Here is a 57671-nt window from a genome sequence, read left to right as displayed (position 1 = left end):
CGGAAAAAGCTTCAAGACGCTGCTGAAGAATTGTCAAAAGCCCATCATTATCAGACAGAGCTGATCCAAAATGAAGCGAGCGGAGAAAAGACGGAAATGACGCTTCTGATGGTTCATGCACAGGATCATTTAATGAATGCAATGACAGTGAAGGATATGGCTGCAGAGATCATTGAGTTATATGAAAAAATCACCGAGCAAAGGGGAGCAAGCATATGACAAAAGGATTGAAGATTGTAACGATTGGCGGAGGTTCAAGCTATACGCCCGAGCTAGTGGAAGGGTTTATTAAACGGTATGATGAGCTGCCTGTGCGCGAATTATGGCTCGTCGATATCCCCGAGGGCGAAGAAAAGCTGAATATTGTCGGCACACTCGCCAAACGGATGGTTGAAAAAGCTGGCGTCCCGATCGACATTCATCTTACGCTCGACCGGAGAAAAGCGCTGAAAGACGCAGACTTTGTCACGACCCAATTCCGTGTCGGACTTTTGCAGGCAAGAGCAAAGGATGAGCGCATTCCGCTAAAATACGGAGTGATTGGCCAGGAAACAAACGGCCCGGGAGGCCTGTTTAAAGGATTGCGCACAATTCCGGTCATCCTTGAGATCGCAAAGGACATAGAAGAGCTTTGCCCGAACGCTTGGCTTGTTAACTTCACAAACCCTGCCGGCATGGTAACAGAAGCCTTGCTTCGCTACTCCAACCTGAAGAAAGTCGTCGGTCTCTGTAATGTTCCAATCGGCATCAAAATGGGCGTAGCCAAAGCGCTTGATGTAGATGTGGACCGCGTAGAAGTCCAATTCGCCGGACTGAACCATATGGTATTTGGGCTGGATGTTTTCTTGGACGGCGTAAGTGTGAAGGAGCAAGTCATCGAGGCGATGGGCGACCCGAAAAACGCGATGACAATGAAAAATATCTCAGGCGCCGAATGGGAACCGGATTTCTTAAAAGCGCTCAATGTCATCCCTTGCGGCTATCACCGTTACTATTTCAAAACAAAAGAGATGCTGGAGCACGAACTGGAAGCATCACAAACGGAGGGCACCCGCGCAGAAGTCGTACAGAAGGTCGAAAAAGAGCTGTTCGAGCTTTATAAAGATCCGAACCTTGCGATCAAACCGCCGCAGCTGGAAAAACGGGGCGGAGCTTACTACAGTGATGCAGCATGTAACTTAATCAGCTCCATTTATAATGATAAACATGACATTCAGCCGGTGAACACAATCAATAATGGTGCAATAGCGAGCATTCCAGACGATTCCGCAGTTGAAGTGAACTGTGTGATGACGAAAACTGGCCCTAAGCCAATTGCTGTCGGCGACTTGCCGGTGTCTGTCCGTGGCCTCGTCCAGCAAATCAAATCCTTTGAACGTGTCGCGGCAGAAGCGGCAGTTACAGGTGACTACCAAACTGCACTCCTTGCCATGACGATTAACCCGCTTGTCCCGTCCGATACTGTGGCCAAACAGATTTTAGACGAAATGCTGGAGGCGCACAAAGCGTATCTGCCGCAGTTTTTCAACAAAATTGAAGCGTAAAAAAAGCCGGCCTGTAATGGGCCGGCTTTTTTCTTACTTGCTTTCAGTCAGCGCTGCGACTTCGGTCGTCCATCCGAATTCGTCTGCGACAGCGCCTTTTTGAATGCCTGTAATCGTGTCATATAGTTTTTTTGCGATTTCTCCTGTTTCACCGTTGTTGATCGAAAGTGTTTCATCCTGCCAGATCAGCTCGCCGACTGGGGAAATAACAGCTGCTGTACCTGTTCCGAAGGCTTCTTCCAGGATGCCGTCTTTATGGGCTTGGATGACCTCATCGATCGCAATTTTTCGTTCTGAAACTTGAAGGCCCCAATGCTTAAGCAAGGCGATGACTGAATTGCGCGTAATGCCTTCCAGGATGCTTCCGTTCAGCATCGGCGTTACGATTTCACCGTTGATTTTGAAGAAGATGTTCATGCTTCCGACTTCTTCGATGTATTTCTTCTCAATGCCGTCCAGCCAAAGCACTTGGGAAAATCCTTTCTCTTCGGCGACCTGCTGCGCTTTTAAGCTTGAAGCATAGTTCCCTGCGGTTTTGGCATTTCCTGTTCCGCCTTTTACCGCACGGACAAATTTACTTTCAACAGCGATTTTGACCGGCTTAATGCCTTCTTTGTAATAAGAGCCGACCGGAGAAAGAATGATCAAGAGCTTATACGTATGAGATGCCGCAACACCAAGGAAAGGCTCGGTTGCGATGATGAACGGACGGATGTAAAGGGACGTGCCCTCCGCATTTGGAATCCAGTCTTTATCAATTGCGACAAGCTGCTTTAAGCCTTCAAGAACCTGTTCTTCATCAATTTGCGGGATGCAGAGGCGGTCGTTTGATTGATTCAGGCGTTCCATATTTTTTTCCGGTCTGAAAAGCAGAACATGGTCATCCTCTGACACGTAAGCCTTTAACCCTTCAAACACGGTTTGGCCGTAGTGATAGACCATTGCAGCCGGATCCATTGATAAGGGTTGATAAGGAATGATTCTTGGATCGTACCAACCTTTATCTGCCGCATAGTCCATTACAAACATGTGGTCTGTAAACACTCTTCCGAACGAAAGCTGATTTGGGTCTGGTTTCGGTTTTTTTGTTGATGTCAATTCAACGCGAATCGTTTGTTTAGTCATGGTCAATCTCCCTGCTGTTAAATTGTTTATATTATCAAACTTATTTGAAAATAATTATATTCTATTGTATACCTTCAACAAATAATCGCAATAGGTTTGCTCAAATTTGTAAGAAATTCATATGAAAAAAGCAGGAGAAATTAATTCTCCTGCGTGTTCATATGCTCGAATAATCTGTCATAATCGGCGCGAGTGGCATCCCGAAGACCTTCAACACGTTCATTTGTAATCTCCTGTTTGCCTTCCTTCAAGCCGTCCAAGAAATATTGAACATATTCTTCAGATGAAATGCCCCGGTACGTCAGGCCTTGTTTATCGCGTGATTTTTGGTTTAAGCCCGTGTCCACCATAGGCGGTGCCATTTCAATCACTTCCACGCTCGTGTCGCGGAGCTGGTGTCTGAGCGTAAGCGAGAACGAGTGAAGTGCCGCTTTTGTTGCGCAGTACACCGGATAAACAGCTAACGGGTTAAACGCAAGCCCGGATGTGACCTGAACGATTGCCGCCTCGGGCTGCTTCATCAAATGAGGTGTGAAAAGGGCGGATAAATGGACAGGCGCTTGGAAATTAAGTTCAATTTCATCACCGTCCACAAAAAGCTCCTCTGTCCCTTTTTTAAAGTCAATTTCCTTTTGAATGCCGGCGTTGTTGACGAGAACATTCAAGTTCGGATATTCCTTTAAAGCCCATTCATACAATGCTTCCCGCTGCGAACGGTCTGCAACATCACATTGCTTTGTATGGATGTTTGGGAGCTGCTGCTTCGCTTCTGCAAGACGTGCTTCGCTGCGTCCGCAAATGATAACTTCATTGCCGAGCTCCACCAGGCGCTTGGCAAATTCAAGCCCGATGCCAGCAGAACCCCCTGTGATTAAAACCGTATTGCCTGTCATCTTCATTGGATGTAACACCTCTTAATTAAGTTGGCTGTGATTCCTTTACTATTTCAAATCTTAGCAGGAAATATGCAGCCGCGTCCTATGAGATGCTCAGGATGAAGTGACTTTTCCGGTTTTATAAAATTCGTCAATAGCTTTATCAACATACACCCAGCCTTTCCAGCCGATGTGAATGGTGTCTTTCATGAAATACGGGTCATATTCATGCCCTGAGAAATCAGCAACCTGGAAGCCCTTCGCTCTGATTTGTTTATTTACCTTTTTGTAATAGTCAGTGCGTCCTTTTTTCGGGAAGCCCGTGTAATCGTACCATTTCCCGTTAACAGGAATGGTGACAAACATAGGCTCTGCGCCCGCATCCTTCAGGATATCGAGCATCATTTCAAAGTCGCCATATTCCGGTGACACCGCATACGATCTTCCTTTGTTTTTCCCTTTCAGCTTAGGCACTTTCGGCTTCAGCTTTTTATAGACAGGGTTGTCGATGTGAAAATCGTTAGAACCGGAGTGGCGTTTGCCTGATTGATCCGCTAGTTTATTCAATTCAGACCATGACTTATCCTTTACTGACTGCGAGATATAGCGCTTTGGCCCGGATGATTCTGTCGTTGAATAATACAGATCTTTCTTTTCCAGCATGCTGTAATACACTTTCGCCGCCGGCTTCAGCGCGTTCACTTTCCACGTCTGACCGTTTACCATTGCTTTGTACAGCTCAGAAAGAATGGCATCGTTTTGCACAGCCTTAAAGCGAAGCATGCGTTTCATCATTTTCTTTTTAATTTCAGGATCGATCTGATCGTTAAATGCCAAATCAAGCCCTTGCAGCGCAGAATAGTTCGGCGCGAAATGCTGTTCATCAGACCCGCGCTTAATAAACCATTGCGGAGACACGATGAATACGATTTTTTTGCCCTTCAGCTGATCCATATGGGCAGCGAAGTTTAAAGAATGAATCAATGACTGGGATCCGCCTTTGCCGACAAGGTATGGCGTGAATCCCTCATTGTTTACCTGAAAATAATTAGATGGGTGGAACTCGTCCAGCCGAGAAAGCTCAGAAGACCCGTAAATCGGAAGATATGTCGGATCTTTGAGCATCTGATCTTGTAAATATAGCCCTTGAAACATACTCGGATTCAAGGCTGTTGCTGACTCTTTCACACGCTTATCGGTGATGAAGCCTGTCAGCCATGAAGATGGAATTGCGATGGCGCCTGCGAATAGAATAAACGCCAAAATAATTGGACCGAAAAAACGCTTTTTCATTATTTCAACTCAGACAGCTGATTTACAATGTTGTTAGGTGTATTCCAAACGTCCCGGTCAAATTCAGTGATCGGCACTAAAATATCAAAACGGTTTTCAATCGCAAGCAGCAATTCTACTGTTCCAAAAGAATCAAGCAAACCTTCTTCAAAAATTTCAATATCAGGATTTTCCTTTACGATGTCATCCTGGCAAACCTCTGCTAAAACGTCTAATACCTCTTGTTTAAAATCCATAGCTTTCTAATCTCCTTTAATGGTGGTGATGAAATGGTTTTCCTGAGAAAATGTAAAACCCGAAGCAAACGAAGTGGAATGTGATCACAATAGCGAGAATGGTTGTCCAGCGGTTGGACGGCAGCCATTTATATTTCTTATTCCACTTCTCGAAAAAGTTGTAACACGTCATCAGCACGGCGTGATAGAGGCCGTAAATGATATATTGCGGCGCGAGCCCGTGCCAAACCCCCATCAGCATAAACAGCAGGAAATACCCGATGTTTGAGACGGCCATACGGTTTTTGATCCACTTTTTCTTAGTCATCCAAAATACGAATCTCATAAACACATAATCTCTGAACCAAAATGACAGAGACATATGCCAGCGATTCCAGAAATCTTTAATATTTTTACTGATAAATGGTTTATTAAAGTTTTCTGGTGATTTAATGCCCATAATGTAGCTGACCCCGACGGCAAACATCGTGTAGCCGGCGAAATCAAAGAATAAATACATGCTGTAGCCGTACATGTACAGCAGGTTCCCAAGAATCTTATTGTGCGTGATTGCGGGAAGATTCATGATGAAGTACGTATTGATCGCGTAGCCGATAATAAATTTATACAGGAAACCGATGAAGATTTTATGGATTCCCGTATACAACAGGTCGGCGTATTCTTCTTTCGTCCAAGCCTTCTGTTCATCCTTGACGAACCGGCGGTATCTGTCGATCGGGCCGGAGGAAATCGTCGGGAAAAACAGGATGAAATACAGCAGGCGGTGCAATGGCAGCTGTTCTTTCAGCAGTCCGTCTCTTGCTTCCATAATCAGCTGAACGCCTTTAAAGGTTAAATATGAAATCCCTAAAAAGCTGATCAGGTTATGCGGCGGATGATGCGGCTGCGGGTGTGAAAGAAACGGCCATATTTTTGACAGAAATAAAGGCAGAATAGACGCGATAACAGCCCCGCAAAAGACAAAGCCGCTGTTCGCTTTCTGCCGGTATGCCAGATAGCCGCTGATCAGGAGCACCTGCCATATTGTAAACAGGCACAGCGCGATGACCCCGTGTAAGTCGTGCGAAAAAATTAAAGCCAATATAATGATAGATATGAACATGTTGTATGCTTGAAATCTTTTTCCGTTTAAGCCGAGAATGATCGTCGGCAGAAGAAGAATGCCAAGCAGTATAAAGAATAAAAACGAGCTGTAAGGCGTCATACAAGAACCTCTTCGCCAATGCGTTTTCGGTCAATTTTGCCGTTAGCCGTCATTTGAATGTGATCCTGATAGATAAATTTTCTCGGGATCATATATGCCGGAAGAGAAGCGGCAAGCTCTTTTTTAATAGCGCTTGTCAGCTGGAATTCCTTCTCGAACTCATGCTCCTCAGGCACAATAGCAGCGATCAGGTACTCAACTGTTCCGTTTGGCTGATAAGGAATCACGACAGCAGAGCGAACGTACTGTGACTGTCTGACATGGAACTCGATTTCCTCCAGCTCCATTCGATAGCCGTGAAGTTTAATCTGAAAATCCAAACGTCCTTGGCAGAAAATCTGACCGTCTTGAATAAAGCCGGCATCGCCAGTTCGGTATGCCCACTGGCCTTCATGAGAGAAAAACGCTTTTTCCGTCAGCTCTGGCTCACCAAGGTAGCCTCGGCTTACACTCGGCCCTGCAATGACGATTTCTCCTTTTTCTCCATCAGGAAGCGGCTGTCCCTGTTCATCCATAATGAAAATGTTCATATCTGGTTTGGCGAAGCCCACTGGAAGCGATTCGCTGCGGCTGATGACGTCAGCCGTAATTTCAACCGATGTGACAGCCACTGTCGCTTCAGTCGGGCCGTACGTATTAAAAATCTTCGCTTTCGGAAAACGCTCAAGCAGCGCTTTTGCCACAGAAACCGGAAGAACCTCTCCGCAAAACATAAATGTGTCCGCATGAGGCAGCAGATCCTGTGAAAAACCCGGATCCATCAGGCACATTTGCACAAAGGAAGGTGTTGATGTCCACACATTCAGTCCGGACTTCTTCAGCTCTTCAAATAAGACTTTCGGCTTGTTCACAGCATCCTTTGTCACGCAATGTAAAGTCCCGCCTGATTGAAGGCACGGATATAGGTCCATGACAGACAAATCAAATGAGAACGGCGCTTGGTTTAAAAATATTTTTCCTCCGCTGACTGGAAAGTCTGCACAAATCCAGTCTGTGAAGCTTTGAAGATTCGCAGCGGAAATCTGCACGCCTTTCGGATTTCCTGTGCTTCCGGAAGTGTAAATGATATAAAACGTTTCGTGTTCTTTGACCCATTGATCTTGGCTGACAGAGCCGCCTTCGTTTTCCAGCAGTTCTTCCGCAGAAACTGTCTGAATCTGCTGGCCGACTGCATCAATTGAGAGTCCTGCTGCATGGATCAGCAATTCTGCTCCAGAGCTTTCGATAATTTTCGCAATCCGTTCGGACGGAATAGACAGGTCAACCGGAATATAAGGATGTCCCGCTTTGACACTTCCCAAGAAGGAAACAAGCATGTGCGGCTCCATGTGGCCGTACACAAGGATAGGAGATTTCTTTTCCCCAGAAATGCGTTTTTGGATCGCGGCAGCCGCGCGGTCAGACTGCTCCCATAATTCCTGATACGTGAGCGACTGGCCTTGAGAGCGGAAGGCATCGGTTTGCGGATAAGTTTCCGCATGTGTTTGAATAGCATGTAAAAGTTTCATAGTTATTCTCTCTCCAATTAGAAATCGTTATAAATATATGAACCGGTATTCGCGGTGTGAAAACCATACATAAAAAACAAAACAAGCAGTATCATCAAATAAAAGCCTGTATGACATGTCCACTTGACAGCGGGTTTTTCATACAGCTGTTTCATTAATTGCAGCATATCAAAAATTCCCTTCCCGTTTTTTCGACAATCACATGATTATTTGACGATCAGATGCTCAAAAAGTTTCATTTTTTCCCTAATCTCCCTCAAATTAATATATCGGCGTATGTTTTTGAAAATGAATCTTTATACCTGCAAGGGCAAGAATGGAATGTTTCGAGCTGATTCATAATAAAGGAAAAGATACCTGGAGTCAAAAGATCTTTTTAACTTTTAAAAAGTGTAATGTACTTAAAAAAATTTTTCTGTACCTGTTCGTTCAAGTGAAAGCAGAAACCTAATGAAATCAGGGCGAGAAGCGTATAATAAGAAAGAAAACGCCTTCTTGCGGTATCTTGTGAAATAAGGGAGAAGTCATTATGATAGATAAGGAAGCAAAAGGAGTTTTTTATTAAGCTGCCGGCTGAAAAAAAGTAAGCCTTTTAATAGAAAGGAAGAGGAAGATGAACCAAACAAATAAGGGTGAGGGTCAGACAGCGCCGCAAAAAGAAAGCATGGGGCAGATCCTTTGGCAGTTAACCCGTCCTCATACGTTAACCGCATCGTTTGTGCCTGTGCTGCTCGGAACCGTTTTGGCGATGTTTTATGTGAAGGTTGATCTGCTGCTGTTTTTGGCTATGCTGTTTTCTTGCCTATGGATCCAGATCGCGACGAACTTATTTAATGAATATTATGATTTTAAACGCGGATTAGATACAGCAGAATCAGTCGGAATCGGAGGGGCCATTGTACGCCACGGAATGAAGCCTAAAACGATTTTGCAATTAGCTCTGGCCTCATACGGGATTGCCATTTTGCTCGGTGTCTATATTTGTGCGAGCAGCAGCTGGTGGCTTGCGCTGATCGGCCTTGTCGGCATGGCGATCGGCTACCTGTATACAGGCGGGCCGCTGCCGATTGCGTACACGCCGTTCGGTGAATTATTCTCAGGCATTTGCATGGGTTCGGTGTTTGTGCTGATTTCGTTTTTCATTCAGACAGATATGATCAACACGCAAAGCATTTTGATTTCCATCCCGATTGCGATTCTTGTCGGCGCGATTAACCTGTCGAACAACATTCGTGATATTGAAGAGGACAAAAAAGGCGGACGCAAAACATTGGCGATTTTGATGGGGCATAAGGGAGCTGTTACTCTGTTAGCTGCGTCGTTTGCCGTCGCTTATATCTGGGTTGTCGGCTTGGTTATTACCGGTGCCGCAAGCCCATGGCTGTTCGTCGTCTTTTTAAGCGTGCCTAAGCCGGTTCAGGCAGTGAAGGGCTTCGTCCAAAAAGAAATGCCGATGAATATGATTGTCGCAATGAAATCAACAGCCCAAACAAATACATTTTTCGGATTCCTGCTCTCGATCGGATTATTGATCAGCTATTTCCGATAATAAAATAGACCGCTCGTTTCGTGCGGTCTTTTTTTGTTACAATCGACCGCATTTTGTAAAAAAATTCATAGAACCTTGCAGCAGACAGGGACGTCTAGTACTTGGACAGCGGATAAAGTTCCGTTAAAGGAGATGACGAACATGGATTTATCTGTAACACATATGGACGATTTAAAAACAGTAATGGAAGATTGGAAAAATGAATTATTAGTTTATAAATTTGCGCTAGATGCGCTCGATACAAAGTTCTCAATTATCAGCCAGGAATATAACCTCATTCACGGACACAACCCGATTGAACATACAAAATCCCGTGTCAAAAGCTTTGAAAGCATCGTGAATAAGTTAATGAGAAAGGGCTGTGAGATTACGACGAAGGAAATGAAGGAGCATATTCACGACATTGCCGGCGTGCGCATCATCTGTTCCTTTATTTCTGACATTTATAACGTCGTGAATGTGTTGAAGCAGCATGAAGATTTGAGAATCGTAAAGGTAAAGGATTATATCCAGACACCCAAACCGAATGGCTATCGAAGCCTGCATTTGATCATTGAGATGCCTGTGAATTTAACGAACCGTGTGGAATACGTCAAAGCAGAAATTCAAATCCGGACAATCGCGATGGATTTCTGGGCGAGCCTTGAACATAAAATTTATTATAAATTGAACAATGACGTTCCTAAGCAATTAACAGATGAGCTGAAGGAAGCCGCGGAGATTGCCCATTACCTAGATGAGAAAATGCTGGGGATTAAGAAAGAAGTGGATTGATAACAAAAGCGAAGCCTGACAGGGTTTCGCTTTTTTTCTTTGCTTGCTAGTACTTTTTATACCAGTATAAACTCACTTCTGTTTCCATGATTGAACCTGCTTTATCATGCATGAAGAAAGGAGGTAAACATGAACCATTCCATTTCATTATCGAGAGGTTTGATTTTTCTTATAGCGGTGACTAGCGGGTTTACGGTAGCTAATGTCTATATCAATCAAACATTGCTTGTCAGCATGGCAGGCATGTTTCATGTGACGCCGGCACAAGCTGGGATGATTGCTACATTGGCGCAGATTGGCTATGCGGCGGGGAACCTTCTGCTTGTTCCATTGGGAGATCTTTTTGAACGCCGCCGCTTAATTGTGAGCCTGCTATTCTTAGTGGGGGTTTGTTCGGCCGCTTCAGCGTTAGCTGTAAGCTTTCCATGGCTAGTCATCACAAATTTATTATTGGGATTCTTCACGATTATTCCTCAAATCCTTGTGCCGTTTGCGGCAGGTTTAGCAAATGACAGGAACAGAGGAAAAGTACTCGGAAACGTAGCCATCGGCTTGGTTTGCGGAATTTTAGGGGCGAGAGTGGTCAGCGGGGCGATAGATGCCCATTATGGCTGGCGCGTGATGTATTGGATTGCCTGTGCAGCAGCCGTCATCATTATGCTGATCATTCACTTCTGCTTTCCGAAAAGCAAAGGGACACATGCATTTCATTACGGAAAACTCATTTCTTCATTATTTCCGCTTTTGATCAAGGAGAAAGTGTTAAGAAAAGCATGTGTAAACCAAGGCTTCATGTTCGGCGCCTTCAGTTTATTTTGGACGACGTTAGTGTTTATGGTGAGTGAACCTCCATTCTCGTTTGGCAGCCAGACTGCCGGAACAATCGGTTTGGTGGGAATTGGCGGGGCTTTTGCAACTCCGCTGATCGGCCGGATTATTGATCAAAAAGGAGCTGCTTTTTCCAACAAGCTTTGTATGTCTTTTACCTTATTGTCATTTGTTTTATTAATGGCAGGCCAGACTTCATTGATTGTGATTGTATTGGGCGCTTTATTCATCACCATGGGCATTCAGGCGAATCAGGTGGCATGTCAGGCGGAGATTTTCCAATTGTCGGCTGAAATGAGAAGCAGATTGAATGGCCTCTTTATGGTCAGCACGTTTTTAGGCGGCGCCTTGGGATCGTATGCAGGGGGTGCAGTCTGGATGCTATTTCATTGGAACGGTGTTTGTATTCTGGGGATGATTATGGTCGGTATTGCCTTCAGTTCAAGGATTACCATAAATCGTACTACTAAAAAAGCGATATTGGAAGGGAGATAGAAGCTGGTGCGAACAAGTGAACATTATAAAAAAGGGTTAGATATTCTGAAACAAATTGATGAGGAGAACTATGAAGCGATCGTGGGCAATTTTAAACATTCCATCGCTCCAGACCTTGGTGTGCTTGCCGTGGAGTTTAACTACGGTCAGATTTTTTCAAGACCAGGTCTTGATCTGAAATCCAGATTATTAGCAACCGTTGCTGGATTGACTGCATTGGGCAATACCCAGCAGCTAAAATTCTATATTAACGGAGCCCTGAATGTCGGATGGACACAAGAAGAACTCATAGAAGTCATGATGCAGATGATTATTTACTCAGGTTTCCCGAATGCACTGAATACCATTCTTCCTGTGGCCGCTGAAGTATTTGCAGAACGAAACAAATAATATAAAAACCTTCTCCTTTTTATGTAGAATACTAATAGGAAATTCTATGCAGAAGGAGAGTGTGTATGTGGACAGTATGGCAGAAAAACGGAAAGAGCTAGGGGAGTTTTTAAAACTTAAAAGGGCACAGCTTTCTCCGCAAGAGTTTGGATTGCCTATGGGCACCAGAAGGAAAACAACAGGCTTGAGAAGAGAGGAATTGGCCCAGCTGTCCGGTATAGGTGTCACATGGTACACATGGCTGGAGCAGGGAAGGGATATTCGGGTATCGACACAGGTACTGGAAAGCATATCGAGAGTGCTCAAATTGAATTATGAGGAAAAGCGTCATGTCTTTCTGTTGGCTGGCCATCATGTTCCTTTAGATGATCAGGATGAAGATAATAAGAGCCTTCCTCTGGCTGTGCGGCACTTTATTGATCATTTAACCAATTGCCCTGTTTATGTGACTGACGAAAAGTGGGACGTTATTGCTTGGAACACAGCAGCTTGTGCTGTGTTCGGCAATTTTGGCCAAATGGGCAGTAAGGAAAGGAATGCCATATGGCGATGTTTCACCTCGAAGGAGTATGGGGATCTGCTTGACGACTGGGAAAGCCACGCCAAAAAACTTATCGCACAGTTTCGATCGACAGCCAGCCGTTTTCTTGGGGAAGCATGGATAAAAGAGCTGATCGATGAGTTAACTGAAAGAAGCCCCGAATTTAAAAAATGGTGGAACCACCACGAAGTATTAGGCACACACGCAGGAGAAAAAGTACTTCATCACCCGGCAGCCGGAACAATGGTGATGGAGCATATGACATTACAAATATATGACTCTCCTGATTTGAAACTGACCATTTATCGCCCGTTAGAAAAAGAAAATACAGTTGATAAACTGAAAGCTTTACTTATAGACGGCTAAACAGCTGATCATTATAAAAAAAGACGGCACCCAAGTGCCGTCTTTTTTTATTTGATATCTTCAAAAATGTCAGATGCTTTCGCCTTCATTTGTTTCTTAATGGTTTTCGGTTTCTTCTCTTTTTTCACAGCCTCATAGACAGCGGCTGTCACAAGATCGCCTGCTTGCTGGAGGCGTTCTTTGCTGATATGTTCGATCGAGTCTTCAGGGGTATGATACCACGGCTCAACTTCTTCTGTTTCCGGGTCTCCCCAAATAAAGTTGGCGGAATCAATGCCGGCTTCGTGGAATGGCACATGATCAGATGATCCTCCCTGTGTCAGAGACAGGCTGTCAAACCCAATTTTTTCAGCAGCCGTATGGCTGGATTCCCAAACATAGTTAGATTGGCCATCCAATGTGTTGACATACAGCTCAGACGCTTTTTCCCAGCTTGTGCCTACCATATCTAAGTTGAAGTTCACTTCGCTTCGTTTCAGCTCTTTTTCCGATAGATGATCTACATAGTGAGAGGAGCCGAGCAGGCCGAGCTCTTCGGCGCCGAAAGCGATAAAGCGGATTTCTTTATCAGATGGAACGCTTTTTAAGACACGCGCCATCTCCAGCATAACAGAGGTTCCTGAGCCGTTGTCATTTGCCCCGGGTGAAAAAGGAACACTGTCGTAATGGGCCGTCACGTACACAATGTCTGGATGTTTGATGTTCTTTGGTTTTTTGATTCCGATGATATTCTGGGAGGTTTGGTTTGTGAATGCTTTTAGTTTTAAGGTGGCTTCTTTTTGCTGGGTAAGTGCTTCGCCGTCTTCTTTCTTAATGCCGACGACCGGAATGCCGACTTTATTTCCCGACAGGTTTGGCGTCATAGGCACGAGGCTTTCTTTGTTGTTATAAATGATGACAGCTTTTGCTCCGGCGGCTTCGGCATTTTTGGCTTTCTCGTAATAAGTCAGGTCTCCTCTGGAAATCAAGGCGATTTTGCCCTTGACGTCAGCGGTAAAGTCCTTTTGATAGCCCAATCCCGCATTGTAAAGCGGGGCCGTCAGCCCTTGTTCCTCAGTCGGAGCTGAGCCGGACGCCGCTTGGAGAAGAATATCGCGTCCTGCTGAAGACAGTGTTCCCTCAAGCCGGTCAGGAATGTTGAATCGTTGAACCTTCACATCAAGCTTTAATTTTCTCAAGGATGAGGCGATCAATAGGGCGCTCTTTTTTTCAGCTGCAGTTCCGGCTATTCTGGGGCCGATTGCTTCACTTAGCTGAGAAATGGTAGAGTACGCATGCTTTGCTTTGAATGGAAGCTCGCGCTCGCTATTTGATATTTGTAAAGCGTGCGCGGCAGGGGTGACACTCTGTGCCGGCAAGAGCAGTGTGCCGGCAGTTAAAACAGCCATCGTCATGACAGTCAAAAGCTTTTTCATCAAAAATAAACCTCCCCTAAATGTATGGTTGGGGAATATTTCGGGATGCTAAAGGAGTTTCCTGCAAGATGAAGAGCGTTTTTGAAAAGACAGTGCTTTATACCTGCAAAAAAACGCTTATGAATGAAGGGTCATAAGCGTTTCGGAATATCAAACTATTGGAGCTTTAAAAACTTGCGTTTGCCGACTTGGATGATCATATTCTCTCTTATCTCTGCTTTGGCGTGAATATCTGTTATTTTCTCTCCGTCGATGCGTACACCGCCGTTTTGAATCATGCGGCGCGCCTCGCTCTTTGAAGAGAGGAGCTTCAATGTAACGAGCAGATCGACAATCGCGATTGTTTTCTCGCCTTCCCATTGGACAGACGGAATATCATCAGGAAGGCTGTTTTCCTGAAAGACTGTTTTAAACGAGTGTTCGGCAGCTTCTGCTGCTTTCTCTCCGTGATACATTCGGACGATTGTTTTGGCTAAAAGCATTTTGGCATCACGCGGATGAACGGCGCCGGTTTCTAAGTCTTTTACGAGCTGTTTTTTCTCTTCAAGCTCTAAGTCTGTCGCCAAGTGGATGTATTTTTTCATCAGGCTGTCGGGCAGTGACATCGTTTTTCCGTACATGTCGTTTGGATGTTCGTTAATGCCAATGTAGTTGTGTTTCGACTTTGACATTTTTTCGACGCCATCCAAGCCTTCCAAGAGCGGCATCAGGATGACGACTTGTTTTTCTTTGTTGTATCTTTCTTGGAAATGCCGTCCCATGAGGACATTGAAATGCTGATCCGTTCCGCCTAATTCAATATCACTTTCGAGAACGACAGAATCATATCCCTGCATCAATGGGTAAAAGAATTCATGCAGTGAGATTGGTTTTTGCATGGCGATGCGTTCTTCAAAGTCGTCGCGCTCCATCAGGCGGGCTACCGTTATTTTCCCTGCTAATTCAATGACATCTTCCAGATTCAATGTTTTCAGCCATTTTGAGTTATAGTGAAGCTCGACTTTTTCTGGATCAAGAACTTTTCCGAATTGCTCAAAGTAGGTTTTGGCATTGTGCTGAACTTCTTCATCAGTCAGTTGCTTTCTGGCTGTCGATTTTCCGGTCGGATCACCAATTTTTCCTGTGAAATCCCCAATTAATAGCTGGACAATGTGGCCGTTTTCTTGAAATTGGCGAAGCTTATTTAACACAACCGTATGGCCCAAATGTACATCCGGTGCAGACGGATCTAATCCGAGCTTAATTTTAAGCGGCGTGCCCGTGGAAATTGATTTCACGAGCTTTGCCTTTAATTCCTCCGGCGGTATGACTTCGTGGGCGCCTGTCATGTATAGCTGTAGCTGTCTTTCTACCTCTTTTTGCTGTGCTGCTGTGAGCTGCTCAAATGTTTTCATCATTCTTCCTCCTTTTTTACAAACACAAAAAAGAGCCCATCCCGATAAGGGACGTGGCTCAATGCACGCGGTACCACCCTGGTTGAAGACATCGTCTTCCGCTCATTCGAATAACGGTTTCCCGTTCTTTGCTACCTTTAAGGTTCACAAAGAAAGCTCGGGGAGGTAATTCACGTTTGCTGTGTGCCGGCTCGCACCTTCCGCCGGCTCTCTGAAACAGGGAGACAAACCGCTACTGGATTCCCGTCAAAGCTTATGTTGTATGAAGATTGTCAGCTACCTTTCTAAGCAGCCCTGTCAATATTTTCTGTTCGTCCTTCGTCATTCCCGCAATGAGCTCTGTTTCCCCTTTGTGAAACTCCGGGTAGAGTTCTTCGATCGCTTGTTTGCCGGAATCGGTGATAGAGACAAACACGAGTCGCCGATCTCTTGTGTCGATGCTTTTACGGCAAAAATTCTTTTTTTCGAGCGTTTTGATCACGTTGCTTGCTGTAGCTGTAGATATCCCTGACAGCTCAGCGATTTTTCTCGTTTCGAGCGCTCCCCATACCCATAGATCATAAAGAATGGAGAAAGCGGTCCAAGAAAGGTTATAGGAAGAAAGAACCTCAGTCTCCATTTTGACACGGAGCCTTTGTGCAGACCGATACAGATTCGTAGCGATCGAAATGGCTTCCAGGTTGAGTGACTCGACGGGCATTTGTTTGAGCTTAGAAAGTGTATCGTGTTCTTCCTTCCGAAGCTGCTGATGTTGATGTGAACGTTCCATTTTTTAGGCCTGCCTTAAATTATCAGAATCATTAGCTATGAAACGAATTGTAACAGAGTATGATGTGAACTTCAAGCCCATATATCGGTTGAATAAAAAAAGCCCAAACAACGCCAAAATAAACAAAAAACCGCAAACGGGGGTGCAGTTTTGCAAAAATATGTTCAATCCGTCTATAAGCATGATCCGTTTCATCTGTTTTCGACAGAGCATGTAGTGACGTTAGCGATTATCGCCCTTTTGGCCATTCTGTTGTTTTTGTTCCAAGAGGGGGTCAAGCAGCCGAGGGCCAGCCGGTTTTTACGTTCTCTGTTTGTGTTTCTTTTGCTTGGTTCGCAAATCGGCTATCAAATATGGATGGTCGCCACGGGCAGGTGGTCGGTGCGCACTTCATTGCCTCTCCAGCTTAGTGACCTGTCGGTGTATTTGTCAGCTATTATGTTAGTGACAAAAAGCAGAAAGCTGTTTGTGTTTTTGTTTTTTGTCGGCATCGGCAGTTCGATTCAGGCTCTTGCCACTCCTGACCTCGGAATGTTTTCATTTCCGCATATCCGATATATCCTCTTTTTTATTTCTCACGGGTCTGTGTTTTTATCCTGTCTGCTGATGGCTGTGATTGGCACCTACAGAATGGGCCAGCGCTCGTTATGGGTGACAGTCCTGCTTGTTAATGTGTACGGCGTCTGTATTTTCCTGATTGATCGCTGGCTTGGCGCGAATTATATGTATTTGACGAAAAAACCGGGCGGATCCTCTCTCTTAGATGTTCTCGGGCCATGGCCATGGTATATCGTCTCGGCTGAAGCCATCACGATCGCCAGCTTTTTCATTCTTTATTTGCTTTATCGCATCTTCAAAAAATGACACCTTTTTTGTTGTATCACACATTCTGTTTAAAAAAATGTCGGAGAACGTGTTTATTTTTTTGAAAAAGGGTATGTAACTTGTACAACAAAAAGGGAGATGAATACCATTGAGGAAAGATGAAATCATGCATATCGTATCATGCGCAGATGATAATTATGCTCGTCATTTAGGTGGGATGTTCGTTTCTTTATTGACTAACATGGATCAGGAGAGAGAGGTAAAATTATACGTCATTGATGGCGGAATTAAGCCTGATAACAAAAAAAGACTGGAAGAAACCACTTTGAAATTCGGAGTGCCGATTGAGTTTTTAGAAGTGGATACCAAAATGTATGAACATGCGGTAGAGAGCAGCCATATTACAAAAGCCGCGTATTACCGCATTTCGATTCCCGACTTAATTAAGGATGAAAGCATCAAACGAATGATTTACATCGATTGCGATGCGCTTGTCCTAGAGGATATTTCTAAGCTATGGGACTTAGACATTGCGCCATACACCGTAGCCGCTGTTGAGGATGCGGGGCAGCATGAACGCCTGAAAGAAATGAACGTCACTGATACAGGGAAGTATTTTAACTCAGGTATCATGATTATTGATTTTGAGTCTTGGAGAAAGCAAAACATCACAGAAAAAGTCATCAACTTTATCAATGAACACCCAGACGAAGACTTTCTTGTGCTGCATGACCAAGATGCACTGAATGCGATCTTGTATGATCAGTGGTATGAACTTCATCCGCGCTGGAACGCTCAAACCTATATCATGTTAAAGCTGAAAACCCCATCGACTCTGTTAGGGCGGAAGCAATATAATGAAACGAGAGAAAACCCGGCAATCGTGCACTTCTGCGGCGGAGAAAAGCCTTGGAACTCCAATACAAAACATCCGTATCGCGATGAGTATTTCCATTACATGTCTTATACGAAGTGGAATACGATCAGCAACCCGGCGATCAACCAATAATACAGATATAAAAAAACGCTTTTGAGATGATCAAAAGCGTTTTTTGTTTGTCTCAGCGTGCGACTGACCGTTGGTAGAACCGCTGAATATGCATGGCGATGTAGCACAATTCTTTTTCAGGAAACTCAAAGCCGTATTCCTTCTTCACAAAGGTGCCGATGCTTAGGGCACACAGGAAGGCATCCTTAAACTTCTCTTTAATGATGTCGATCATTTCTGCGTCCAGCTCGTAAATGGATTCGCCTGCTTTGATATGCTGAATGGCAAAGCGGAGATGGGTCACGAGCCGTTCATAAGAGATGGTATCTTCAACGATATTAATAGACAGTTGAATTTCGATAATCTCGATAATATCACGGATCATTGTTGTAATATCAAGCGTTTGTGTCATATCGCCGGCATTGTTTCTTGCTGTGTGGATATGCATGGCGATATTGCCGATTTCATCATCAGGAATGTGAATCCCCAGTTTATCTTTAATCAGTGCTCTGGCCCATAAGCCGATCTGGAACTCCTTTGGATAAAGGACTTTGATTTCATTCAGCAGCGGATTTTTGATAACCATCCCATTGCTCAGGCGTTCAATTGCAAAAGAAAGATGGTCTGAAAAAGCGACATGAATGCGCTCGTTGATTTTGATGTTCAGCTCTTTTTCGGCATGAGAGATAATTTGCTCAGAAATCTGAATGTGGTCTTCAGGCAATGTTTCTAAAATCTCTTCGAACTGCTTATAGTCAGCTGTATCTTTTCTGATAAAGGTTTTTTCTATTTTTGACGGATCGACAATATCATTCTTCTTTTTGTTAAACGCAATTCCTGCACCCAAGAGAATCTTCTCTTCATTTTGATCCTTTACGACGATAGCATTATGATTTAAGATTCTTTTAATTTTCATAGCTTTTTTGTCCTTTCATCCCCCGTTTTATGAATGAAAACGAATAAATCCAGTTATTCTGTCTCTTCTTTAAACCCGAGAAACAATGTAGCTATAAAAGCAGAGACGGCTGCGATCAAGAAACCGATCATATAATGAACAAAATTCGCGGCGCCAAACGGCAGCACGATTGAAATCATCGGAATGCCTGTCAGTCCGTAGGAATTTGCCACAACTTGTACCGCAACCACGTATGCTCCGCCAATAGCACCGCCGATGGCTGCTCCGATAAAGGGACGGATCAATTTGAGATTTACCCCGAATACAATCGGCTCAACAATGCCTAAAAACGCGGTCAGAGAAGCGGGGAGCGCAATTTTTTTCAGGCTTGATTGTTTCGTTTTGAGGAATACCGCAAGCCCCGCTCCGCCTTGGGCCACATTCGCCATCGACCATATCGGCACTAAAAAGTTGACACCGACATGCGGATTAGCAAGCAGCGTTGCCTCAATTGCATAAAAGCTATGATGCAATCCAGATAGGACGATGGTGGAGTAGATGCCGCCGAAAAGAGCTCCGGCGGCAATGCCGGCGTGATCATAAATATAGACGATCGATTGTGTCATGATTTGGCCGACGATAGAAGCGGCGGGATTCATCACAATCAGCGCGAGGCACCCTGTCACCATGACCGTAATAAAGGGAATAATCACGACATCAAGTGACTTCGGCACAATCGATTTTAATAGCTTCTCAATTTTGCTCATGACAAAAACGGAGAGAAGAATCGGTATAATGGAACCCTGATACCCCATCATCGGGATATGAAGCCCCCATATGTCTAAAGAAGACGGGGTTTTGCTGCCGAGCATAGACGGGTCCAGCAGATCAGGATGCGTCAAAAGCCCCGCGATCACTGCCCCTAGGTATGGGTTGCTGCCAAATTGCCGTGCGGCACTGAAGCCGACTAAAATCGGCAGTAAAATAAAGGCTGTGCTGGACACGAGGTCGAGCATTTTAATCCATGGGCTGCCGGCAGCGAACCAGTGAAACACCTTAATCATGCCGATCAGCCCCATGAGCAGGCCGCTTGCTGTTATTGCCGGAATAATCGGCACAAAAATATCGGACAGTGTTTTCGCAAAAGCTGCGGCAGGGTTCAGCTTCCGGCTGGCTTTTTTCTGGTGGACAGGTTCTTCAGAAGGCGCGTTCTCCCATACATGAACGACTTCTTTATATATTTTGTTGACGACGCCTGCTCCGAAGATAATCTGGAAAAGCCCATAACGGAAAAAGGTGCCCTGCACACCTTGCAGGTTCTCAATGGCATGTATATCAATTTTCGTCTCGTCCTTTACATCAAAACGAAGACGGGTCGTACAATGGCTGATGCTGATAATATTGTTTTTTCCTCCTGCGAGCAGCAGTAATTCTTTTGCAATCTCTTTATGCAAGCAATCAAAACCTCCTTTGCTGAAGAAAAGTCGGCTTGTTCATCGTATCAAATGAAAAGTTGACAATCAAAATGAAAAAAGTGAGAAATATCGGCTGAAAATGACAAAAATGCCCGCGTCGACGCGACGACGGAGCATGAGAATAGGGGGTTGTCCAAGGCGCCGTTATGAGCCCAACACGAAAAGAAGAGTTAAAATGCCCTGCTTTTTAGGCATTAATACTCCCTTTGCATCATTGGGTCTTGCCTGCCTGCCCAGTCACAATCCCGCCATATGTGGTGATAACTGTAATAACGTTCATTTTATGCTGTTCATGGCTGTATAGCAATAGTATGAAAAGCCTGCGAGGCGGATGGGAAAAAGGTTGTGTACGATGTTCTTAGAATGTAAAAAACCTTTAAGACCTGGAATGCAAGTCTTAAAGGTTTTTGGTTACTTTTTCGGTTTGACGGCGTTCAGCCGTTTTTGCAGCTTTGTTTTTTCATTGGATGCTTTTAATTGATTCACTGCAGACTGAGCGGATGCCTTTGATTTCTTTGTTTTGTCTTTTTCCGCTTTCTTCACTTTTGCCTTGGCAGTTTCCACTTTTTTTGCCTCAGCCGCCGCCACCTTTTTCTTCACTTTGTCTAACCGTTTTTGCAATGCCGTTTTGTCCTTGCCTGCTTGAAGCTGATTGACGGCTGATTGTGCTTTTGCCGCATTTGCATCAGTTGATTTCTTTTCAGCCGCAGATACGGATTGCTGTGCCGTCTTCAAATTGGTGCTCTTCACTTTGTTAAGGCGTTTTTGCAGGGACGTTTTTTCTGAACTTGCAGGCAGCTTGCCAATTGCTGATTGTGCGCTGTCCACATCTGTTTTCTTTTTGCTTTTTTCCGCTTTCGCAACTTTGTCTTTCGCTTGCTTTGACGCGATGTAGCGTTTTACTTGGTCTAAGCGTTTTTGAAGGTTCTTTTTGTCTGTTCCGTTTGGCAGCTTGTTGATGGCAGTTTGTGCTGTATCAACGGTTTGCTGTGTTTTATATTTTTCTGCCTTTGCGACTTTGTCTTTCGCATCTTTTACATTTCTGTATGACTGTACTTTATCCAGTCTTTTTTGCAGGACAGTTTTGGCGTCGGAGCCCGGCAGCTGGCTGACGAGTTCTCGCGCTTTGTTGATATCGGTTTGTGCTTTTGTTTGTTCCGCTTTTTTCACAGCTTGCTCTGCTGCCGCGTACGCTAAATTTGTTGCCTGTGCTTTATACTGGATTAAGCCGTAGCCAAATTGCTGATCGCGGCCTGCGGTACCAAGATCAACGATGTTTTTCCGCATTTCCTCGCGAAGCTGGACGTTTGTCTCGGCAGGATCACGCTGTTTTAACAAGGCAAACATGGCTGCGGCGTGCGGTGTCGCTTGGGATGTTCCGCTTCCTGTTGCATAATACTGGTTTAAGTAAGTGCTTGTGATGTTTGTCCCCGGTGCTGAAAATTCAACTTCATCTCCAGTTGTTGAGAAGGAGGCAAGCTGATTCTTTTCGTTTGTTGCTGAAACCGCAACGACACTGCTGTATGCCGCCGGATAATTCACTGGCTTGCCGTTTCCGTCGTTACCGCTTGCGGCAACAAGCAGAACACCTTGTTCATATGCTTTGTTCACGGCGTCATGAAGGATTTTGCTGTCTGACGTCGTGCCAAGGCTCATATTGACGATGTCCATCCCGTTTGCGATCGACCAGTCAATTCCTTGGAGAAGGCTTTGAAGATCCCCCGAGCCGTTCTGATCAAGCGCTTTAACCGCGTATATTTGTGCTTCCGGTGCGATGCCGTCAATTCCGTAGCCGTTATGCTTGGCTCCGATAATCCCTGCGACATGTGTTCCGTGGCCGTTATCATCTTTGTAAGAAGAGGTATAACTGACAGCTGAATACCCGCCGGCAATCGACAGGTCATCGTGGGGGGAGATCCCGCTGTCAATGACGGCAATTTTGATATATTTTCCTGTCAGTCCTGCCTTCCAAGCCTGTTTCACCTGAATGGGCTCAAGGTTCCATTGCTCAAAGTTGTCAGAGGTGTCAGTGCCGTCTGACAGCACTTTGAAATCCGTGCTGTCTGCTGCGGTAAATGATACGTTGTTTTCTACATACAAAATATCAGGATCCTGCTTTAATTCTTTTACTGTCTCCTGGTCTGCTGTGACCGCTACCGCGGGAAGATGCTTATACTGCTGTTCAACATCAGCATCACTATCCAGGATGGTTTCCTTTCCGGCCTTGTTTTTATAAACCACAATAACCTCTTTCTCGCTGCTGTTTTGCGCATGAGCGAGAGGGCCTATGGCGAGAAAACTGAAAAACAGAGTGACTGATACAACAAGTTTGCAAGACATGTTTTTCATGATTCATCTCCTTTTTCTATGATGTTTGATATATATATCGGAGAAAAAAGAGAGATTAATAGATAAAAATTTTTCATAGACAGGATTGTTTGGCAAAATGCAGATTTTTTCCGCAGGAAGAGGAAATTTTCCAAATGAATTTGTAAGCGTTTTCAAAATAAGATAAAGAAAACATTGCGGAGGTTGTTCACAAAGCAATGAGAAAAGGGGGCTTTTAAGATGAGCGCATTCACTCGGGTAATGGAAGAAAAAATAATGCCTGTCGCCGGGAAAATTGCCGGACAGCGGCACCTCAGCGCTTTGCGTGACGGAATTATCCTGACCATGCCGCTGATTATTATCGGGTCTGTCTTCTTGATTTTAACGAGCCTGCCGATTCCGGGGTATGCTGATTTCATGGCGAGTGTGTTTGGGAAGGAGTGGGCTGATAAGCTCGGATATCCCGTCAATGCTTCGTTTGATATTATGGCGATGATCGCCGCTTTCGGGATCGCCTATCGGCTGGCGGAAAGCTATGGTGTTGATGCCCTTTCGGCCGGAGCGATTTCAATTGCCGCATTTCTATTGGCAACGCCGTTTGAGGTGCCGTTTACACCGGATGGCTCAACGGAGTCCATCATGGTAGGGGGCGGAATCCCGATCACGCTACTTGGCAGCAAGGGCTTATTTGTCGCCATGCTGATCGCCTTGTTTTCAACCGAAATCTATCGGTACATTATTCAAAAAAATATCGTCTTCAAAATGCCAGACGGTGTGCCGCCTGCGGTAAGCAAATCGTTTGTCGCGCTGATTCCCGGCTTTATCATTGTGTTTCTCGTGTGGCTGGCGCGTCTTCTGATTGAAATGACACCTTTTCAGAGTCTGCACAATGTCGTAGGAGACCTGCTTGGCACACCGCTTTCCATCCTTGGCGGCAGTCTCGGCGGAAGCCTGATTGCTGAATTTGTACAGATGCTGCTTTGGTCGTGCGGGATTCACGGGGCTTCCATCATTGGCGGAATCATGTCGCCGATTTGGTACGGCGCGATGGATGCCAACCGTCTTGCCTTCCAAGCGGGCGAGGCGCTGCCGAGTATTTTTACGACTCAGTTTTTTCAAATTTGGATCAATGTCGGCGGGAGCGGAGCGACACTGGCGCTTGTCCTGACGATGCTTGTCCGATCTCGCAGCAAACAAATGAAGCAGCTTGGCCGATTAGGGATTGGGCCCGCGCTTTTTAATATCAACGAGCCGATCATTTTCGGCATGCCGATTGTCATGAATCCGCTCCTTATTGTCCCATTTATCATCGCACCGCTCCTCACGATTACGGCGACTTATATCGGCATGAGCACCGGGCTGGTGGCAAGACCGGCCGGAATCGCGGTGCCGTGGACGATGCCGCCGCTCATATCAGGCTACCTGGCGACAGGCGGAAAGGTGTCGGGCGCCGTTATGCAGCTGGTAAATCTGCTGATCACCTGTGCTATCTACTATCCGTTTTTCAGAATATGGGATCATCAAAAATGGCGGGAAGAGAGTGCGGTTGAATCTGGCGGATAAAAATGTGATGTGATAGATGATCGGCCTGTCATAGGGCTGATCATCTCCTTTTAAACGAAAGAGAATGTTAGAATATGTAAAGGAGGTGCGCATGCTAGATTATATATGGTTAGATGACGAATCACCAATCTTACAACAAGTACCAGTTGAATACTCATCTGCTGCACTTATCTTTTCTCCTTTTATCCAAATGCCTGAAGGATGGGAGAATGCAAAAAGAAAAAATGATTACGAGCATATTTATCCAAACGATGATGAAATAAGAGGAATAGGCAAGGCTGTTTCCTGGAAGAAGGTTATGTCTTCTTGCGGCTTTCAAACACATGCTGAGCTGGCGCTGGCTTTAATGACGTCGATAGGCGCTTTAAGGGACGAGTTCGCGAGAGAGGATTTGGCTGAGGTGTTACATGAAAACATAAATGGAGACCTCTATTATCCCAGTGAGGATCATATTTCAAATTTTCATATTCCGAGTTTGGTAAAGGTATTAGGTGCGAACGGATCCAATCGGTTTTATTACGCAGAACCGATTGTGGAAAACCGCGGCGTTTTGGACATAACTGAGGCCAACTTGCGGACGGTTCTTGATGAAGCCGCAGCAGAGCTCGTTTTAACTGATGAGAAAATGGATTTTGTGTTTATGAGTGTATATGACTCATTCATTAATGTCTTTTTAGCCAAAGATAAAAACATCCATGAATTGGTTGAGCGTATGGGCTGGGAAGCTATGATTTGCGATGAGTCAACGTATATCAGTTGGTATAGATAAAAAAAGAACGTACATCACAAAATGTACGTTCTTTTTTTTTATCGCTGAAAGAACTCAATCCACTCACCGTCAGGGCCTTCGATATAGAAATAACGGTATCCGTTTGGAAGTGTTGTGATCTCCTCGTCGATAAATTTTGCGTTCATTTTTTCCGCTTTTGTATATTCAGCCGCGATGTCATCAGTCAGCAGGGCAATGTGGTGCACTTTTCCTTCAGCGGGAAGCTCGCTGCTGTAGCCTTGAATCAGTTCAATTTCTGTTTCCGGGCCGTCTTCAAAGCCAAGAAATGCAAGCTCGATTACACCGTTCGTGTGTGTGATGCGATCCTTCAATTTCATGCCGAGTACCTCTTCATAAAATGTGATGGACGCGTTAATATCTCTTACCATGATGCCTGTATGGTCAATTCGTTTTGGCATGCTGCTCCTCCTCGAAACTCTTTTTGTCTATCGTAGAAAAACCTTTCCTTTCTGTCAATGCAGACATCTTGGCGTTTTGTGGTACGATAAGAGAAAGCAAACAGAAAGAGGACGACATATATGAAGCTACTCACCCTAAAGAAAGCACACGCTGCCAAAATCAAAAAAGGCTATCCCCTTATCGAAAAAGAAGCTCTCGCAGGGAGTGCGGGGCACATGAAAGAAGGAGACCTCGTTGATATCGTGTCTGAGAGCGGCGAGTTTCTCGCGCGGGGCTATTATGGCCTGCAAAACAAAGGGGTCGGCTGGACGCTTACCCGCAATAAACATGAACAGGTTGACCAGGCATTTTTTCTCACCAAATTAACAAAAGCGGCCCAAGCGCGCGCCAAACTATTTGAGTCTCAAGATACAACAGCTTTCCGCCTGTTCAACGGTGAGGGCGACGGTGTCGGCGGCGTCACCATCGACTATTATGACGGCTACCTGCTGATTCAATGGTACAGCAAGGGGGTTTACACCTTTAAAGACATGCTGATTTCCGCATTGGATGAGATGGATCTTGATTATAAAGCGATTTACGAGAAGAAACGCTTCGACACGGCTGGACAATACGTTGAAGATGATGACTTCGTGAAAGGGAGAAGGGGCGAGTTCCCGATCATCATCCAAGAGAATGGCATTCAATACGCGGTGGATCTGAATGAAGGCGCCATGACGGGCATCTTTTTGGATCAGAGACATGTGCGCAAGGCGATCAGAGACCGCTATGCAAACGGGAAAACCGTTTTAAATACGTTTTCTTATACGGGGGCATTCTCCGTGGCGGCGGCGCTTGGCGGAGCGGAGAAAACAACAAGCGTCGACGTGGCAAACCGAAGTCTTGCCAAAACGATCGAGCAATTCAGCGTGAACAAGCTGGATTACGAAGCGCACGACATTAAAGTGATGGACGTGTTTAACTATTTTTCATATGCTGCAAAAAAGGATTTGCGCTTTGATCTGATTATTCTCGATCCGCCTTCCTTTGCGCGCACAAAAAAACGCACCTTCAGCGCGGCCAAGGATTATAAAAACCTGCTGAAGGAAACGATCGCCATCACTGCTGACAAGGGTGTCATTGTTGCCTCTACAAACAGCAGCGCCTTTGGCATGAAGAAATTCAAAGGCTTTATCGATGCCGCCTTTAAAGAAACAAACGAACGCTACACCATCATTGAGGAATTTACGCTGCCGGAGGATTTCAAAACGATTTCGGCATTTCCGGAAGGCAACTACCTGAAAGTGGTCCTTCTGCAGAAAAAATAATGAAAAAGCTGCCCTGTTCAGGGGCAGCTTTTTTTATGTAGAAATGATCTGCTGGACGCGGCCAATGCGGCCATCTTCAAGACGGACTTTAATGCCATGCGGATGAAAGTTTGATTTCGTCAAAATATCCTTCACTGTCCCTCTCGTCAGTTTTCCTGTTTTTTGATCTGCTTTCAATACAATATCAACCTGCAACCCTTTCGAAATGCTGTTTCGCTCTTGCCCGTTCATAACGCACATCCTTTCTTTTGTTCATTATAGTCATTATGGTTTAAAAGTAACAGCCGGCTGATGAAGTGTATGTTTGTTTTTTTCAGCCTTCATTAAATATAATGTCAGGCCAAAGCCTGCTATGCTCAGAATGCCAAAAAGCAAGTAGACTGCGAAAATCGACACGTAGTCAAAAATGTACCCGCCTGCAAATGTGCAGAACCAGTTGCCGAACCCGTTGCCAATGGCGGCGTACATGGTCAGCGCCGTCGCTTCAACGTGTCTTGGGGTAATCTTTTTCACATATTGAAGCGCCGCCGGGATAAATAAACCGATGGCCACTCCCTGAAGAAAGACCGTCGCATATATGATCCATAGTGAAGGCGCCGTGAAATAGAGCGCCCACCTGAATAATGAGACTCCGCCTGACAGCATAATGACGTTGAGCAGCCCCATTTTATCTATAAATGTTTGGGCAAAATGCATAAATGGTATTTCTGAAATCACGCCGATGAAAAATAAAATGCCAATAGCGGAAAGAGACGCGCCGCTTTTGTCCAGAAAAAGACTGAAATACGTATTGTTCGCTAAGTTTGGAGCAAATGTCGTAAAGGTGATGATCATAAAGATGAGGAAAGTTTTGTTGCTGATAAGCTCCCGGAATCCTTTGCGGATATTGACCTTTGTTTTTGTTTTCTGCTGGCCGGGCATTTGTGAAGCCAATATGGCGGCAATGCACAGAAAGGCACAGCCAAAGATAAAGATCACGTGAATGGGGTACAGCTGGTTCGTCACCTGTCCCATGGCAAACACCGCGACGCCGAAGCCGAGAGAGCCAAACAGGCGGATTCCGCCGTAGTTGCCGTTTGTTTCTTGTGTGTACCTTAGTGAAATGCTGTCCGAAAGTGGAATAATCGTGCTTTGAAAGGCTGCAAAACAGGCCGCAATCAAAATAAACAGAGGAAAGCTGTCAAATGCAATATAGCCTAGTCCAATGATGCCTGTGATTGATGTGCAAACCGCCAGCAGGCCTTTCGTTTTTTGCGTATAGTCGCTCAGCATGCCCCAAAACGGCTGAAAGAAAATCATCACAATCGGGCCCAGTGACATGATCAAGCCGACCTGTGATCCGCTTAAATGCTGTTCCTTCGTTAAATACATACTGAGTAGGGGAATCATGCTGCCCGTACCGAGAAAAGCAAACAAATAAAATCCTTTTAACGCGGCATAATGCCGTCTCACCTGCAAGTTGTGCATGAGGGTGCCTCCTTTGGTATCCACAAATACATTATATTGGAATTCGTCAGCTTTTCAATAAGGGGAAGCACATAAAAAAAACTGCCCTCGAGAGGACAGTTTTTTACATAAATGAAAGCAAAAACGGCGCCGCGCAAAGCGTCATAATCGCAGCTAAGATCATCGATACGCTTGAAATCGTGCCGGACACAGAGCTAAGCTCAAATGCCTTTGACGTTCCCGCTCCGTGCGCGCTTGTGCCAAGCAGCACGCCCCGCGCAATTTCGTTATCAATGCGGAAATAACGGATGACCATCGGGCCGATCACTGTGCCGAGCAAAGCGGTTAAAATCACAAACACGGCTGTGACGGCAGGCATTCCGCCGATCATTTCAGATACGTTCATCGCGATCGGCGTTGTCACTGATCTCGGGACGAGGCTGTCAATTAAGCCGGTGCCGAGGTGAAGCCATTTCGCAATAAGAGCGGTAGAAATAATCGCGATGCATGAACCGACGGCCACATTCAAAATAATTTCCACTGCGTATTTCTTTAAAACAGGGAAATATTTATATAGCGGGATCGCGAATGCCACGGTGGCCGGCTGTAGCATATCGGTCAGCAATCCGCCGCCGAGATTATAGGACTCGTACGGGACATTCACCAGCAGCAGCAGACCGACTAACACAGCGGGCGTCACCAATAGCGGCGACGTATAAACACGCGGAAAGCGTTGATATACCTTTTTTGCTCCTAAATACACCAAAACCGTTAAAAACAAACTTACAATTCCGATGAACACGTATGCTTTTTCTCCTTTCTCTTTGCAATGAGTTGTGTAAGCGTTCCTGTAGACACCATCACGACAAACGTGCTGATGATGACAACAAGCAGAATGCTGACACCAAATTTCGACATAATGTCTCCGTATTCAATCACTCCGACGGCAGACGGGATAAAAAATAAAAGCAGCTCCCCGAGAAGCCACGCTGCACCAAGCTCTATCCATTCAAGCTTGATAATGTTAAAGTGCAATAATGTGAAAAGAATCACAATCCCTATTATACTGCCGGGAATATTTATATGAAGAAGGGCTGTCACCCAATTAATCAGCCGAGCAAATATAAATAACAGAGCGATTTGAATAACGGTTAGCAACAGTTTTTTCATATTGATGCCTCCCTTATATACTTATTGTACATAAGGTCTCTCTATAGGTAAAATATATATTAAGAATAAGAAGTATTCCTTTTGTCTATAGAAAGGGTGAAGCACATGGATATCCGCCATTTAACATATTTCTTGGAAGTCGCCCGTTTAAAAAGTTTTACGAAGGCTTCCCAATCCCTTTATGTTTCTCAGCCGACGATATCAAAAATGATCAAAAATTTAGAAGAAGAGCTCGGAATTGAACTGTTTTACCGAAACGGCAGGCAGGTGGAACTGACTGATGCTGGTCATAGCATGTATGTGCAGGCGCAGGAAATCATTAAATCATTTCAAAACCTGACGTCAGAATTAAATGATATTATGGAAGTCAAGAAAGGGCACGTACGGATTGGACTGCCGCCGATGATCGGATCGGGGTTTTTCCCCAGAGTGCTCGGCGATTTCCGTGAAAACTATCCGAATGTCACCTTTCAGCTAGTCGAAGACGGTTCTATAAAAGTCCAAGAAGGTGTCGGGGACGGCTCTCTTGATATCGGCGTTGTGGTCCTTCCCGCAAACGAAGATATCTTTCATTCGTTTACAATCGTAAAAGAAACCTTAATGCTTGTCGTTCACCCTTCCCACCGGCTGGCTGATGAGAAAGAATGTCAGCTGCGTGAGTTGAAGGACGAGCCTTTTATTTTCTTCAGGGAGGATTTTGTCCTGCACAACCGAATTATGACGGAATGTATCAAGGCTGGGTTCCGGCCCCATATCATTTATGAAACATCACAATGGGATTTTATTAGTGAGATGGTATCAGCCAACCTTGGGATCGGGCTTTTGCCGGAACGGATCTGCCGCGGCCTTGACCCGGAAAAAGTGAAAGTCATTCCGCTTGTCGATCCGGTCATCCCTTGGCACCTCGCCATTATTTGGAGAAAGGACAGGTACTTGTCGTTTGCCGCCAGAGCTTGGCTCGAACATACGAAATCGTATTTATGGGACCCGAAAAAAGAAAGTAAAGGATGATGCAAACATGGATGCACAATCAGCAGCAAAATGTCTTACTGCTGTCCGCCGGCATAGCCCACTGGTGCATAGCATAACCAACAATGTCGTAACGAATTTCACAGCAAACGGCCTGCTCGCGCTCGGCGCATCGCCCGTTATGGCGTACGCAAAAGAAGAGGTCGCCGATATGGCGAAAATTGCGGGTGCACTCGTTTTAAATATCGGAACGCTGAGCAAGGAGTCAGTCGAAGCGATGATCATCGCGGGAAAATCAGCCAATGAACATGGCGTTCCCGTCATTCTTGATCCTGTCGGTGCCGGAGCAACACCGTTCCGCACTGAATCGGCACGTGACATCATTCGTGAGGTGCGCCTTGCTGCAATCAGAGGAAATGCGGCGGAAATTGCCCATACCGTCGGCGTGACCGATTGGCTGATCAAAGGTGTTGATGCGGGTGAAGGCGGAGGCGACATCATCCGGCTGGCTCAGCAGGCGGCACAAAAGCTAAACACGGTCATTGCGATAACTGGTGAAGTTGATGTCATAGCCGACACGTCACATGTATACACCCTTCATAACGGCCACAAGCTGCTGACAAAAGTGACAGGCGCCGGTTGCCTGCTGACTTCCGTCGTCGGTGCGTTTTGCGCTGTGGCAGAAAATCCATTGTTTGCTGCTATTGCGGCCATTTCTTCGTATGGGGTCGCCGCTCAGCTTGCCGCACAGCAGACGGCTGACAAAGGCCCTGGAAGCTTTCAGATTGAATTGCTGAACAAGCTTTCAACTGTTACTGAACAAGACGTCCAAGAATGGGCGGCTATAGAAAGGGTGACTGTCTCATGACTCGTATTTCTCGGGAAATGATGAAAGAGTTATTATCTGTTTACTTCATTATGGGGTCAAACAATACGAAAGCCGATCCTGTTACAGTTGTACAAAAAGCGTTAAAAGGCGGTGCCACCCTGTACCAGTTCCGTGAAAAAGGCGGGGATGCGCTGACAGGAGAGGCTCGGATTGAATTTGCTGAAAAAGCGCAGGCAGCTTGCCGTGAAGCTGGTATTCCGTTCATTGTCAATGATGATGTGGAATTGGCTCTGAAGCTGAAAGCTGACGGTATCCACATCGGCCAGGAAGACGCAAATGCGAAAGAGGTAAGAGCTGCCATAGGTGATATGATTCTCGGCGTTTCTGCCCATACGATGTCTGAGGTGAAGCAAGCTGAAGAAGACGGAGCCGATTATGTCGGGATTGGGCCGATCTATCCGACTGAAACGAAAAAGGATACAAGAGCGGTACAGGGTGTATCTCTTATTGAAGCAGTGCGCCGCCAAGGCATCAGCATTCCAATTGTCGGCATCGGCGGCATCACAATAGAAAATGCCGGACCTGTTATCCAAGCGGGGGCCGATGGCGTCAGTATGATCAGCGCCATCAGTCAGGCGGAAGATCCTGAGAGTGCTGCACGCAAGTTTCGTGAGGAAATTCAAACATATAAAACAGAAAGATAATCGTTCATCTTCCTTCAAAAGGCTGTTCTGTAAAAGGACAGCTTTTTTGCTGTCCATCAAGGTTTTCAGACCTTCAAATTTTAATTGACAAAGGACAAGAACTGGCTATGATTATGTTATACAATGATAATCATTTTCAATTATAGGAGGAACATGATGGCTCGGGGGCTGGCACTTATTCTATTCAGCTTGTTGATGGTTTTCGGTTCTGCGGCACATGCGGAAGATGATCCGATCGCCGCATTAATTCAATTAAACAAGCAAATGATCAAATCCGTAAAAGACGGGGATATGGATTCGGCACAACAAACGTTTGAAACCTTCAAAGCGAAGTGGAAAAAAGAAGAACCTTCTATTAAGAAAGAAAACCTTTCTTCTCACAGTGAAATGGACGCGAATATCGCGATGATTTCTCTTTCTTTTATCAATCAAGACGCAGGCAAGCTCAAAACACAGCTTGAAGAGCTTGCGTCTCATTTAGAAACCTATCAGCAGGCTGTCGTGCTGAAAAAGACATCCTCAGGTCAATCAAGGGCGTCCTTAACAGCCTATATACAAAGCTTGAAAGACACAAAACAGTTCATAGAAAAAAAGCAATTGGATGAAGCGTCATCCGCAATCGACAATTTAGTTACATCCTGGCTCGCTGTTGAGGGGGACGTCGTTTCCCAATCGAAAGAAGCCTATACGACATCGGAGGAAAATCTGGCGCTGATGAAGGCGGAGATCGGCAGCCATCCCGAAATGGTATCAAAGCAAATTGACGAAATGATTCAATTGCTCGAGCCGATCGCTTCAAGCAGCTACAGCTGGTGGGATGCGGCGCTGATCCCGATTCGTGAAGGAATGGAGGCCCTCCTTGTCATCGGAGCGCTATTAACCATGACAAAAAAAGCGCGGGTTACGCGTTCCTCGACATGGATCTGGGGCGGGGCGTCCGCCGGCATGGCTGTTTCCTTAGCAGCCGGCATCGGTGTCACGGTTCTGTTCTCCTCCAGTGTATTCGGAGAAAACAATTTCTTGCTTGGCGGCGTCACCGGCGTACTGTCCGCTGTCATGCTTTTGTATGTCGGGGTGTGGTTGCACAGAAACGCCTCAATGGATAAATGGAGAGAAAAAATCAATATCCAGAAGTCACAGGCACTAAAAAAACGAAGCCTGCTTTCCTTTGCGCTCATTGCATTTCTGGCAGTTGTAAGAGAAGGTCTCGAAACGGTCATCTTTTTCATCGGGCTTGTCGGGAAGCTCCCGCTCACTGAACTGATCGGCGGAACTGCCGCAGGGCTTATCGTTCTCGTCATCGTCGGTGTTCTGATGATCAAGCTCGGAATGCGCATTCCATTGAAGCCGTTTTTTCTTCTATCAATGGCGGTTGTCCTGTATATGTGCGTGAAATTTCTCGGAACTGGCGTTCACAGCCTTCAGCTGGCGGGCATTCTTCCGTCTGATGCAGAAAGCTGGCTGCCGTCTGTATCGGTGCTAGGAATTTATCCGTCCGTGTACAGCACGATTCCTCAAATGTTGATTTTACTCTTTTTACTGATTGCGCTTGTTTCAGAAGCGGCAAAACATTTTACAAACGGAAAGGAACTGACAAAATGAATTTCACAAAAATCGCTGTATCAGCCGGATGCATCCTTGCGCTGTGCGCAGGCTGCGGAGCCAATGACACATCTTCAACTAAAGAAAAAGCTTCATCTGAAAAAAGCGGGGTCACTAAAGAAATCACCGCATCCGTAAATAAAATGGAAACCATCATTTCTAAGCTGAATGACTCAGTGGAAAAAGGAGACCAAAAAGAGATTGAAAAGAAGGGGAAAGAGTTAAACAGCTACTGGCTTTCCTTTGAAAACGATATTCGCAGCGACTATCCATTCGAATATACAGAAATCGAAAAGCATCTTCAGCCAATCTACACAGAAGCGCAAAAAGACAAACCGGATACAGCAAAAATCAAGACAGAATCCGAGTCATTGAAAGCGTCCTTAGAAGACCTGACAGAAGCGAAGAAGAGCGGCAAAAAGGCTAGCGATCAGCTGGCAAAAGCAGCGGATGAGTATAAAGGCTATGTCAAAGAGCAGAGTGACCAGCTTGTCAAAGCGACTGAAGCATTTACGGGTGCTGTGAAATCCGGCGATATCGAAAAGTCCAAAACGTTATATGCGAAAGCGCGTGTTTATTACGAGCGAATCGAACCGATCGCTGAAAGCCTCGGAGATCTTGATCCGAAAATTGATGCTCGAGAAAACGATGTTGAAGAAGGAGACAAATGGACAGGCTTCCATAAGCTTGAGAAGGCCATTTGGAAGGATCAAGATATTTCCGGGGAAAAGGCAACAGCTGACCAGCTTCTCAAGGATGTAAAAGAGCTTGACGGTTCAGTTCAATCACTGAAATTAACACCTGAACAAATTGTTGCAGGCGCGATGGAGCTTCTGAACGAAGCCGGAATTTCGAAAATCACGGGAGAAGAAGAGCGCTACTCACGAATTGATTTAGTGGACCTTATGGCAAATGTGGAAGGCTCCGAAGCCGTTTATCAAACAGTGAAAAGCGCGCTTGTAAAAGATCACTCCGACTTGACGGAAAAACTGGATACGGAGTTCAGCGAATTTGAAGTTTTAATGGCAAAATACAAAACAAATGATCAGTCCTATACGACTTATGATAAATTAAGTGAAAAGCAAATCAGAGAGCTGAGCACAAAGCTGACGACTCTTTCTGAAACCATGTCGAAGATTGCGAATGTGCTATAAAAGGAGTTTTGTAACAGCATGAGCGATGAACAAAAAAAGCCAGAACAAATTCACAGACGGGACATTTTAAAATGGGGGGCAATGGCGGGGGCAGCCGTTGCGATCGGTGCCAGCGGACTCGGCGGTCTCGCTCCGCTTGTTCAGACTGCGGCTAAGCCATCGAAAAAGGATGAAAAAGAGGAGGAGCAGATTGTTCCGTTTTACGGAAAGCATCAGGCCGGAATCACAACTGCCCATCAAACGTATGTCTATTTTGCTGCGCTGGATGTAACAGCAAAAGACAAAAGCGACATCATTACGTTATTTAGAAACTGGACAAGTCTCACACAGATGCTGACATCTGGCAAGAAAATGTCAGCGGAGCAGAGAAATCAGTATCTGCCGCCGCAGGATACAGGTGAGTCTGCTGATTTATCCCCTTCCAACTTAACGGTCACATTTGGATTTGGGCCTGGCTTTTTTGAAAAAGATGGAAAGGACCGCTTCGGGCTGAAAAGCAAAAAGCCGAAGCACCTAGCCGCTCTTCCAGCGATGCCCAATGACAACCTGGATGAAAAGCAGGGAGGCGGGGACATCTGCATTCAAGTATGTGCAGACGACGAGCAAGTGGCGTTTCACGCGCTGCGTAACCTGCTAAATCAAGCGGTCGGCACTTGTGAGGTCCGCTTTGTGAACAAAGGCTTTTTAAGCGGAGGAAAAAATGGCGAAACACCGCGCAATCTCTTCGGGTTTAAAGATGGAACAGGCAACCAGAGCACGGAGGATGACAGCTTGATGAACTCGATCGTGTGGGTTCAGTCCGGTGAGCCTGACTGGATGACGGGCGGCACCTATATGGCTTTCCGGAAAATCAAAATGTTCCTTGAGATATGGGACCGCTCTTCCCTCAAGGACCAAGAGGATACCTTCGGCCGCAGAAAAAGCTCAGGGGCGCCTTTCGGACAGAAAAAGGAAACAGATCCCGTGAAGCTGAATCAAATTCCGTCTAATTCACACGTCAGTCTAGCGAAATCTACGGGAAAACAAATTTTGCGAAGAGCTTTCTCTTACACAGAAGGACTTGATCCGAAAACCGGCTATATGGATGCAGGTCTCCTGTTTATCAGTTTTCAAAAAAATCCCGACAATCAGTTTATCCCGATGCTGAAGGCTCTTTCGGCAAAGGATGCGTTAAACGAATATACACAAACAATCGGTTCTGCTTTATACGCATGCCCAGGCGGCTGCAAAAAAGGAGAATATATAGCCCAGCGTTTGCTGGAATCATAAAAGAAGCCTTTACAGGCTTCTTTCAGCGTGTCGACAAACCCTCGCATTCGTTGTCAAGCCTGTGCGTTGGTGCTCACGAATTAGAGCATTCGCTCCGCTCCAATGCTCGGCTTTCCTAGACTTCAAGGGTTTTCAATCACGCTGAAAGGATGACAAAATCCTAAAACTTTTTAGGATTTTGTCATCAATCTGAAAGAAGCCTAAATCGGCTTCTTTATTTAAAAAACAGTTGTAACTTTAATTGTTACAGTTTAAAATCAATTTAGTATGAAAGGAGATTATCATGACAGTACACATTAAAGTTTATTCAGATTACGTCTGCCCATTTTGTTTTGTTGGAAAAGCCGCTTTTGAAGAAGCGATAAAAGGAAAGGATGTTGATGTCGAGTGGATGCCGTTTGAACTGCGCCCAAGCCCATCTCCTCAGCTTGATCCGGTCAATGATCCTTCCAAACAGTACATGTGGCAGACATCAATTCAGCCAATGGCGGAGAAATTAGGAGTTGAGATCAATTTTCCAAACGTCTCGCCCCATCCGTATACAGACCTCGCGTTTGAAGGCTTCCATTTTGCGAAGAAATACAATAAAGGACATGAATACAACACCCGTGTCTTTCAGGCGTTTTTCCAGGAGGGCCAAAATATCGGCGACATTGACATCTTGACGAAGCTCGCCGAGGAAGTGGGATTAGACGGTGCAGCATTCAAATCAGCACTGGAAACAAGAACATATCAGGACGTGCAGCGCCAAGCCTTGAAGCACGCTTATGAAGAGGCTGACATCACAGCCGTTCCAACCTTTATTATTGGCGACACTGTAATTCCAGGTGCTGCCGGCAAGGATGTATTTGAAAAAGCGATTTCTGAAGAACAGAAGAAAAGACAAGGAAAAAGCTCTCTATAAAGAGAGCTTTTTTTATTCCTGTTCCATATGGACGCCAGTATGCGCCTTCACCTGAATTTCTGCAAACGTATCTTCATCAATTGTTTTATCAGACGACAGCACCGTTCCGAGCCACGCGCCGAGAAAGCCGAGCGGGATGGAAATAATTCCTGGATTAGACAGCGGAATGAGCGGATCACCGGTAAAAATAGCACCTCCGGCCGGGTCCCACACACTAGGGCTCATCGATACCAGCACAAGCGCGCTGATCAGGCCTGTCAGGCTGCCCCATAAAGCGCCTGAGGCATTGAATCGTTTCCAGAAGACTGTAAACACAATCAGCGGAAGGTTTGCGCTGGCGGCTACCGCAAACGCGAGTGCAACAAGGAACGCCACATTTAAGGATTGTGCAAAAATCGCAAGGAGAATCGAGAGCACTGACACGGCGACAGAAGCCCATCTGGCCGCTTTCATTTGTTCTTTTTCAGTTGCTTCTCCCTTTCTGATGATCTGGCTGTAAATATCATGGGCAAATGCTGAGGCGGCAGACAGCACCAACCCTGTCACGACAGCCAAAATGGTGGCAAAGGCGATGGCTGATACAAACGCGAACAGAAAGTCTCCTCCGAGCGCTTTTGCTAAAAGCGGAGCCGCCATATTTCCCGCTTGATCAGCCGCCGTAATCGCGTCAAAACCGACAAATGCCGCGGCACCAAAGCCGAGAAATACCGTCATAATGTAAAACACACCGATAATCCATGTCGCTGACACAACGGATGTACGGGCCGTCTTGGCATCCTTAACGGTATAAAACCGGATCAATATATGCGGAAGCCCGGCGGTTCCCAGCACGAGTGCCAAGTTTAACGACAAGGTCTCAAGCGGCACCTTGTATTTATTTCCGGGGTTCAAAAAATCAGCGCCAAGCGGAGTAGCCGTTTTCATCTGTTCAAACATGGTATTAAGGCTAAAGCCGAATTTCGAAAACACGATAATCGAAATCACGAGTGTGCCGGCCATCAGCAAAACAGCTTTAATAATTTGAACCCAGCTTGTCGCGATCATGCCGCCAAACACGACATAAATGGTCATCAGCACTCCGACGATGAGGACAGCCAAAGTATAATCCAGCCCTAGAAGCAGTTTGATCAGCGCGCCCGCCCCCACGAGCTGGGCGATCATATAAAAAGTAGAGATGGCAATGGTATTGAGAGCCGCGACACCGCGGATTTTCTTTTCTTTAAAGCGAGCGGCAATCATGTCTGCCATCGTGTACTTTCCAAGATTCCGAAGCGGCTCCGCCACGATGTACAAGACAACGAGATAAGCCACCAGAAAACCGATGCTGTAAAAGAAGCCATCAAATCCATATAACGCAATCATTCCGGCAATCCCGAGAAACGAGGCGGCAGACATGTAGTCACCGGCAATTGCCAGTCCATTCTGAACGCCGGTGAGCCCGCCGCCCGCCGTATAAAACTCACTCGTCGTTTTCGTCCGCTTCGCGGCAAAATACGTGATAATAAGCGTCAGGCCAACAATCGCCAAAAATAATAAAAAAGCAGTCATATTCATGTCTGTTCACCCTTCAGATCCTCTTTTAAAGCGCTTACATACTTATCGAAATGGGCGGCTCTCCGGGAATACACAGTACTCAGTATCCAGGTCATAGCGAATTGGGCGATGGCGAACAGCCAAGCCCATGAAACAGCTCCAATGGCCGGTGCATTCAAAAAGGTGAAATAAGATGTCAAAACAGGGAGTGAAAAATAAAAAACAAAAAAGAAAATCGCAGAAGGAACAATAAAAGCGCGTTTCTGCTTTAAAAAAGCTTGAAAAGACGGCGTTGCAGCAATCTGTTTATAATCAGCTTTGTACATGGCTTTCCTCCTTTTATTCGCTAAACGTAAGCAAAAAGGTACACCAATAGGTATGTACTGAAAGTCCGATTTATGCGTTGAACAATATCTGGAGGATGAAAAAAGAAGGAAGTCGTGAAGAGGTGAACACAGTGGTCTAAAGACAGGCGAAGGTTTTCAAGCTCGGCCGTGTATAAACGAGTTTGCTTTCAAAACCTCACCGAATGCAGCTTGTTCTCAGCAAAGCTGCTGTTTACCAGAGCACGGTTATCATGTTCGCATCACCTCTTTATGACAATGCATGTGCCAAGAGGTGATCGCATCACCGGCTGTCTGTCGTAGTTAGCTGACACACCGTTTGTCCTCAAGCTCAGCGCAGCGATTTGCTTTTGAATAGAGGATATGGTGAAAACTCAGATCAGGTGATAGAAAAGCCAGAGGTAAATAGATCCGCCTGTTCGGACTAGTCTTGCCGGACGGTTTTTTTGTGGTTTTTCTTTCTCGATGCTGTCTCAGATTCTAAAAACTGCCTCACATCATGAATGCCTAATCCAATGGATCTAGCTTCTTGAATTAACATATGCCAACCTTTGTCCAAATCTTTTTTAACATGAGTTTTCATAGTAACCTCCAATTGTATAAAATGTTTTCCTGCAACATGCGGGCAATAAAAGACAAGCCAGCGCGATGATGAGGCGAGTACAACAAATTTCACACATAGTTGCTCGGTGTTCACAAACTGAAGGAAAAACCACCTACCTATTCCCTAAAAAAATGACTAATATAACCAATGGACCTTATTTATAATAATAAACAATTAAATACTGACTGGATAGTATGTAAATGAAAATAAATCATTTAGCCTATTAAAAATGACCCCTGGGAAACCGAATAGCATAACCGTTCAAAGAAATAAATACCGCTAAAGATTGATCCGGTGTAAGATAAGGGTAATCATTACCGCCAGGAGAAAAATATGAAAAAAAACAAATTTCAAATTAAAAGAGAAGCAACATTTGAAAGTTTTATAGACGCTGGCGTGAATTTGTTGATTGACCGAGCGTATGATCCGGTTTCTGTAGAAGATATCAGCAGAGCCGCCGGGTACAGCAAAGGAGCATTTTATGTTCATTTTGTCAGCAAGGACGATTTTCTGCTGTACCTTCTCGAAAAACGTCAGATGAAAAAAAAGATCATTATAGGGTATCTTGATCAAATGGAGCGGGAGTCAGTGAAATCGCTGACATTGGACGAGGCTGCAAAACACGCTGCAGAACTGCTTTATTCCTATTACATAAATAAGCCGTCGTGGGACATCACCTCGTTTGCCATGAACATGCCGACATATAAAGTCTTAAAGAAATGCAAGGCCTATGTCCGGCTGTACGAATTGTGGGTGGAAGAAAATGTGTTATATATTAAGTGGCTGAAGGAGAGAAAGCTGATTGACGCCTGTATTGATCCTGAATATACGGCTAAAATAATATGTGCAGTCCTCGACGGAATCATCAAACAATCATATGTATTGGGCCAGCCAGCCACCTTCCGCAGCTTTTTAGACGCACTCTCGGTATTTTTTACTTTAGACAGAGAGCACGAGACGCCAAGAATTTTGAAAAGTTTTTCGGAAAGCGAGGAACATCAGTGAAGTATAGAGAAATAATTATGTATATCATTATGGGGGTTTTCACAACCATTGTGAATATCGCCAGCTTTTATATATTGGTAGAGATCATGAATGTGGATTACAAAGCCGCCACTGTTGCCGCTTGGATTTTGTCCGTGCTGTTTGCTTACATAACAAATAAATTATATGTGTTTCAGCAAAAAACACATGATCTGCAGAGCCTGCTGAAAGAGCTCACTGCTTTTTTCAGCGTTCGGGTCCTGTCTCTCGGCATAGATTTAGGCATGATGATCATTCTTGTCGGCCAGTTCAATACAAATGAAACCTTGGCCAAAATACTCGACAACGCGGTCATTGTTGTCGTCAACTATGTTGCGAGCAAATGGCTCGTCTTTAAAAAAACAAAAGAAGAAGGGGTATGAGAGGACTGCAGCATATGATCTGCCGTTTTCTATGAAGAAATAAGGGGAATAAAAAATAAAAACCAGAAAGGTGATTGCACATGCGGGAAGAGCTAAAGGGGATATTTGCAAGTGTATTCGGAGAAAAAGAGGGGTTACGGTTTTTTTTCGCACCTGGAAGAGTGAATCTGATTGGAGAACATACAGACTATAACGGCGGGCATGTATTTCCGTGCGCGCTGACAATGGGTACATATGCTGCTGTTGCAGAAAGAAACGACGGGCTTGTCCGGATGTATTCAGATAACTTTAGAAACGCAGGTATCAAGGAATGCAGCCTTGACGACATTCGCTATCAAAAAGAAGACGACTGGGCGAACTACCCAAAAGGCGTGATTTATGAATTTCAACAGAGGGGATATGCAGTTCCCCATGGCTTTGACATTGTATTTTCAGGGAATATTCCAAACGGGGCGGGGCTGTCGTCTTCCGCTTCTATTGAACTGCTGATGGGGGTCGTGCTCCGAAGCTATTTTCATCCTGAAGTAGATGCGCTTGAGCTTGTGAAAATGGCGCAGCATGCGGAAAACCATTTTATCGGCGTCAATTGCGGAATTATGGACCAATTTGCAATTGGAATGGGGAAAAAACATCATGCGATGCTGCTGAACTGCGACACGCTTGACTATGAATATAGCAAACTCAATGTCTCAGGCCTCGCGCTGGTCATCGCGAACACGAACAAAAAAAGGACATTGGCTGACTCAAGCTATAATACGAGACGCCAAGAATGCAATGATGCATTGCTTGATTTGAAAAAAGGCCTCGATATTGCCGCACTGGGCGACATCAAGCCTTCTGATTTCGATGCGCATTCCAGCCTGATCCAAAATGAAACGAACAGACGCCGGGCAAAGCACGCTGTATACGAAAATCATCGTGCTATTAAGACGGCCCATATGTTCAAAGAGAACAATATAGATGAAATCGGGCAGTTAATGAAGGAATCCCACCTTTCATTGAAGGATGACTATGAAGTAACATGCCCTGAACTTGATGAGCTTGTGTTTGCGGCATGGGATCACGAAGGTGTAATTGGATCAAGAATGACGGGAGCAGGCTTTGGCGGATGCACCATCAGCATTGTAAAAGATGAGTTCGTTGATGATTTTATTCAGAAGGTTGGAGACAGATATCAAGCAAAAACAGGGCTCCGAGCGGATTTTTATGTCGCGGATATCGGAGAGGGAGCGAGAGAACTAAAGGGGGAGTGACATATGAGTATTATTGAACATCTGGAACAGCTGCTTGAGTATGGCCTGGAACGAAAATTGATTTCGATCTGGGATCGGGAATATACGAGAAACCGTCTTTATGAAGCGCTGGGCATCACACATCCCGAGCCGAACTCCAGCACTAGCATCAAGCAGTCACAAAGCCTGCCGGACTTGCTCGCTCCCATCTATAAATGGGCTACCGAAACCGGCCGAATGGAAGCGGATACAGATACGTACCGTGACCTGCTCAGCGCAAAGCTGATGGGCTGTTTTGTGCCTGCCCCGTCCGAGGTCATTCGCAAATTTGAAGAGACAAAAGCATTATACGGCCCAAAACAGGCGACAAAGGAATTCTATCAATATTCAGAGGATGTCTATTATATACGGACTGACAGAATCGCCAAAAATGTTCATTGGACGGTGCCGACCGAATATGGCGAGCTGGAAATGACCATTAACCTATCAAAGCCTGAAAAGGACCCGAAAGCGATTGCGGCTGCAAAAGAGCAGGAACAGACAAATTATCCGATGTGTTTGCTGTGTAAAGAAAATGTCGGCTTCGAGGGAAGCGTGAATCATCCAGCCCGGCAAAATCACAGAATCATTCCGGTCATCCTTGAGGACGAACAATGGTTCCTGCAATTCTCGCCATATGTCTATTATCCGGAGCACTGCATTGTCTTAAAAGGTGAACATGAACCGATGGAGATCAGCAAAAAAACATTTGAAAGGCTGCTGTCATTTCTTGGCCAATATCCGCATTATTTTATCGGTTCAAACGCGGATCTGCCGATTGTCGGCGGCAGCATCCTAAGCCATGATCATTTCCAAGGCGGCGCGCATGATTTTCCAATGGCACGTGCAGAAGCGGAAGACGTTTATGAATTAAATGATTATCCCGGCGTGTCGCTGGGCTTAGTGAAGTGGCCGATGTCTGTGCTCAGGCTCCAAGGAGACGAACCGGGTCATGTCGCCGAAGCTGCTGACCATATCTTCCGCACGTGGCAGACGTATTCCGATGAAAAAGCCGGCATTGCCGCCTATACAGGCGATACGCCCCATAATACGGTCACACCGATTGCGCGGCGCAGGGGAGAATTGTACGAACTCGATATCGTACTGAGGAACAACCGGACGGATGAGGAGCATCCATTAGGAATATTTCATCCTCATCAAGAAGTCCACCATATTAAAAAAGAAAATATCGGCCTGATTGAGGTCATGGGATTGGCGATATTGCCTGGCCGCTTACAGAAGGAAATGAAAGAAACGGCAGCGGCACTATGCTCTGCTGATCCAAAAACAGCCTTAGAACAAAATCCGCTCACGGCAAAACATAGTGAGTGGGCTATTCGGATGATGGAAAAAAGAACCATAACAAAAGAGAATGCAGATCTAGTCATAAAAGAAGAGCTGGGACATGTATTCGCTCGCATTCTTGAACATGCCGGTGTGTTTAAACAGACAACGGAAGGAAAACAGGCCTTCAGAAGGTTTATCGACCAGTTGGGCGCCAAACCAGTCAAAAGCCTCAACCGCTAGGGTTGAGGCTTTTTCGATTTTTATGGCAAAACAAACACCCAAAGCGCTGACGCTTCGGGTGCTGCTGCTTTTATCCTCTTTTTCTGGTTAACAGGCTTACTAGAAAGACAACAATGGCTGCGCCGATTACCGCTGGAATAATGGCAAATCCGGCTAGGTGCGGCCCCCATGTTCCAAGCAGCCCGTGTCCGATCCAGGCGCCAATAAGACCTGCGATCATAGACCCGATAATTCCTCCGGGCATATCTCCTTTTACAAACAGGCTTCCAAGCCATCCGATAATAATAGCGACGATAAGTGAAATAAGAAAACTCATCATGCAACACATCCTAATTTTTATTTATTTGCTTATATCATTCCTCTTTTTTGTATAAGATAAACAACTGGATGCTCTCATTAAAAAATACGGACAATTCAGAGCATATTGGCTCTTCATTGCGCCTTTTCTTTCAATATTTGATGCGTTAAAATGGTAACCGTGTGAAAAGATGCTAGACAAGGAAAAAATAATTCCTATCTAGAAAGTTTAACAAAATGAAATTTTTGATTGACCTAAGTTTTTTATTGTGGTAAACCTTTATTTGTCAGAATTAGTTCTTCATCATCTTTTCTTTACTTATATGCGGAAATAACTAGAAACTTTTCATCTTAAGCGATAGATGTGAATAAAGTTGGAGCAATTTTTGTCGATTTTATGACATTTAAGCGAAAATGGGATGAAGTTTATAAAAAAATAAAGCTAATAAGTGAAGTTTTTGATAGCATAACAAAGTAGAGAAAAGATTTTGAGGAAGTATGCACTTCAGATTTATTACATCAATAGGAAGGATGGTGATCTTCTTGTTCAGAGCATTAAAACCGTTGCTTGTATTAGCGCTGTTAACTGTGGTTTTCGTCCTTGGGGGATGCAGCAATGCTTCAGTACTAGATCCGAAAGGACCTGTAGCTGAACAGCAAAGTGATTTAATCCTGTTATCTATCGGATTTATGCTGTTTATCGTCGGGGTCGTCTTTGTTCTATTTACCATTATTTTAGTAAAATACCGCGACCGTAAAGGCAAAGATAATGGATCTTATAACCCAGAAATTCACGGTAACACGTTTTTAGAAGTAGTCTGGACAGTGATCCCAATTTTAATCGTCATTGCACTTTCTGTGCCAACAGTACAGACGATATATTCGTTAGAAAAAGCTCCTGAAGCAACAAAAGATAAAGAGCCTCTTGTTGTTTATGCTACTTCGGTAGACTGGAAATGGGTATTCAGCTACCCTGAACAGGATATTGAAACGGTCAACTACTTAAACATTCCTGTCGACCGCCCGATCTTGTTCAAAATCTCATCTGCAGATTCAATGGCTTCGCTATGGATTCCTCAGCTTGGAGGGCAAAAATATGCGATGGCAGGAATGCTGATGGATCAATACTTACAGGCTGACAAAGTGGGTACTTACGAAGGCCGCAACGCGAACTTCACAGGTGAACATTTTGCAGACCAAGAGTTTGATGTGAATGCAGTCACAGAAAAAGACTTTAACAGCTGGGTGAAAAAGACTCAGAACGAGGCTCCTAAGCTGACAAAAGAGAAGTATGATGAATTGATGCTTCCTGAAAATGTGGACGAATTAACGTTCTCTTCTACTCACTTGAAATACGTTGATCACGGACAAGACGCTGAGTACGCGATGGAGGCGCGCAAACGCCTTGGCTATCAAGCCGTTTCACCGCACTCTAAAACAGATCCGTTTGAAAACGTAAAGAAAAACGAATTTAAGAAGTCTGATGATACAGAAGAATGATATTGATCAGGAAAGGAGGAAGCCTGCATGAAATTCAAATGGGACGAATTTTTCGTAACTGGTGACCCATTAATTCTGGGCGCACAAGTTTCCATTGCGCTTTCAACCATTGCCATTATTTTTGTACTGACTTACTTCAAAAAGTGGAAATGGCTGTGGTCTGAATGGATAACTACTGTTGACCATAAAAAACTCGGAATCATGTACATTATATCTGCTGTAATTATGTTATTCCGCGGCGGTGTCGACGGTCTGATGATGCGTGCCCAGCTAGCGCTTCCGAATAACAGTTTTTTAGACTCAAACCACTATAATGAAATTTTTACAACTCACGGTACAATCATGATCATCTTCATGGCGATGCCGTTCTTAATCGGTCTTATTAACGTTGTTGTGCCTCTTCAAATCGGTGCCCGCGACGTTGCGTTCCCTTACTTGAACAACCTGAGCTTCTGGACGTTCTTTGTAGGGGCGATGCTTTTCAATATTTCTTTCGTTATCGGAGGTTCTCCGAACGCAGGCTGGACGAGTTATATGCCGCTTGCAAGTAACGACATGAGCCCTGGGCCGGGTGAGAACTACTACCTCCTCGGACTTCAGATTGCCGGTATCGGTACCCTGATGACAGGGATCAACTTTATGGTAACAATCTTAAAAATGAGAACAAAAGGCATGACATTAATGCGTATGCCAATGTTCACATGGACAACACTGATCACAATGGTTATTATCGTGTTTGCGTTCCCTGTACTTACAGTAGCATTAGCACTTTTATCATTTGATCGTTTGTTCGGCGCTCACTTTTTCACATTGGAAGCAGGCGGTATGCCGATGCTTTGGGCTAACTTGTTCTGGATTTGGGGACATCCTGAAGTATATATCGTTATTCTTCCGGCGTTTGGTATTTTCTCAGAAATCATTTCAAGCTTTGCAAGAAAACAATTGTTTGGTTACAAAGCGATGGTTGGTTCTATTATCGCCATCTCTGTATTGAGTTTCTTAGTTTGGACTCACCACTTCTTCACAATGGGGAACAGTGCGTCCGTTAACTCATTCTTCTCAATTACGACAATGGCAATCTCAATCCCAACCGGGGTTAAAATCTTTAACTGGCTCTTTACAATGTATAAAGGCCGAATCAGCTTTACAACACCTATGCTGTGGGCGCTTGCGTTCATTCCTAACTTCGTTATCGGCGGGGTTACAGGGGTTATGCTTGCGATGGCAGCAGCGGATTATCAATACCATAATACGTACTTCCTTGTATCTCACTTCCACTATGTGCTGATCGCGGGTACTGTATTTGCTTGTTTCGCCGGATTTATTTTCTGGTATCCAAAAATGTTCGGCCACAAGCTGAACGAAAGAATCGGAAAATGGTTCTTCTGGATCTTTATGATCGGGTTCAATATTTGTTTCTTCCCGCAATATTTCTTGGGGCTTCAAGGCATGCCTCGCCGTATTTACACATACGGACCGAATGACGGCTGGACAACATTGAACTTTATCTCAACAGTCGGAGCTTTCATGATGGGTGTAGGATTCTTAATCCTTTGCTATAACATCTACTACAGCTTCCGTTACTCTACTCGTGAAATCAGCGGAGATTCATGGGGTGTGGGACGTACGCTTGATTGGGCGACTTCTTCTGCGATTCCGCCGCATTACAACTTTGCGGTGCTTCCTGAAGTCAAATCTCAAGATGCATTCCTGCATATGAAAGAAGAAAAAACTGAATTATACCCTGAAAGCAAATTTAAGAAAATCCATATGCCAAGCAACTCAGGCAGACCGTTCTTTATGTCTGTTGCCTTCGGTCTCGCTGGCTTTGGACTTGTCTTTGAATGGTACTGGATGGGCGTAGTCGGATTGATCGGAGTCCTGCTCTGCATGGTTCTGCGTTCATTCGAATACGACAACGGCTACTACATTAGTGTTGATGAAATAAAAGAGACGGAAAGAAAGATTTCCGAATAAGGAGGCGTGAGTTATGGAACATGCAGAACACGGCAATTCTAACGCGCCTATGGAATATCAATCTGAAACCGGCAGACTTAATATTCTCGGGTTTTGGATCTTTTTAGGGGCAGAAATTGTGTTGTTCTCAACACTATTTGCAACCTTCTTCGTTCTTAAAAACAGAACAGCTGGAGGTGTCTTGCCAGACGAACTATTTGAAGTCAATCTGGTAATGATTATGACGTTCTTGCTGCTGATCAGCAGCTTTACCTGCGGGATCGCTGTTCATGAAATGCGCCGCGGAAGTTTAAAAGGCGTAGTCATTTGGACAATTATCACTCTTCTTCTCGGTGCCGGCTTCGTCGGATGCGAGATCAACGAGTTTGTTCACTATGTACATGAAGGAGCGGCTCTCAGTACAAGTGCGTTCTGGTCTGGATTCTTTGTTTTACTTGGAACTCACGGAACTCACGTAACAATCGGGATTTTCTGGATCACAGGAATTCTGATTCAGTTGAAGAAACGCGGCTTAACTCCGCAAACTTCATCTAAAATCTTTATCTCAAGCTTGTACTGGCACTTCTTAGATGTTGTATGGATTTTCATCTTTACAGGTGTCTATCTCATGGGATTGGGGGGTCTGTAAAATGGCAAACAAATCTGCTGAACACAGTCACTTTCCATGGAAACACATTGTAGGTTTTATCCTGTCTATCGTTTTGACCCTGCTGGCTCTATGGGTTGCAGTGTATACTGACCTGAGCTCATCAGCAAAACTTTGGATTATCTTCGGCTTCGCCTTCATTCAGGCGGCGCTGCAGCTTCTCATGTTCATGCATATGACAGAGAGCGAAAACGGCACGATCCAAGTCGGAAACACGCTGTTCGGATTCTTTGGCGCGATCGTTATCGTACTTGGATCCATCTGGATTTTCGCGGCTCACTATCACCATGGTGACCATATGGACGGAAATCCTCCTGGAGGCGCTGAACACTCAGAGCATTCAGGCCATAACGAATAATACAAAAACCCTCTTCATTGGAAGAGGGTTTTTTGCTGTCTTCAGCTGCTTCGCTTTCTGCGAAGATACGGAAGGCCGTAAATGATAAATGCGGCGATATGAGCGACAATGACGTTAACGGCAAACAAGATAATCATGAGAGTGTGTCCAAGTGGAGAAAGGCTTTCTGTTGCGTAAAAGAAGAAGAATACCCACATTAAAATGATTGGCGGAATAGCTGAGAGTGCGACTTTTTTGTTATCAAGCCAAATAAAGAGAGGCGTTGCGCTGGCAACCAGTAAGTAAGCAAAAAACATGTCCATCATACCCGTCTCCTTTCATTTTGTGATAACGTTTACAAAAATGAAATAGAGGAACTGAGTTGTGTCTGTTTTGTGATTGTTTTTTGAACATTCTGTTACAATTATTATACCATGTTTTCCAGAAATTGATACGTGTTTTTGCAGAAATGGACTGGATCTATCGTCTTATTTTTTCGTTTAATGTGCTAGGAGAATGTATGGGCATGGGGCTCTGAATTTTTAGCTGTTTCTTATGAGGTATCACATTATTTGGGAATATAACACATTATCGCATTCGTTTTTTAACAAATTCTTTTGGTATGGCGTTTTTTTCATTTGAAAAGTTTTGTGTCAATCGAAACATTTCGGTTTATGATACGTCATATTTCGTGTAGCTGAAAAAGCGCCGCAAATGCTGAAAAAACATAAAAGGAAGCGAGCTTCACGTGTCATCTTGAACGTGGTTCATGTATAATAAACATTAGTGATTTTCCGATGAAAATGTAAGGCGGGATAGAATGAGTCGATATAAGAAACAGCAAAGCCCCTTTTACCAGGGGGATTTGATTTTTATATTTGGTGTGTTTTTTATTATAAGCGTAGTATCAATTTATGCTGCCGGTCAGTTTGGGCAGTATGGGAACACGGATTGGATTCAGCAAATTGTGTTTTATTTTTTGGGGGCTGTTGCCATTACAGTTCTTTTGTACTTTGATTTAGAACAGCTTGAAAAGTTAAGTTTATATATTTTTATCATTGGTATTTTATCTTTGATTATTCTTAAAATCAGTCCCGAGTCTATTGCACCTGTTATTAAAGGGGCAAAAAGTTGGTTTAGGATCGGTAGAATAACAATACAGCCGTCAGAGTTTATGAAGGTTGGTTTGATTATGATGCTTGCTTCAGTTATTGGAAAAGCTAATCCTAAAGGAGTTCGGACGCTTAGGGATGATATCCACTTGTTATTAAAGATTGCGGGTGTCGCAGTTATTCCTGTAGGTCTTATCCTGATGCAGGATGCTGGGACTGCGGGAATATGTATGTTTATCGTTCTTGTAATGGTTTTTATGTCAGGTATAAATTGGAAATTGATTGCGATCATAGCTGGTTCAGGTATCTTACTCATTTCATTAATTTTATTAGTAATGATAAACTTTCCTGACGTTGCTAAATCAGTTGGAATACAGGATTATCAAATTAAGCGGGTCACTTCTTGGGTGTCTGCTTCAAATGAGACACAGGAAGATTCAAATGACAGCTGGCAAGTTGACCAGGCCATCATGGCAATAGGATCTGGTGGTATTTTAGGTAATGGTATTTCTAATTTGAAGGTTTATGTTCCAGAGAGTACGACTGACTTTATCTTTTCTATAATAGGTGAGTCATTTGGCTTTATAGGCTGTGCAATTGTTGTCATCATGTTCTTCTTTTTAATCTACAGGCTTGTTGTTCTGATAGACAAAATACATCCGTTTAACCGTTTCGCTTCTTTCTTTTGCGTTGGCTATACGGCGTTAATTGTGATCCACACATTCCAGAATATCGGAATGAACATCGGCATTATGCCTGTTACCGGGATTCCGCTGCTGTTTGTCAGCTATGGGGGAAGCTCGACACTTTCCACGTTAATCGGATTTGGGATTGTATATAATGCAAGTGTGCAGCTGACGAAATACAGAAGTTATCTTTTTAATTCTTAATATGCAGACAGCCTTTACAGAGGCTGTCTTTTTTTGTGCAGAGCATTTCGCTTTTGAGATCACTTTTTTTCGGATATGATAAAAAGTGATAAGGAGGTTTTTGTGATGAATAACACAATCGAAACCATTTTGAATCATCGGTCAATCCGGTCTTTTACTGATCAGCTTTTGACAGCTGAAGAAATTGATACATTAGTGAAAAGTGCGCAGGCTGCGTCTACATCCAGCTATGTGCAGGCATATTCGATTATCGGGGTTTCTGATCCTGAGAAAAAACGTGAGCTGTCCGTGCTTGCTGGGAATCAGCCTTACGTTGAGAAGAACGGACACTTTTTTGTATTTTGTGCGGATTTGTACCGCCATCAAAAACTGGCTGAGGAAAAAGGTGAACATATTTCTGAGCTGCTCGAGAATACAGAAATGTTTATGGTTAGCTTGATTGATGCGGCGCTGGCAGCGCAAAATATGAGCATTGCCGCTGAATCCATGGGGCTTGGCATTTGCTATATCGGCGGCATTCGGAATGAACTGGACAAGGTGACAGAGGTGCTGCAAACGCCTGACCATGTGCTCCCGCTTTTCGGACTGGCAGTAGGCCATCCTGCGAACCTTTCCGGCAAAAAACCGAGATTGCCAAAGCAGGCCGTTTATCATGAGAATACGTATAATGTGAACACAGACGATTTCCGTCATACTATGAATACGTATGACAAAACCATTTCTGATTACTATAGAGAAAGAACAAACGGGCAGCGGGAAGAAACGTGGTCCGATCAAATACTGAACTTTATGAAGCAAAAGCCGCGTACGTATTTAAATGACTACGTGAAAGAAAAGGGCTTTAATAAAAACTAAAGCAAACCTCTCCGTCTGGAGGGGTTTTTATGTTTCACGTGTAACATATTCCGACAAATAGGGACAGGCTTTCACAAATAAATGGCGAATGATAGGGGACACTGATAAGCAGTGTGAGCGGCTTTGGAGAAAAAATAGAAGATCAGTGATACGATGAGGATGAGGTGGTAGGGATGGTTTCATTAAGTATATTAGATCAATCTCCAGTATCAGAGGGCAGCAATGCTGAAACGGCCTTACAGCAAACCGTTGCGCTTGCTCAAGCTGCTGAGGACCTTGGATATAAGAGATTTTGGGTTTCTGAGCATCACTTTTCAAAACGGCTGGCAGGGTCCAGTCCTGAGGTGCTAATCAGTCATATAGCGGCGAAAACAAAGCGAATCCGTGTTGGATCAGGAGGAGTCATGCTGCCGCATTATAGTGCTTATAAAGTAGCTGAAAACTTTCGTGTTCTGGAGGGGCTGACACCAGGAAGAATTGACCTGGGGCTTGGCAGAGCACCGGGGGGAATGCCGATTGCATCATGGGCGCTGAATGACGGCGGTAAGCGCAATGCTGATCAGTATCCGCAGCAAATCAAGGAGCTGACCATGTATTTGCATGATTTGGCGGATGATAAACACCGTTTTCCGAATCTGACGGCTGCGCCGCATATTTCAACGGCTCCGGAAGTGTGGCTGCTCGGCTCATCTGGAGAAAGCGCGCTGCTCGCAGCTGAATCTGGCGCTGGCTATATGTTTGCCCATTTTATCAATGGAGAGGGCGGAGAGGGTACTGTCAGACAGTATAAGAGGCGATTCAAACCATCTGTGTTAGGAGATACGCCTCGAGCGGCAGTTGCTGTTTTTGTTCTTTGTGCTGACACGGAGGAGAAGGCAGAGGAGCTTGGGGCTGTGCTTGATTTTACACTTTTGGCGGGAGAGCAGGGTATTCCTTTAGAGGGAGTTCCTTCGTATGAAGCTGTTCGGAAAAATACGTATTCTCCTTATGAACAGAGACGAATTGCTGATAATCGAAATCGAATGATTGTCGGTACGAAAGAACAGGTTAAGGAGCGGCTGCTAGCTTTGAGTAAAGCGTATGAAACAGAGGAAATCATGGTGGTGACCATCACACATCATTTTGAAGATAAGCTCCGATCGTATCGATTATTGCAGGAGGCGTTTGCTGACTGATCTTTAAAAAGCCCTGCCGATTCGGCAGGGCTTTTTCTTATTCAACAGTGAAAGGTTCTTCGGTCAAAACCTGGCTTGACTTGCCTTTGTTCGCGGCATATGCGAGCAAGTAATACTCTCCGGCCGGAAGTTTGGTTCCGCCATTAATCGTGCCGTCCCAGTCAAAGTACTGGTAACCTTTATCTTGGTTTTTATAAATGCCGGCTTGGCCTGCGAAATCAAGGTTGCTGTCATAGACGAGGAACGCCAACTCTTCCGCTCCCGCAGGAAGGTAGGTTTCAATTTGATAGGTACCTTGTACAGACCCTTCGCTGACAGAGACAGATGTGACTCTCGGATAATCGGGCTCTTTCACAATCAGCAATGTAGGTACCTTAGCGACCGTTTTTCCGCCTTCTCTGACGATAACCGTTCCTTCATAGGTGCCAGCTTTTGTTTTCTTCGTATTGACCTTTACTTTTGCAGTGGCTTTCCCGGTTTGATGTGCCGGAATCACAACACGGCTTGTGCCGGATGTGGAGATGCCGCTGCCATTAAATGAGTATTCCAGTGTGTATGATTTTCTAATGGAAGATTGATTTTCAATCGTAAACGTTTCTTTTTTCGTTTCGTTTCCGTTTTCCTTCAAGAACGTGCCGTATGAATAGCTTCCAGGTGAGACGAGCGAATCTGCTTTGATTGCGTTCATGATTCTTGCGCTGCCTGCGCCTTGAGCGTTATGTGGATATACTTCCCCATCGCTATCCTTTAAAGTGACAGCGGTATTCATGATGGCGGCTTTAATCTGTTCAACGCTCCACTTTGGTTTGGCTTGTTTAATAACGGCAACCGCTCCGGCAATATGAGGCGATGCCATGCTTGTTCCTTGTTTTGATCCGTAGCCGTATGGATGGTCAGGATCGTGTGTTGGGATCGTGCTCACGATATTGACCCCTGGCGCCGAAATATCAGGCTTAATCATCCACGTATCCATAACAGGGCCGCGTGATGAGAAATCAGCCACTTGTTCACCGAGCGCTTTTGAGACCGTCAACTTGAATGTTGTTTTTGTCTCACCAGCTTTCAGGGCGCTGACGAGTTTTTCGCCGTCTTCTAATGAAAGCTTAATCGTTGGGACAGACATGCCTGGCACATTGGCTTCAATTTCTCCAGAGAGGTTGTTATACACAACCATGCCGATTGCACCGGCTTTTTTAGCGTTATCCGCTTTATCCACAAATGCAATGCTGCCTCGTTTGACAACGGCGACTTTGCCTGTCAGGTCTTTCCCTTCAAAATCCTTTGCTTCGCCGATTCCCGCTTCGACAAGCTCAACTTCTTTGTTATTGAGCGCTTTGACTTCGTCCTCCTTGTTATAGCCCATCACTTTTGCTGAAGAGTAGGAGCCGAATGTGACGGCGTATTCATTGAGCGGCAGCTGAGTCGCACCGACAGAAATCGCTTCTCTTGATGTGCCCGGCGATCCGACTGTCCAGCCGTTCGGTCCGCTGTTGCCGTTTGAGGTAACAGCGACAACGCCTTCTGACATGGCCCAGTCAAGCGCTGTGCTTGTCGCCCAGTCCGGGTTGTTTAAAGAGTTTCCGAGAGACAGGTTCATCACATCTGCTCCGTCCTGCACTGCACGTTCCACACCGGCGATGACGTTTTCCGTTGTGCCGCTTCCGCCAGGCCCTAACACACGATAAGCAAGAAGTGTTGCATCAGGCGCTACGCCTTTAATTGTTCCGTTTGCAGCCACAGTTCCGGCTACGTGTGTGCCGTGGTCAGTCGCTCCGCCCCTCGGATCGCCTGTTGGTGTTTCTTTTGGATCGTAATCATTGTCCACAAAATCGTATCCTTTATATTGTCCAAAGTTTTTCTTCAGATCTGGGTGATTGTATTCAACCCCAGTGTCAATAATCGCCACCTTGATGCCTTTTCCTGTGTAGCCTAAATCCCATGCATCGTTTGCTCCGATATAAGGCGCACTGTCATCCATTTGCGGAGATACGGCGTCTTCGGAGATTGTGACGTCTTTATCCTTCATATTGTCTGTTTTATATGTGACGTTCGGGTACACTGCCTTAACGTCTTTTACCGCGAGAAGTTTTGGAATCTCATTAGCTGGAAGCTTCATAGAGAAGCCTGAGAATACCTGCTCATATTCCCGGTTTACTTTTCCGTTTTTCACCGCTTTGATTGCTTTGTTTTTTGCTTTTGTGCGAGCGGTTTTCAGCTTGCTTTTCGATTGGCTTTCTCCCGCTTCCTTCGCTTCTGCCAAGGATTTTTCTTTTAATTCCACTATAACGGTTGTTTTTTTGCTTGTCGTCATGTCGATATCACCGAATACCTCGGCTTTTTCCAGATCAGCCGACGTTTTTGAAGAAGCCGGAGCTGCCTGGACGCCCGTAATACCTGTGGATAACGCAAAAAATAAGACAAAACTTACAAGCAGAAAGCGAATGATCCCCTTTTTCAATGTGTTTCCCCCTTTGTATTTAGAAAAAATGTGAAAGATCTAGTATATATTTCTTGAAAATTCAAAAAAATCCTTGTGTCATTTGGACCATTTATTGGATTTTGTTTGTGTATAACGAAGGAGTTATACACAGAACCCTGTGTATAAGTGAATAAACCTGTGTATATATATAGTTAGGAATATACGTTCGTATACAAAATATAGATAGAGTTTGTGGACATGTGGATATCTCTTGTGATTAAGTTGTTCTTATCTTTGGGATAACTTGTGTATAAAGTTTTCAAAGCGGTTCTCCAATTTTCATTTCAATTCTTTCAGCTTTCAACAAAACTTCTAAAAACTAGTTGGTTTTTTCACTCATATTGTGACAAAGAATTCTCTTTCCACGGTCTATCATAGAGTCATGAGTTTTGCTAGAGCCGCTAGTTTGCGAGAAAAGAAATCGGCCGTCTTTTCTTGCGGGCTGCGGCTGAGAAAACGGGCTGCTAAAAAGGCTGCCTGCCAAAAAGAAGCGGAGGGATGTTTTTCTATGAAACGTTTGCTTGTATCTTTACGGGTGTGGATGGTCTTTTTGATGAACTGGGTGACGCCGGACAGAAAAACTGCGGCTGCCGCGGTCTATTCGGCTCAGCGTACATACCAAAGAAAGGCGGCTGTGCAGGCCGCAGGACTCGTTTCGTTTTATGAGTGGCGGATGGCTGTGAATGAGGAAGAAAAGCAGAAAGCGAAAGCCGCCGCGCTTTATAAAAGAAGATGTTTGCAAGCCTTCAAGGAATCGCCAAAGCAGGAGAGAGCGGGCCCGCATCTTTACATGGCGGTCAAAAGGAGGTAAAATCCCAGTCAAAAGCAAATTGGCGGGAGAGATAACCTCTTGAAAATCTATAAAGTATTAAACAACAATGCGGCTTTAATAAAAGAGGATGATCAGGAAAAAATCGTGATGGGGCCGGGAATCGCTTTTCAAAAAAAGAAAAATGATCTCATCCCTATGAATAAAGTGGAAAAGATCTTTGTCGTGCGCGACGAGAATGAAAAGTTCAAACAAATCCTGCAAACACTGCCGGAGGAGCATATAGAAATAGCTGAGGATATCATCAGCTATGCGGAAGGAGAGCTCGCGGCGCCGCTGAGCGATCACATTCATATCGCGCTTTCCGACCATTTGTCCTTTGCGATCGAAAGGATTCAAAATGGGCTGCTTGTGCAGAATAAATTGCTGCATGAGATAAAGGCGCTCTATAAAAAAGAATATGAGATCGGCCTGTGGGCGATCGGACATGTAAAAGAGACATTGGGCGTGTCTCTGCCTGAAGATGAAGCGGGTTATATTGCCCTTCACATCCATACGGCCAAGATGGATGCGGAGAGCATGTATTCGGCGCTGAAGCATACGACCATGATCAAAGAAATGATAGAGAAAATAGAACAATACTTTAATCGAAAGGTGGATGAAAACAGCATTTCCTATCAACGCCTTGTCACGCATTTGCGATACGCGGTCAGCCGGTTGGAATCAAATGAAGCGCTCCATCGTATGGACGAGGAGATGCTTTATTTCATCCAAAAAAAGTATTCATTCGCCTATCAATGTGCGCTGGAGCTGGCGGAGTTTTTGAAAAATGAATATCAATTACATTTGCCGGAATCCGAGGCCGGCTATATCACGCTGCATGTCCAGCGTCTTCAAGATCTCTCGGAATAACCGCTTTGACTTGCAGGGAGTGATCTCTGGAAGTTTTTTTATTGATCAGGATTCAGTGTGTAGTACATCCAGCCCATCATAACTATTCCCGCGGTCAGATTGCCGAGCGTAACGGGGATTAAGTTTCTGACTGCTCCCATCAGTGTCACTGTATCAGGGTGCTCGATCAAAAGCGAGATGGCGAATGTGCACATATTGGCAATGCTGTGTTCAAAGCCGGAAATAAAGAAGCAGAAAACGAAAAGCATCATGGTAAAAAGCTTTGCTCCTTCCCCTTTGAGAGACATTGGAATGAAAAAGGCGAGGCACACAAGCCAATTGCACAGCATTCCTCTGAAAAACAATTCGGAAGCCGGCGGCTCCATTTTGTGCTCTGCCAAATGAATCAAAAAGGAATGAACAGAAGGCTCCTCAAAAAGTCCCGTCGCGCTGATCAGGATGGCAAACAGAATGGCGCCGATTAAATTGCCGGCATAGCTTGACATCCACAAGTACAGGGTGTCGCGCCAGCTGATTTTTTTCCGGAGCGCGGTATAGGTGAAATAAAAGGTGTTGCCGGTAAATAAATCTCCGCCTCCGTAAGCAATCATCAGAATAGCGGCCCCGAAAGTGACAGCGGCAGCCGGAAAGGCAAACGGAGAATCAGCCATAAAGAAATAGCTGCCTGTTTTGCTTGCGGCTGTAATGCCAAAACCAATAAACATACTGGCCAAAATGGACCGAAGCACATAACGGATTTTGCTTGAAGTGAATATGTTTTGTTTTTTCAAAGCATACTGTTCAACCTTTTGTAATGCTTGAGTTTCCATTGTCTTTTCCTGCTTTCTTTCATGATTGAGCATAGTATAGCACGATATTGTGAAGTATTTCACAATTAATTTTTACGAATTTTTGTCTACATGTTTTATCAAACTATTTAACTAAAAAAATAGTTGACGAAAACGCTGTCATGATTTATGATGAAAGCGTATTCTTGATCTGAATAAGCGGGATTGTGACTGGTAAAGCAGGCAAGACCTAAAATTTGCGTAAATGAAAAAGGATCGCTGTGTCCTTTATTCGTTGGCGAATTTTAGGTCTTTTTTGTTTAAATAAAAGGGGGAGAAATAGATGG

58 protein-coding genes, 1 pseudogene and 1 other annotated feature (2 of these 60 cut by a window edge) are annotated in these 57671 nt (G+C 44.8%); of the genes and pseudogenes, 34 read left to right on the top strand and 25 right to left on the bottom strand.

Annotated elements, in window-relative coordinates; translation table 11 throughout:
- Both licA and licH read left to right on the top strand, forming a co-directional pair.
- On the top strand, positions 1–219 hold the 3' portion of the coding sequence (gene licA / locus MHI44_RS10215) for a PTS lichenan transporter subunit IIA (protein WP_014478379.1). Its footprint begins 114 nt before the window's first position; the window shows 219 of its 333 coding nt (coding positions 115–333); the start codon falls outside the window, past its left edge; its stop codon occupies positions 217–219.
- Complete coding sequence (gene licH, locus MHI44_RS10210; RefSeq protein WP_003244285.1) at positions 216–1544, top strand: 6-phospho-beta-glucosidase LicH; 1329 nt, start codon at positions 216–218, stop codon at positions 1542–1544. Before licA ends, licH begins: the two co-directional genes overlap by 4 nt.
- A 33-nt stretch (positions 1545–1577) precedes the next feature.
- Here the strand turns inward: licH and MHI44_RS10205 are convergent, their stop codons facing one another.
- The 7 genes from MHI44_RS10205 to MHI44_RS10175 form a co-directional block, all read right to left on the bottom strand.
- Entirely contained in the window at positions 1578–2669 is a 1092-nt protein-coding gene (locus MHI44_RS10205; protein ID WP_339203429.1) for a branched-chain amino acid aminotransferase, read from the bottom strand.
- A 140-nt stretch (positions 2670–2809) separates the two neighbouring features.
- Positions 2810–3568, bottom strand: coding sequence for an SDR family oxidoreductase (locus MHI44_RS10200; protein ID WP_041334503.1), 759 nt, complete (start codon positions 3566–3568; stop codon positions 2810–2812).
- A gap of 90 nt (positions 3569–3658) precedes the next feature.
- Positions 3659–4837, bottom strand: a complete 1179-nt coding sequence (dltD, locus tag MHI44_RS10195) for a D-alanyl-lipoteichoic acid biosynthesis protein DltD (RefSeq protein WP_003227323.1) — start codon at positions 4835–4837, stop codon at positions 3659–3661.
- Positions 4837–5073 carry a D-alanine--poly(phosphoribitol) ligase subunit DltC gene (gene dltC / locus MHI44_RS10190; protein ID WP_003227325.1) on the bottom strand — a complete coding sequence of 79 codons (237 nt, stop codon included), beginning with the start codon at positions 5071–5073 and terminating at the stop codon, positions 4837–4839. Before dltC ends, dltD begins: the two co-directional genes overlap by 1 nt.
- 16 nt (positions 5074–5089) lie before the next feature.
- Positions 5090–6277 carry a D-alanyl-lipoteichoic acid biosynthesis protein DltB gene (gene dltB, locus MHI44_RS10185; protein ID WP_003227327.1) on the bottom strand — a complete coding sequence of 396 codons (1188 nt, stop codon included), beginning with the start codon at positions 6275–6277 and terminating at the stop codon, positions 5090–5092.
- The gene (gene dltA / locus MHI44_RS10180; RefSeq protein WP_041054155.1) at positions 6274–7785 is read right to left on the bottom strand and encodes a D-alanine--poly(phosphoribitol) ligase subunit DltA; all 1512 of its coding nucleotides are present in this window, start codon (positions 7783–7785) and stop codon (positions 6274–6276) included. The genes dltB and dltA overlap by 4 nt, the downstream gene beginning before the upstream one ends.
- Positions 7786–7802: 17 nt before the next feature.
- Complete coding sequence (locus MHI44_RS10175; protein WP_003227330.1) at positions 7803–7952, bottom strand: teichoic acid D-Ala incorporation-associated protein DltX; 150 nt, start codon at positions 7950–7952, stop codon at positions 7803–7805.
- A 149-nt stretch (positions 7953–8101) separates the two neighbouring features.
- On the opposite strand from MHI44_RS10175, the gene MHI44_RS10170 reads away from it, so the two are divergent.
- The 6 genes from MHI44_RS10170 (at position 8102) to MHI44_RS10145 (ending at position 12728) form a co-directional block, all read left to right on the top strand.
- Positions 8102–8236, top strand: coding sequence for a hypothetical protein (locus MHI44_RS10170; protein ID WP_003227332.1), 135 nt, complete (start codon positions 8102–8104; stop codon positions 8234–8236).
- Positions 8237–8398: 162 nt separating this feature from the next.
- A complete protein-coding gene (locus MHI44_RS10165) occupies positions 8399–9334 on the top strand; it encodes a 1,4-dihydroxy-2-naphthoate polyprenyltransferase (RefSeq protein ID WP_015250916.1) in 936 nt (311 codons plus the stop codon).
- A 141-nt stretch (positions 9335–9475) separates the two neighbouring features.
- Positions 9476–10108 carry a GTP pyrophosphokinase YwaC gene (gene ywaC / locus MHI44_RS10160; protein WP_003244564.1) on the top strand — a complete coding sequence of 211 codons (633 nt, stop codon included), beginning with the start codon at positions 9476–9478 and terminating at the stop codon, positions 10106–10108.
- 129 nt (positions 10109–10237) lie between these two features.
- Positions 10238–11431 (top strand): MFS transporter, encoded by a 1194-nt coding sequence (locus MHI44_RS10155; protein ID WP_339203427.1) that lies wholly within the window; start codon positions 10238–10240, stop codon positions 11429–11431.
- Between the two features lie 6 nt (positions 11432–11437).
- The gene (locus MHI44_RS10150) at positions 11438–11821 is read left to right on the top strand and encodes a carboxymuconolactone decarboxylase family protein (protein WP_033882888.1); all 384 of its coding nucleotides are present in this window, start codon (positions 11438–11440) and stop codon (positions 11819–11821) included.
- 67 nt (positions 11822–11888) lie between these two features.
- Complete coding sequence (locus tag MHI44_RS10145; protein ID WP_339203425.1) at positions 11889–12728, top strand: helix-turn-helix transcriptional regulator; 840 nt, start codon at positions 11889–11891, stop codon at positions 12726–12728.
- Between the two features lie 47 nt (positions 12729–12775).
- Here MHI44_RS10145 and ywaD read toward each other — a convergent pair whose 3' ends face one another.
- The 3 genes from ywaD to ywaE all read right to left on the bottom strand — a co-directional run bounded on the left by ywaD (position 12776) and on the right by ywaE (position 16306).
- Positions 12776–14143, bottom strand: coding sequence for an aminopeptidase YwaD (ywaD, locus tag MHI44_RS10140; RefSeq protein ID WP_015250921.1), 1368 nt, complete (start codon positions 14141–14143; stop codon positions 12776–12778).
- Positions 14144–14298: 155 nt separating this feature from the next.
- Positions 14299–15540: a tyrosine--tRNA ligase gene (gene tyrS, locus MHI44_RS10135; RefSeq protein WP_339203423.1), complete on the bottom strand. Its 1242-nt coding sequence runs from the start codon at positions 15538–15540 to the stop codon at positions 14299–14301.
- Between the two features lie 41 nt (positions 15541–15581).
- Positions 15582–15796: a binding site (T-box leader), on the bottom strand.
- Positions 15791–16306 carry a tyrZ transcriptional regulator YwaE gene (gene ywaE, locus MHI44_RS10130; RefSeq protein WP_019712840.1) on the bottom strand — a complete coding sequence of 172 codons (516 nt, stop codon included), beginning with the start codon at positions 16304–16306 and terminating at the stop codon, positions 15791–15793. It overlaps the preceding feature by 6 nt.
- A 150-nt stretch (positions 16307–16456) precedes the next feature.
- Here ywaE and MHI44_RS10125 point away from each other — a divergent pair, with 150 nt between their 5' ends.
- Positions 16457–17170 carry a TIGR02206 family membrane protein gene (locus tag MHI44_RS10125; RefSeq protein WP_015250923.1) on the top strand — a complete coding sequence of 238 codons (714 nt, stop codon included), beginning with the start codon at positions 16457–16459 and terminating at the stop codon, positions 17168–17170.
- Between the two features lie 109 nt (positions 17171–17279).
- Positions 17280–18140 (top strand): glycosyltransferase, encoded by an 861-nt coding sequence (locus tag MHI44_RS10120; protein WP_015250924.1) that lies wholly within the window; start codon positions 17280–17282, stop codon positions 18138–18140.
- Positions 18141–18192: 52 nt separating this feature from the next.
- Here MHI44_RS10120 and sacY read toward each other — a convergent pair whose 3' ends face one another.
- From sacY to epr, 3 genes are all read right to left on the bottom strand, one after another.
- Positions 18193–19035, bottom strand: a complete 843-nt coding sequence (sacY, locus tag MHI44_RS10115) for a transcription antiterminator SacY (RefSeq protein ID WP_015250925.1) — start codon at positions 19033–19035, stop codon at positions 18193–18195.
- 53 nt (positions 19036–19088) lie between these two features.
- Complete coding sequence (sacX, locus tag MHI44_RS10110) at positions 19089–20468, bottom strand: SacY negative regulator SacX (RefSeq protein ID WP_015250926.1); 1380 nt, start codon at positions 20466–20468, stop codon at positions 19089–19091.
- A gap of 432 nt (positions 20469–20900) precedes the next feature.
- Positions 20901–22838 carry a minor protease Epr gene (gene epr, locus MHI44_RS10105; RefSeq protein WP_339203420.1) on the bottom strand — a complete coding sequence of 646 codons (1938 nt, stop codon included), beginning with the start codon at positions 22836–22838 and terminating at the stop codon, positions 20901–20903.
- Between the two features lie 219 nt (positions 22839–23057).
- Here epr and celB point away from each other — a divergent pair.
- Positions 23058–24393, top strand: a pseudogene (gene celB / locus MHI44_RS10100) (PTS cellobiose transporter subunit IIC).
- 78 nt (positions 24394–24471) lie between these two features.
- On the top strand, positions 24472–25149 hold the full coding sequence (locus MHI44_RS10095; RefSeq protein ID WP_014481286.1) for a DUF2711 domain-containing protein: 678 nt from the start codon (positions 24472–24474) through the stop codon (positions 25147–25149).
- A 38-nt stretch (positions 25150–25187) separates the two neighbouring features.
- Here MHI44_RS10095 and glxA read toward each other — a convergent pair whose 3' ends face one another.
- Positions 25188–25568 carry a glyoxalase GlxA gene (gene glxA / locus MHI44_RS10090; RefSeq protein ID WP_003227362.1) on the bottom strand — a complete coding sequence of 127 codons (381 nt, stop codon included), beginning with the start codon at positions 25566–25568 and terminating at the stop codon, positions 25188–25190.
- A gap of 120 nt (positions 25569–25688) precedes the next feature.
- On the opposite strand from glxA, the gene MHI44_RS10085 reads away from it, so the two are divergent.
- A complete protein-coding gene (locus MHI44_RS10085; protein WP_339203418.1) occupies positions 25689–26876 on the top strand; it encodes a class I SAM-dependent rRNA methyltransferase in 1188 nt (395 codons plus the stop codon).
- A gap of 33 nt (positions 26877–26909) precedes the next feature.
- Here the strand turns inward: MHI44_RS10085 and MHI44_RS10080 are convergent, their stop codons facing one another.
- The 4 genes from MHI44_RS10080 to MHI44_RS10065 form a co-directional block, all read right to left on the bottom strand.
- Entirely contained in the window at positions 26910–27107 is a 198-nt protein-coding gene (locus MHI44_RS10080) for a YwbE family protein (RefSeq protein ID WP_003227367.1), read from the bottom strand.
- A 33-nt stretch (positions 27108–27140) separates the two neighbouring features.
- Entirely contained in the window at positions 27141–28343 is a 1203-nt protein-coding gene (locus tag MHI44_RS10075) for a major facilitator superfamily domain-containing protein 6 (protein ID WP_339203416.1), read from the bottom strand.
- A 103-nt stretch (positions 28344–28446) separates the two neighbouring features.
- Positions 28447–29124, bottom strand: a complete 678-nt coding sequence (locus MHI44_RS10070; RefSeq protein WP_003227371.1) for a CidB/LrgB family autolysis modulator — start codon at positions 29122–29124, stop codon at positions 28447–28449.
- Positions 29106–29492, bottom strand: a complete 387-nt coding sequence (locus tag MHI44_RS10065; RefSeq protein WP_003227375.1) for a CidA/LrgA family holin-like protein — start codon at positions 29490–29492, stop codon at positions 29106–29108. The genes MHI44_RS10070 and MHI44_RS10065 overlap by 19 nt, the downstream gene beginning before the upstream one ends.
- 105 nt (positions 29493–29597) lie before the next feature.
- On the opposite strand from MHI44_RS10065, the gene MHI44_RS10060 reads away from it, so the two are divergent.
- The 7 genes from MHI44_RS10060 to MHI44_RS10030 all read left to right on the top strand — a co-directional run bounded on the left by MHI44_RS10060 (position 29598) and on the right by MHI44_RS10030 (position 36923).
- Complete coding sequence (locus MHI44_RS10060; protein WP_015250931.1) at positions 29598–30503, top strand: LysR family transcriptional regulator; 906 nt, start codon at positions 29598–29600, stop codon at positions 30501–30503.
- A 7-nt stretch (positions 30504–30510) separates the two neighbouring features.
- Entirely contained in the window at positions 30511–31329 is an 819-nt protein-coding gene (gene thiM, locus MHI44_RS10055; RefSeq protein ID WP_181217542.1) for a hydroxyethylthiazole kinase, read from the top strand.
- Positions 31326–31994 (top strand): thiamine phosphate synthase, encoded by a 669-nt coding sequence (thiE, locus tag MHI44_RS10050; RefSeq protein WP_042975373.1) that lies wholly within the window; start codon positions 31326–31328, stop codon positions 31992–31994. Before thiM ends, thiE begins: the two co-directional genes overlap by 4 nt.
- A gap of 156 nt (positions 31995–32150) precedes the next feature.
- Complete coding sequence (gene efeU / locus MHI44_RS10045) at positions 32151–33596, top strand: ferrous ion permease EfeU (protein WP_153529928.1); 1446 nt, start codon at positions 32151–32153, stop codon at positions 33594–33596.
- On the top strand, positions 33593–34750 hold the full coding sequence (efeM, locus tag MHI44_RS10040) for an iron uptake system lipoprotein EfeM (protein ID WP_339203413.1): 1158 nt from the start codon (positions 33593–33595) through the stop codon (positions 34748–34750). The genes efeU and efeM overlap by 4 nt, the downstream gene beginning before the upstream one ends.
- An 18-nt stretch (positions 34751–34768) precedes the next feature.
- A complete protein-coding gene (gene efeB, locus MHI44_RS10035) occupies positions 34769–36019 on the top strand; it encodes an iron uptake transporter deferrochelatase/peroxidase subunit (protein ID WP_017697028.1) in 1251 nt (416 codons plus the stop codon).
- 283 nt (positions 36020–36302) lie between these two features.
- Complete coding sequence (locus tag MHI44_RS10030; RefSeq protein WP_038429828.1) at positions 36303–36923, top strand: DsbA family protein; 621 nt, start codon at positions 36303–36305, stop codon at positions 36921–36923.
- 12 nt (positions 36924–36935) lie between these two features.
- Here the strand turns inward: MHI44_RS10030 and MHI44_RS10025 are convergent, their stop codons facing one another.
- From MHI44_RS10025 to slrA, 3 genes are all read right to left on the bottom strand, one after another.
- Positions 36936–38477 (bottom strand): cation acetate symporter, encoded by a 1542-nt coding sequence (locus MHI44_RS10025; RefSeq protein ID WP_339203410.1) that lies wholly within the window; start codon positions 38475–38477, stop codon positions 36936–36938.
- On the bottom strand, positions 38474–38782 hold the full coding sequence (locus tag MHI44_RS10020; RefSeq protein WP_003227392.1) for a DUF485 domain-containing protein: 309 nt from the start codon (positions 38780–38782) through the stop codon (positions 38474–38476). Before MHI44_RS10020 ends, MHI44_RS10025 begins: the two co-directional genes overlap by 4 nt.
- A 442-nt stretch (positions 38783–39224) precedes the next feature.
- Positions 39225–39383 carry a transcriptional regulator SlrA gene (gene slrA / locus MHI44_RS10015; RefSeq protein WP_003243648.1) on the bottom strand — a complete coding sequence of 53 codons (159 nt, stop codon included), beginning with the start codon at positions 39381–39383 and terminating at the stop codon, positions 39225–39227.
- 354 nt (positions 39384–39737) lie between these two features.
- Between slrA and slrC the strand changes: the two genes are divergently transcribed.
- The 4 genes from slrC (at position 39738) to galT (ending at position 43608) form a co-directional block, all read left to right on the top strand.
- A complete protein-coding gene (gene slrC, locus MHI44_RS10010; RefSeq protein ID WP_014478350.1) occupies positions 39738–40409 on the top strand; it encodes a transcriptional regulator SlrC in 672 nt (223 codons plus the stop codon).
- A 17-nt stretch (positions 40410–40426) separates the two neighbouring features.
- The gene (locus MHI44_RS10005) at positions 40427–40810 is read left to right on the top strand and encodes a GtrA family protein (protein WP_003227398.1); all 384 of its coding nucleotides are present in this window, start codon (positions 40427–40429) and stop codon (positions 40808–40810) included.
- A gap of 80 nt (positions 40811–40890) precedes the next feature.
- Positions 40891–42063, top strand: coding sequence for a galactokinase (locus MHI44_RS10000; RefSeq protein ID WP_029318660.1), 1173 nt, complete (start codon positions 40891–40893; stop codon positions 42061–42063).
- A gap of 3 nt (positions 42064–42066) precedes the next feature.
- Complete coding sequence (galT, locus tag MHI44_RS09995) at positions 42067–43608, top strand: UDP-glucose--hexose-1-phosphate uridylyltransferase (RefSeq protein WP_339203409.1); 1542 nt, start codon at positions 42067–42069, stop codon at positions 43606–43608.
- A gap of 70 nt (positions 43609–43678) precedes the next feature.
- Here galT and MHI44_RS09990 read toward each other — a convergent pair whose 3' ends face one another.
- Positions 43679–43924 carry a GlsB/YeaQ/YmgE family stress response membrane protein gene (locus MHI44_RS09990; protein WP_009968363.1) on the bottom strand — a complete coding sequence of 82 codons (246 nt, stop codon included), beginning with the start codon at positions 43922–43924 and terminating at the stop codon, positions 43679–43681.
- Positions 43925–44439: 515 nt separating this feature from the next.
- On the opposite strand from MHI44_RS09990, the gene qoxA reads away from it, so the two are divergent.
- Genes qoxA through qoxD form a run of 4 tightly spaced genes read left to right on the top strand, consistent with a single transcriptional unit; the run spans position 44440 to position 48386 of the window.
- Complete coding sequence (gene qoxA / locus MHI44_RS09985; protein ID WP_010886637.1) at positions 44440–45405, top strand: cytochrome aa3 quinol oxidase subunit II; 966 nt, start codon at positions 44440–44442, stop codon at positions 45403–45405.
- A 27-nt stretch (positions 45406–45432) separates the two neighbouring features.
- On the top strand, positions 45433–47382 hold the full coding sequence (qoxB, locus tag MHI44_RS09980; RefSeq protein WP_003227407.1) for a cytochrome aa3 quinol oxidase subunit I: 1950 nt from the start codon (positions 45433–45435) through the stop codon (positions 47380–47382).
- A 13-nt stretch (positions 47383–47395) separates the two neighbouring features.
- Complete coding sequence (qoxC, locus tag MHI44_RS09975; protein ID WP_003227409.1) at positions 47396–48010, top strand: cytochrome aa3 quinol oxidase subunit III; 615 nt, start codon at positions 47396–47398, stop codon at positions 48008–48010.
- A gap of 1 nt (position 48011) precedes the next feature.
- Entirely contained in the window at positions 48012–48386 is a 375-nt protein-coding gene (gene qoxD / locus MHI44_RS09970) for a cytochrome aa3 quinol oxidase subunit IV (RefSeq protein ID WP_003227410.1), read from the top strand.
- Positions 48387–48427: 41 nt separating this feature from the next.
- Here qoxD and ywcE read toward each other — a convergent pair whose 3' ends face one another.
- Complete coding sequence (ywcE, locus tag MHI44_RS09965; RefSeq protein ID WP_003227411.1) at positions 48428–48691, bottom strand: spore morphogenesis/germination protein YwcE; 264 nt, start codon at positions 48689–48691, stop codon at positions 48428–48430.
- Between the two features lie 494 nt (positions 48692–49185).
- Between ywcE and rodA the strand changes: the two genes are divergently transcribed.
- The 3 genes from rodA (at position 49186) to MHI44_RS09950 (ending at position 52397) form a co-directional block, all read left to right on the top strand.
- Entirely contained in the window at positions 49186–50367 is a 1182-nt protein-coding gene (gene rodA / locus MHI44_RS09960) for a cell shape-determining peptidoglycan glycosyltransferase RodA (RefSeq protein WP_015250943.1), read from the top strand.
- A gap of 105 nt (positions 50368–50472) precedes the next feature.
- On the top strand, positions 50473–51222 hold the full coding sequence (gene nfsA / locus MHI44_RS09955; protein ID WP_017696211.1) for an oxygen-insensitive NADPH nitroreductase: 750 nt from the start codon (positions 50473–50475) through the stop codon (positions 51220–51222).
- 173 nt (positions 51223–51395) lie between these two features.
- A complete protein-coding gene (locus tag MHI44_RS09950; RefSeq protein WP_339203407.1) occupies positions 51396–52397 on the top strand; it encodes an LLM class flavin-dependent oxidoreductase in 1002 nt (333 codons plus the stop codon).
- Positions 52398–52434: 37 nt separating this feature from the next.
- Here the strand turns inward: MHI44_RS09950 and vpr are convergent, their stop codons facing one another.
- Positions 52435–54855, bottom strand: a complete 2421-nt coding sequence (vpr, locus tag MHI44_RS09945) for a serine protease Vpr (protein WP_319620281.1) — start codon at positions 54853–54855, stop codon at positions 52435–52437.
- 529 nt (positions 54856–55384) lie between these two features.
- Here vpr and MHI44_RS09940 point away from each other — a divergent pair.
- The gene (locus MHI44_RS09940) at positions 55385–55687 is read left to right on the top strand and encodes a hypothetical protein (RefSeq protein WP_003222155.1); all 303 of its coding nucleotides are present in this window, start codon (positions 55385–55387) and stop codon (positions 55685–55687) included.
- A 39-nt stretch (positions 55688–55726) separates the two neighbouring features.
- Positions 55727–56557: a sac operon transcriptional antiterminator SacT gene (gene sacT / locus MHI44_RS09935; protein ID WP_003227423.1), complete on the top strand. Its 831-nt coding sequence runs from the start codon at positions 55727–55729 to the stop codon at positions 56555–56557.
- Positions 56558–56595: 38 nt separating this feature from the next.
- On the opposite strand, the gene MHI44_RS09930 is transcribed toward sacT, so the two are convergent.
- Positions 56596–57366 carry a formate/nitrite transporter family protein gene (locus MHI44_RS09930; protein ID WP_069703974.1) on the bottom strand — a complete coding sequence of 257 codons (771 nt, stop codon included), beginning with the start codon at positions 57364–57366 and terminating at the stop codon, positions 56596–56598.
- Between the two features lie 301 nt (positions 57367–57667).
- On the opposite strand from MHI44_RS09930, the gene scrA reads away from it, so the two are divergent.
- Positions 57668–57671, top strand: the 5' portion of a protein-coding gene (gene scrA / locus MHI44_RS09925; protein ID WP_339203404.1) for a PTS system sucrose transporter subunit IIBC. 1382 nt of this gene lie beyond the right edge of the window; the window shows 4 of its 1386 coding nt (coding positions 1–4); it begins with the start codon at positions 57668–57670; its stop codon lies beyond the right edge, outside the window.

This window comes from Bacillus sp. FSL K6-1366 (genome assembly GCF_037976695.1).
GTDB lineage: Bacteria > Bacillota > Bacilli > Bacillales > Bacillaceae > Bacillus > Bacillus subtilis.
The sequence above is the reverse complement of the archived record's forward strand: the minus strand, read 5'-3'. Positions and strand labels throughout refer to the sequence as shown.

Excerpts from the sequence above, each read along its gene's own strand:
- licH (WP_003244285.1), top strand. The coding sequence starts at position 216 with ATGACAAAAGGATTGAAGATTGTAACGATTGGCGGAGGTTCAAGCTAT.
- MHI44_RS10205 (WP_339203429.1), bottom strand. The coding sequence starts at position 2,669 with ATGACTAAACAAACGATTCGCGTTGAATTGACATCAACAAAAAAACCG.
- MHI44_RS10200 (WP_041334503.1), bottom strand. The coding sequence starts at position 3,568 with ATGAAGATGACAGGCAATACGGTTTTAATCACAGGGGGTTCTGCTGGC.
- dltD (WP_003227323.1), bottom strand. The coding sequence starts at position 4,837 with ATGAAAAAGCGTTTTTTCGGTCCAATTATTTTGGCGTTTATTCTATTC.
- dltC (WP_003227325.1), bottom strand. The coding sequence starts at position 5,073 with ATGGATTTTAAACAAGAGGTATTAGACGTTTTAGCAGAGGTTTGCCAG.
- dltB (WP_003227327.1), bottom strand. The coding sequence starts at position 6,277 with ATGACGCCTTACAGCTCGTTTTTATTCTTTATACTGCTTGGCATTCTT.
- dltA (WP_041054155.1), bottom strand. The coding sequence starts at position 7,785 with ATGAAACTTTTACATGCTATTCAAACACATGCGGAAACTTATCCGCAA.
- MHI44_RS10175 (WP_003227330.1), bottom strand. The coding sequence starts at position 7,952 with ATGCTGCAATTAATGAAACAGCTGTATGAAAAACCCGCTGTCAAGTGG.
- MHI44_RS10170 (WP_003227332.1), top strand. The coding sequence starts at position 8,102 with ATGGAATGTTTCGAGCTGATTCATAATAAAGGAAAAGATACCTGGAGT.
- MHI44_RS10165 (WP_015250916.1), top strand. The coding sequence starts at position 8,399 with ATGAACCAAACAAATAAGGGTGAGGGTCAGACAGCGCCGCAAAAAGAA.
- ywaC (WP_003244564.1), top strand. The coding sequence starts at position 9,476 with ATGGATTTATCTGTAACACATATGGACGATTTAAAAACAGTAATGGAA.
- MHI44_RS10155 (WP_339203427.1), top strand. The coding sequence starts at position 10,238 with ATGAACCATTCCATTTCATTATCGAGAGGTTTGATTTTTCTTATAGCG.
- ywaD (WP_015250921.1), bottom strand. The coding sequence starts at position 14,143 with ATGAAAAAGCTTTTGACTGTCATGACGATGGCTGTTTTAACTGCCGGC.
- tyrS (WP_339203423.1), bottom strand. The coding sequence starts at position 15,540 with ATGATGAAAACATTTGAGCAGCTCACAGCAGCACAGCAAAAAGAGGTA.
- ywaE (WP_019712840.1), bottom strand. The coding sequence starts at position 16,306 with ATGGAACGTTCACATCAACATCAGCAGCTTCGGAAGGAAGAACACGAT.
- sacY (WP_015250925.1), bottom strand. The coding sequence starts at position 19,035 with ATGAAAATTAAAAGAATCTTAAATCATAATGCTATCGTCGTAAAGGAT.
- epr (WP_339203420.1), bottom strand. The coding sequence starts at position 22,838 with ATGAAAAACATGTCTTGCAAACTTGTTGTATCAGTCACTCTGTTTTTC.
- MHI44_RS10095 (WP_014481286.1), top strand. The coding sequence starts at position 24,472 with ATGCTAGATTATATATGGTTAGATGACGAATCACCAATCTTACAACAA.
- glxA (WP_003227362.1), bottom strand. The coding sequence starts at position 25,568 with ATGCCAAAACGAATTGACCATACAGGCATCATGGTAAGAGATATTAAC.
- MHI44_RS10085 (WP_339203418.1), top strand. The coding sequence starts at position 25,689 with ATGAAGCTACTCACCCTAAAGAAAGCACACGCTGCCAAAATCAAAAAA.
- MHI44_RS10080 (WP_003227367.1), bottom strand. The coding sequence starts at position 27,107 with ATGAACGGGCAAGAGCGAAACAGCATTTCGAAAGGGTTGCAGGTTGAT.
- MHI44_RS10075 (WP_339203416.1), bottom strand. The coding sequence starts at position 28,343 with ATGCACAACTTGCAGGTGAGACGGCATTATGCCGCGTTAAAAGGATTT.
- MHI44_RS10065 (WP_003227375.1), bottom strand. The coding sequence starts at position 29,492 with ATGAAAAAACTGTTGCTAACCGTTATTCAAATCGCTCTGTTATTTATA.
- MHI44_RS10060 (WP_015250931.1), top strand. The coding sequence starts at position 29,598 with ATGGATATCCGCCATTTAACATATTTCTTGGAAGTCGCCCGTTTAAAA.
- thiM (WP_181217542.1), top strand. The coding sequence starts at position 30,511 with ATGGATGCACAATCAGCAGCAAAATGTCTTACTGCTGTCCGCCGGCAT.
- thiE (WP_042975373.1), top strand. The coding sequence starts at position 31,326 with ATGACTCGTATTTCTCGGGAAATGATGAAAGAGTTATTATCTGTTTAC.
- efeU (WP_153529928.1), top strand. The coding sequence starts at position 32,151 with ATGGCTCGGGGGCTGGCACTTATTCTATTCAGCTTGTTGATGGTTTTC.
- efeM (WP_339203413.1), top strand. The coding sequence starts at position 33,593 with ATGAATTTCACAAAAATCGCTGTATCAGCCGGATGCATCCTTGCGCTG.
- efeB (WP_017697028.1), top strand. The coding sequence starts at position 34,769 with ATGAGCGATGAACAAAAAAAGCCAGAACAAATTCACAGACGGGACATT.
- MHI44_RS10030 (WP_038429828.1), top strand. The coding sequence starts at position 36,303 with ATGACAGTACACATTAAAGTTTATTCAGATTACGTCTGCCCATTTTGT.
- MHI44_RS10025 (WP_339203410.1), bottom strand. The coding sequence starts at position 38,477 with ATGAATATGACTGCTTTTTTATTATTTTTGGCGATTGTTGGCCTGACG.
- MHI44_RS10020 (WP_003227392.1), bottom strand. The coding sequence starts at position 38,782 with ATGTACAAAGCTGATTATAAACAGATTGCTGCAACGCCGTCTTTTCAA.
- slrA (WP_003243648.1), bottom strand. The coding sequence starts at position 39,383 with ATGAAAACTCATGTTAAAAAAGATTTGGACAAAGGTTGGCATATGTTA.
- slrC (WP_014478350.1), top strand. The coding sequence starts at position 39,738 with ATGAAAAAAAACAAATTTCAAATTAAAAGAGAAGCAACATTTGAAAGT.
- MHI44_RS10005 (WP_003227398.1), top strand. The coding sequence starts at position 40,427 with ATGTATATCATTATGGGGGTTTTCACAACCATTGTGAATATCGCCAGC.
- MHI44_RS10000 (WP_029318660.1), top strand. The coding sequence starts at position 40,891 with ATGCGGGAAGAGCTAAAGGGGATATTTGCAAGTGTATTCGGAGAAAAA.
- galT (WP_339203409.1), top strand. The coding sequence starts at position 42,067 with ATGAGTATTATTGAACATCTGGAACAGCTGCTTGAGTATGGCCTGGAA.
- MHI44_RS09990 (WP_009968363.1), bottom strand. The coding sequence starts at position 43,924 with ATGAGTTTTCTTATTTCACTTATCGTCGCTATTATTATCGGATGGCTT.
- qoxB (WP_003227407.1), top strand. The coding sequence starts at position 45,433 with ATGAAATTCAAATGGGACGAATTTTTCGTAACTGGTGACCCATTAATT.
- qoxC (WP_003227409.1), top strand. The coding sequence starts at position 47,396 with ATGGAACATGCAGAACACGGCAATTCTAACGCGCCTATGGAATATCAA.
- qoxD (WP_003227410.1), top strand. The coding sequence starts at position 48,012 with ATGGCAAACAAATCTGCTGAACACAGTCACTTTCCATGGAAACACATT.
- ywcE (WP_003227411.1), bottom strand. The coding sequence starts at position 48,691 with ATGATGGACATGTTTTTTGCTTACTTACTGGTTGCCAGCGCAACGCCT.
- rodA (WP_015250943.1), top strand. The coding sequence starts at position 49,186 with ATGAGTCGATATAAGAAACAGCAAAGCCCCTTTTACCAGGGGGATTTG.
- nfsA (WP_017696211.1), top strand. The coding sequence starts at position 50,473 with ATGAATAACACAATCGAAACCATTTTGAATCATCGGTCAATCCGGTCT.
- MHI44_RS09950 (WP_339203407.1), top strand. The coding sequence starts at position 51,396 with ATGGTTTCATTAAGTATATTAGATCAATCTCCAGTATCAGAGGGCAGC.
- MHI44_RS09940 (WP_003222155.1), top strand. The coding sequence starts at position 55,385 with ATGAAACGTTTGCTTGTATCTTTACGGGTGTGGATGGTCTTTTTGATG.
- MHI44_RS09930 (WP_069703974.1), bottom strand. The coding sequence starts at position 57,366 with ATGGAAACTCAAGCATTACAAAAGGTTGAACAGTATGCTTTGAAAAAA.